Raw genomic sequence first — 57,108 nt, 5'->3', positions numbered from 1 at the left:
CGCCGGGTGCTGTCGTCGGCCGACCGCGTGGCGGCGCTGGCGCGGACCGGGCTGGACGCGGTCGCGGACCCCGCGCTCGACCGCTTCGCGGCGATGGTGGGCACGGTGCTGGACGCGCCGATGGCGCTGGTGTCACTGGTCGACGCGGAGCGCCAGTACTTCCCCGGAGCATGCGGGCTCGGCCCCGACGTGCGGCGAGAGACCCCGCTGAGTCACTCGTTCTGCCGCCACGTCGTGGCCGCCGCCGAACCGCTGGTGATCGCCGACGCCCGGCGGGACCCCCGGCTGCGGGTCAACCCGGCCATCGCCGACCTGGCGGTGGTGGCGTACGCCGGCGTGCCGCTGACCGACGCCGACGGCGTGGTGCTCGGCGCGCTCTGCGTGATCGACCACCGGGTCCGGCAGTGGACCGGCCGCGAGGTGGACCTGCTGGCCGATTTCGCCGCAGCCTGCTCGGACAGCCTGCGGCTGCGGGTCGCCGCCCACCACGCCGAACGGGAGCGGGTCCGCACCGAGGCGCTCAAGCTGCGCTCGGAGCGGGCCTTCACCCGGAGCCAGTTGCTGCTGCGCGCCAGCGTGGCCCTGCTCTCCGCCGAGACGGTGGCCGACGTCGTCGCCACGGTCAGTCGCCTGGTCAGCGGCAGTCTCGACCCCGCGCACGTCGGCGTCGTGCTGCGGGCGGGCGACCGGAACCTGACCATGGCCGCCGCGCCGAGCCTGCCCGCCGACCTCGCCGACCGCTGGACCCACTACCCGGTCACCGCCGACCTGCCGCCGGCGGTGGCCGTGCGCAGCGGCCGGCCCGTCCTGCTCAACGACGCGACGGCGGTCCGCGACCGCTTCCCGCACCTGGTCGACGACCTGCACCGGATGGGCTGGCAGGCGTTGGTCAGCGCGCCCCTGCACGGGCTGCGCGGCGCGTTCGGTGCGCTGACCTTCGTCTGGGAGCAGCCCTACGACATCGACGTGGGGGAGGAGGCGGTGATCACCACCCTGGCCGGCTACGTGGCCCAGGCGTTGGAGCGCGCCGCCGTGCGGGACACGCAGCGCAGCGTCGCGCAGACGTTGCAGAAGGCGCTGCTCGGCTCGCCGCCGCGCCACGACCGCATCCGGCTCGCGGCCCGGTATCTGCCCGCGCATCGCGCGGACCACGTCGGCGGGGACTGGTACGACGTGGTCACCCTCCCCGAGGACCGGCTGGCCCTGGTCATCGGGGACGTCACCGGGCACAACATCGCCGCCGCCGCCGCGATGAGCGAGCTGCGCAGCATCCTGCGTGGTCTGATCATCGACCGGGACGAGCCGCCGTCGGCGCTGCTGTGCCGCCTCGACCACGCCAACCAGGCTCTCGGCAGCGCCAGCATGGCCACCGTGCTGCTGGCCTACCTCGACCCCGCGCCCGCCGGGGGGCACCTGCTGCGCTGGTCCAACGCCGGGCACCCGCCGCCGACCCTGGTCACCCCGGACGGGCGGATCGACCTGCTGCCCGGGTGCGACCCGTTGCTCGGCGCGGTGCGCGACGCGCCGCGCGCGGACCACACGGTCCACCTGCCGGCGGGCAGCGTCCTGCTGATGCACACCGACGGGCTGGTGGAGAGCCGCACCGCGACCATCGACGACGGCTTCGCCGCCCTGCACCGGGTGCTGGCCGACAGCCGGGAGACCGACCCCGAGCGCCTCGCCGATCTGGTGCTGCGCCGCCTGCCGGAACTGACCTCGCCGGGGCGCCCGGTGGCCGAGGACGACGTGGCCCTGCTGATCGCCGCCACCCCGCCCGACCCGGCGGTGTGACTCGTTGAGGCGGGCCGCCAACGCCGGGCTCATCCACCGGGGTACCCCTACGCGCCGTCTGGTGGTTGCGTCTCCTGCCTCCGCCCTGACCTGGGGACAGTCGATTTACACGAAGGAAACCTTCGATGGTTAGGGGTTCCACTGTAGACATTTTTTCCGGCGCGGCCTATCGTCGCGACATCGCTCATTGTCGATGAAGGAATGGTGGGTCGATGCGACAACTACGACCGTGGACCGGCGTCTCGGTGGCACTGTTGGCGGCGGGGCTGCTGATCAGTGCGCAACCGGCAGTCGCCAGCGCCGCACCGAAGCCGGTGCTCCCGTCCGTCACGGACGCCGTGACCAGCAAGCTGCTCGGCCAGGTCGAGCGCTCCGGCATGAGCGCCACCGCCACGGGGGAGACCCGGATCAAGGTGGACCGCCAGGACGGCCAGTGGGCCTTCGGCACCGCCGTCGCCGTCGCACCCCGAATCAAGGACGCCCACCCGACCGGCGCGGTCTTCATCGCGCGGGCCGACGCCGGCCGGTGGCAGGTCGCGTTCGACGGTGAGGCCGCCTTCAGCACCCTCGCCGCCTCCTCGCCCCTGGTGACGGCGCAGGAGCGCCAGGTCTTCAAGGCCAGCCCGGCCCTGGGCACGCTGGCCGGCAACGACATGCGCACCGGGATGGCCCTGCCGTTCGCGGTCGGGCAGACCTGGACGCTCACCGGCGGCCCGCACGGCTGGGGCGGCGGCCCGCCGTACAGCTCCATCGACCTCTCCGGCGGCGACCACGTCGTCCGGGCGGCCCGGGGCGGCACGGCGTACACCATGTGCCAGGGCTGGATCCGGGTGATCCACGACCGGGGCTACTCCACCGACTACTACCACCTGTGGAACAGCATCTCGGTCAACGGGGCGGGCGTCGGCGAGGGGGCCTACCTGGGCAACACCGGCACCGACGTCACCTGCGGCGGCTCGGCCACCGGCCGGCACGTCCACTTCGGGCTGCGGCAGAACAGCGCGTACGTCGCCATCACCGGGCACGGCATCGGCAAGTGGGAGATCGTCGCCGGGGCGGCGTACCAGGGCGGGGCCCGGCACGGGTCGGCCTGGGCGCCCGTCGGCTACGGGGTCTACAACTACGGCGCGCTCGGCTTCAACCAGGCGGTGGTCGACGCCAACGGCGGGGGCACCCTCACCCGGCGCTCCGGCCCCGGCTCCGGTTACGGCGCCGTCGGCTCGGTCGGCGACGGGGGCACGGTCACCATCTCCTGCTCGGCCAACGGCACCACCCACACCGGGCGCTACGGCGCCACGGCGCTGTGGAACCGGCTCACCGACGGCAGTTGGGTCTCCGACGCGTACCTCTGGACCGGCGTGAACGGCCCGATCAACGGCTGGTGCTGAACCCCGGCCCGGCGCGGCGGCCTCCCGCCGCGCCGGGCTGTTCCCTTTTCCGGCTCTTCATGTCCCGCTCGTCCGCGCAAGGAGTGGCAGTGAACGTTCGATCCCTTCCGCGCCCCCGTCGCCTGCTCGGCGTCGCGTTGGTCGCCGCCGTCGGCCTGGCCGGCGCGGCCGGCGCCGCCGCACCGGCCTCGGCGCGGACATCGGCGCAGGCCGGCACCCTGGCCGCCGCGTTCGACCGCGCGGCCGCCCGCTACGACGTCCCCCGCGACCTGCTCGTCGCCCTGGCCCAGGCCGAGACCCGCCTCGACGCCAGCGCCGGGGTGGCCAGCGCCTCCGGCGGCCACGGCGTCATGCACCTGGTGAGCAACCCCCGCCAGCACACCCTGGAGGAGGCGGCCCGGCTCACCGGGCTCGACGCGGCGACGCTGCGCGCCGACCCGGGCGCGAACGTCACCGGCGCGGCGGCGGTGCTGCGCTCCTACGCCGACGCCGCCGGCCTCGACCGCGCCGAGCGGGCCGGGATCGACCACTGGTACGCGCCGATCGCCCGCTACGGCGGGGCCACCGACCCGACGGTCGCCCGCGGCTACGCCGACGCCGTCTACGACCTGCTGCGCAGCGGCTTCTCCGCCGCGTCCGGGGCGGTGCTGACGGTGCCCGGCCGCCCGGTCGCGCCACGAAAGGGCGCCCTGAGCGGGAGCGGCCACGAGGCGCAGAGCACCGACTACGGGCCGGCGGCGTGGGCGCCGGCCAGCACCAGCAACTACACCGTGGCCAGCCGCCCCGGCAGCCACCCGGTGCAGTACGTCGTCATCCACATGACGCAGGGCGGCTACGCCAGCGCGATCAACTGGTTCCAGAACCCGGCGTCCCAGGTCAGCGCCCACTACACGTTCCGCTCCTCCGACGGGGCGGTCACCCAGTCGGTGCGGGAGAAGGACATCGCCTGGCACGCCGGCAACTGGACCTACAACACCCAGTCCATCGGCATCGAGCACGAGGGGTACGTCGACAACCCCGCCTGGTTCACCGACGCCATGTACCGCGCCTCGGCGGCGCTCACCCGCAACCTGACGGCCAAGTACGGCATCCCGCGGGACCGGGCGCACATCATCGCCCACCGCGAGGTGCCCGGCGCGTCCCACACCGACCCCGGCGTGCACTGGAACTGGACCTACTACCTGCAGTTGGTCAACGGGGTCACCGGCACCGGCACCGGCACGGTCGACACCACGGCCAGCACCCTCAACGTGCGCTCCGGCCCCGGCACCGGCTACGGGGTGGTCGGCTCGGTCGCCGACGGCGCCCGCGTCACGATCTACTGCCAGGCCACCGGCACCTCGGTCACCGGTCCCGCCGGCACCAGCACCATCTGGCACCGCATCGGCACGAACCGCTACGTCGCCGCCGCCTACCTGCAGACCGGCCACAGCGGCTACATCCCGAACGTGCCGCGCTGCTGACCTGCGCCGCCGCCCCTGCTCCCGCGCCCCCTCGCCGCCCTGGCCAGGGGGCGCGACGGCGTCCGCCGGGTGCCGCGTCCCACCGGGCCGGGCGTCCGCCGCCGCCGCGCGCCCGGCCCGTCGGCGCGGCGGCGGTCGGCGGTGACTGGTGATTTTGCCGATGCGGGGCGGGTGAGTCACCCCGAAGACTGACGTATGTCGATACAACCCCCACCCCAGCAGGGAGTGCCCGACGTGCGATCCACCACCACCAACCGCCCTCGCTTTACCGTCCGCGCCGTGGTCAGAATGGCCGTGGCCACCGTCCTGACCGCCGGCGCCCTGGCGGCCCCGACCGCCGCGCAGGCCGCCGCCAGCCCGTACGAGCGTGGCCCCGACCCGACCAGCGCCGTCCTGGAGGCCAGCCGGGGCCCCTTCGCCACCAGCTCGCAGGACGTGTCGTCGCTCAGCGTCACCGGATTCGGCGGCGGGGTCATCTACTACCCGACCAGCACCAGCGAGGGCACCTTCGGCGCCGTCGCCATCTCGCCCGGCTTCACCGCGAGCTGGTCCAGCATCAGCTGGCTCGGGCCGCGGATCGCCTCGCACGGGTTCGTGGTCATCGGCATCGAGACCAACACCAGGCTCGACCAGCCGGACAGCCGTGGGCGGCAGTTGCTGGCCGCGCTCGACTACCTCGTCGAGCGAAGCTCCGTGCGCACCCGGATCGACGCTTCCCGGCTCGCGGTGGCCGGGCACTCCATGGGTGGCGGGGGGAGCCTGGAGGCCGCGGCGGCGCGCCCCTCGCTCCAGGCAGCCGTGCCGCTCGCCCCGTGGAACCTCACGAAGAACTGGTCGAACCTGCGGGTGCCGACGCTGATCATCGGTGGCGAGAGCGACAGCGTCGCCGCGGTCTCGACGCACTCGGAGCCGTTCTACAACAGCATTCCGGCCGCGACCGAGAAGGCGTACCTCGAGCTCAACGGGGCGAGCCACTTCTTCCCGCAGACCGTCAACACGCCCACCGCCAAGCAGACGGTGGCCTGGCTCAAGCGGTTCGTCGACGACGACACCCGCTACGAGCAGTTCCTCTGCCCGGGGCCGAGCGGCACCGCGATCGAGGAGTACCGCAACACCTGCCCCAGCGCCTGACCGCGCTCGGCGGGGCGGCAGCCACGCGCTGCCGCCCCGCCGCGTGTCCGCGTCCGCCCGCCCGCGTCCGCCGCCGCCCCGCCCGTCGCCCGCTCGCCGCCCCGGCGCGGGCGATCGGCGTGTGGGCCGGTCTTCCATTCGGCCCCGGCGGCGGCATATATTGCATCGCCAGTGCAACTAACCGCCGGGAGGCCGGACGTGCCACACGACGCACCGAGCGCACCACCGGCGCCCGCCCCGGCGACCACCGCCGCCCGGCTGCGCGACCTGGTCGCCGAGTTCCTCCGCCGGCACGACCCGGCCGGCGACCCGGTCGCCTTCCTGCGCGCCCGCTTCGACGCCGGGCTGGCCTGGATCCAGCACCCGGTGGGGCGCGGCGGGCTGGCCGCCCCGCCGGAGCTGCAACCGGTGGTGGAGGAGGCCTTCGCCCGCGCCGGCGCGCCGGACAACCAGCCCCGGCGCAACGGCATCGGCCTGGGCATGGCCGCGCCGACCCTGCTGCGGCACGGCACCGCCGCGCAGCTCGACCGGTGGCTGCGTCCGCTCTGGACCGGCGAGGAGATCTGGTGCCAGCTCTTCAGCGAGCCGGAGGCCGGCTCCGACCTCGCCGGGCTGACCACCCGCGCGGTCCGCGACGGCGCGCAGTGGGTGGTCGACGGCCAGAAGGTGTGGACCTCGATGGCCCACCGGGCGCGCTGGGCCATCCTGCTCGCCCGGACCTCGCCCGACGCCCCGAAGCACCGGGGGATCACCTACTTCGTCTGCGACATGACCGCGCCGGGGGTGCTGGTGCGGCCGCTGCGCCAGCTCACCGGCGAGGCGGAGTTCAACGAGGTCTTCCTCACCGGGGTGCGGCTGCCCGACGGCCACCGCCTGGGCGCGGTCGACGACGGGTGGCGCATCGCCCGGACCACGCTGATGAACGAGCGCGTCGCGATCGGTGGCCGCCCGCTGCCCCGCGAGGGGGGCATGATCGGCCCGCTGGCCCGCACCTGGCGCGAGCGCCCCGAGCTGCGCACCCCCGGCCTGCACGAGGAGGTCCTGCGCTCCTGGGTGCGGGCCGAGGCCGCCCGGCTGACCGCCCTGCGGCTGCGCCAGCAGCTCGCCGCCGGTGAGCCGGGGCCGGAGGGCTCGGCGGTGAAGCTCGCCTTCGCCGAGCTGTCCCAGCAGATCAGCGGGCTGGAGCTGGAGCTGCTGGGCGCCGAGGGGCTGCGGCACGACGACTGGACGATGCGTCGCCCCGAGGAGACCGACCTGCTCGGCCGCACCGCCACCTACCGCTACCTGCGCGCGCGGGGCAACTCGATCGAGGGCGGGACCTCGGAGATCCTGCGCAACATCATCGCCGAGCGGGTGCTCGGCCTGCCGACCGAGCCCCGGGTGGACCGATGAGCGACCTGCGCTACGACGACGACGAGGAGGCGCTGCGCGACAGCGTCCGGGCGCTGCTGACCGCGCACGCCCCCTGGTCGCGGACCCTGGCCCGCATCGACGGCGACGAGCCGTACGACATGGCGCTCTGGGCCCGGCTGGCCGGTGAGCTCGGCCTCGCCGGCCTGCCGGTGCCCGAGGAGCACGGTGGCGCCGGGGCCGGCTTCCGCGAGGTGGCGGTGGTCTGCGAGGAGCTGGGCCGGGCCGTCGCGCCGGTGCCGTTCCTGGGCAGCGCGGTGCTGGCCACCCGGGCGCTGCTGGCCTGCGGCGAGGTCGAGCTGCTCGAACAGCTCGCCACCGGTCGACGGGTCGCCGCCCTGGCGGTTCCCTTCGCCACCGCTCCGGACGCGCGACCCCACCCGGTCGCGGCGGTCCCCGGCCCGGTGCTGCGCGGCGCGGTGGCCGGCGTCGCCGACGCCCTCCCGGCCGACGTGCTGCTGGTGGTCGCCGACGACGGGTTGTACGCCGTCGACGCGCGGGCCCCGGGGGTGCGGATGACCCCGGTGGTCTCGCTCGACGCCACCCGGACGCTGGCCGACGTCGTCCTCGCCGACGCGCCGGCGCGGCGGATCGCCGCCGGCCCGGCGGCCACCGACGCGGTGGCCGCCGCGCTCACCGCGGGGGCGGCGCTGCTCGCCTCCGAACAGGTCGGGGTGGCCCAGTGGTGCCTGGAGACGACGGTCGCGCACGTGCGCACCCGCCACCAGTTCGGCCGGCCGATCGGGTCGTTCCAGGCGGTCAAGCACCGGCTGGCCGACGTCTGGGTGCAGCTGACCGAGGCGCGGGCGGTGGCCCGGCACGCCGCCGACTGCCTGGCCACCGGCGACCCGGACACGGCGCTGGCGGCGGCGCTGGCTCAGGCGTACTGCGCCGAGGCCGCAGTGGACGCCGCGCAGGCGTGCGTGCAGCTGCACGGCGGCATCGGCTTCACCTGGGAACACCCGGCGCACCTGTACCTCAAGCGGGCCCGCAGTGGCGCGCTCGCCCTCGGCACCGCCGACCGGCACCGGGCGGCCCTGGCCCGGCTGGCCGACCTGCCCCCGCCTGAGCACCGGAAAGAGCCGTTCGGGGTGTTGACGAAACAATCCTGAAAAGTACACTGACGGTGTAAATACATCGGGCCGGCCGAGGGGCGCGTGATGGAGCAAGGGCTCGCATTGCACCACATCGGAGTGCGCTTCGGTGGCCTCACCGCCCTCGACGACGTCTCGCTGCGGGTCCCCGCCGGCACCGTGGTCGGCGTGATCGGCCCCAACGGCGCGGGCAAGACCACCCTGTTCAACGTCGTCTGCGGCTTCGTCGCCCCCGACTCGGGCTCGCTGACCCTCGACGGCCGGCCGCTGCGGCCCCGGCCGCACCAGCTCAACCGGCTCGGCATCGCCCGGACCCTGCAGGGCACCGGCCTCTTCGCCGGGCTGACGGTGCTGGAGAACGTGATGGCCGGCGCCACGCACACCGCCCGCGCCGGGTTCCTGTCGGCCCTGCTCGGCCTGCCGGCCAGCGACCGCGACGAGCGGCGGCTGCGCCGGCACGCCCTCGACGTCCTCGACGACCTCGGCATCGTCGGGCACGCCGACGCCGCGCCGGCCACCCTGCCCTTCGCCGTACGCCAGCGGGTCGCCCTGGCCCGCGCGCTCGCCGCCGGGCCGCGACTGCTCCTGCTCGACGAGCCCGCCGGGGGCCTGGGCGGCGACGACATCGCCGAGCTGGCCACCCTGATCCGCACCCTGCCCCGGCGCGCCGCCGACCCCTGCGCCGTGCTGCTGGTGGAGCACCACATGGACCTGGTGATGTCGGTCTGCGACGAGATCGTGGTGCTCGACTTCGGGCGGGTCATCGCCGCCGGCACCCCCGACGAGATCCGCGCCGCCCCGGCGGTCGCCGACGCCTACCTCGGCGCCGCCGTCGACGAGGCCGCCGCGTGAGCGCCGAGGACCTGCTGGCCGTGCGCGGGCTGAGCGCCGGCTACGGCGCGGCGCCCGTGCTGCACGAGGTCGACCTGAGCGTCCCGCGCGGGGCCATCGTGGCGGTCGTCGGGGCCAACGGGGCCGGCAAGACCACCCTGCTGCGCACCCTCTCCGGCATGCTGCGCCCCGCCGCCGGCCGGGTCACCCTCGACGGCGAGGAGCTGCGCGGGGTGCCGGTGGAGCAGCTCGTGCGGCGCGGTCTGGCGCACGTGCCGGAGGGGCGGGGAGTCGTCGCCGAGCTCACCGTCGAGGAAAATCTGCGCCTCGGCGGGCTGTGGCGGCGCGACCGCGCCGACGCCGCGCGCGCCCTCGACGAGGTCTACCAGCTCTTCGAGCCGCTGGCCCGGCGGCGCCGACACCTGGGCCACCAGCTCTCCGGCGGGGAGCGGCAGATGCTCGCCCTCGGCCGGGCGCTGGTCGGCCGGCCCCGGCTGCTGCTGCTCGACGAGCCGTCGCTCGGCCTGGCCCCCCGGGTCGTCGCCCAGATCATGCTCCTGCTGCGGCAGCTGCGCGACGACACCGGGCTGACCGTGCTGCTCGTCGAGCAGAACGTCCGCAGCGCGCTCTCGGTGGCCGACCAGGGCGTGGTGATGTCGCTGGGCCGGGTCGTCACCACCGCCCCGGCCGCCCGATTGCGCGACGACGAGGACCTGCGCCACGCCTACCTCGGTTTCTGACCACCCACGTCCGCCGGAAGGAGGACCGTTGGACCGCTTCGTCTTCCTCACCCTCGACGGGCTGTCGAGGGGCGCGGTCTACGCCGCGTTCGCGTTGGCCCTGGTGCTCATCTGGCGGGCCGCCCGCATCGTCAACTTCGCCCAGGGCGCGATGGCCGTCGCCGCCGCCTACGTCGCACACAGCGTCGCCGCGGCGACGGGCTCCTACTGGCTCGGCTTCCTCGCCGCGCTCGCCGCCGGGCTGCTGCTGGGCACCGTCGTCGACGTGGCCGTCATGCGCTTCGTCGACCACCGCTCCCCGCTCAGCCCGGTGATCGTCGCGCTTGGCCTGGTCCTGCTGATCCAGGCGGTGCTCGGCATGGTCTACGGCAACGAGTTCCGCCCCGCCGAGGCCCCGTTCTCGCGCAGCGCGCTCACCGTGGGCGGCTTCGCCGTGCTCTCCCCGTACGACCTGTTCGCCTTCGCGGCGGTCGGGGTGGTGGTCGTCGGCCTGGCCTGGACCTTCACCCGCACCGCCGTCGGCCTGCGGATGCGCGCCGCCGCGTTCGCCCCCGAGGTCTCCCGCCTGCTCGGGGTCAACGTCGGCGGCATGCTCACCCTCGGTTGGGCGCTGGCCTCCGGCGTCGGCGCGCTGGCCGCCATGCTGATCATCCCCACCGAGCTGGGCCTGCACCCGCACGCCATGGACCTGGTCTTCGTCTCGGCGTTCACCGCGGCCGTCGTCGGCGGGCTGGACAGCCCGCCCGGCGCCGTCGTCGGCGGCCTGGCCGTCGGGCTGCTGCTCTCCTACGTCAGCGGGTACGCCGGCAGCGACCTCACCCCGCTGGCGGTGCTCGCCCTGCTGCTGGCGGTGCTGCTGATCCGCCCCGCCGGTCTCTTCGCCCCGGTCACCGCGAGGCAGGTGTGAGCGCCACCCCGGCGGTGGCCCCGCCGACGAGCCGACCCCCGAAGACCGGCCCCCGCCCGGCCGAAGGGCCCCGTGGCTCGACCCTGCTGCGCCACCTCGCCGCCGTCGCCGTCGCCGGGCTGCTGCTGGTGGCCCTCAGCTACGGGGTGGAGCCGTTCCGCGCCTTCCAACTCGCCACCGTGGCCGCCTACCTCTGCGCCACCGCCGGGCTGACCGTCCTGACCGGGCTCAACGGCCAGCTCTCGCTGGGGCACGGCGCGCTGATGGCCGTCGGCGCGTACACGGTGGCGCTGACCCAGACCGCCTTCGCCGACGCCGGCGCCACCGGCGGCTGGCTGCTGGCGGTCTCCCTGGTCGCGGCGGTGCTGGTCACCGTCGCCGTGGGCGCCGTCATCGGGGTGGCCGCCGCCCGGCTGCGGGGGCCCTACCTGGCCGGGGTCACCCTGGCCGTCGCGGTCGTGGTGCCGGCGCTGACCGTCACCTTCGACGGCGTGTTCAAGGGCGAGCAGGGGCTCTCGGTCCCCGTCGAGCCGCCGCCGCTGGGCCTCGGCCCCTACTTCCCCTACGAGCGGTGGCAGCTCTGGATCGCCGGGGCGGCCACCCTGCTGGCCCTGCTGCTGCTGGGCAACCTCGTGCGCAGCCGCTTCGGCCGCACCTTCCGGGCGGTGCGCGACGACGAGGTGGCCGCGCGGCTGGCCGGCATCCACGTCGCCCGTACCCAGGTGCTCGCCTTCGTGGTCAGCGCCGCCGGCGCCGGGCTCGGCGGCGGGCTGCTGGCGGTGCTGGCGCAGAGCGCCTCGCCGGGGGCGTTCTCCCTGACCCTGTCGCTGTTCCTGCTGATGGCCGTGGTCATCGGCGGGCTGGGCAGCCTCGCCGGCGCGCTGTGGGGGGCGGTCCTGCTGGTCGCCCTGCCGGACCTGACGCACGCCCTGAGCGACCTGCTCACCCTCTCCCCGGCGGTGGCGCAACGCCTGGAGGGCAACCTGCCGCTGGCGATCTTCGGCGGCACGCTGGTCGTCGTGATGATCGCCGCGCCCGGCGGCGTGCAGGGCCTGCTGTCGCGGCTCGGCCGCGCCCTGCTGGGCCGATGGCGACGCCGCCGCCCCTGAGCCACCCCTGTCGTCCCACCCGGCGGCGCAGATCCGTCGGCCGCCGGCACCACCACCCCACCACCACCACATGAACCGGACCGAGGAAAGGTCGGTGTCCCACATGTCACGAGTCGTCACCCATGCGCTCGCGCTCGCCACCTCCATCACCCTGCTCGTCACCGCCGTCGGCTGTAGCGGCGACGGGGAGTCCGGCTCCGGGGGCCGCCAGGTCCCCGGGGTCACCGACACCGAGATCGTCGTCGGCACCCACATGCCGCTGACCGGCCCGGCCTCGGCCGGATACTCCAAGATCGCGCCCGCCACCAAGGCGTACTTCGACTACGTCAACGCCAACGGCGGGGTGCACGGCCGGAAGATCACCTACAAGGTGATGGACGACGGCTACAACCCGGCCAACACCCAGCAGGTGGTGCGCCAGCTCGTCCTGCAGGACAAGGTCTTCGCCGTCCTCAACGGCCTGGGCACCCCCACCCACACCGGCGTGCTCGACTTCCTCAAGAGCAACCGGGTGCCCGACCTCTTCGTCGCCTCCGGCAGCCGCAGCTGGGACCAGCCCGACAAGTACCCGGCCACCTTCGGCTTCAACACCGACTACACCGTGGAGGGCAAGATCCTGGCCAACCACGTGAAGACCACCCTCCCCGGCAAGAAGGTCTGCTTCCTCGGCCAGGACGACGACTTCGGCCGGGACAGCCTGGTCGGCGTCGAGAAGGTGCTCGGCACCGTGGCCGCCAAGCAGACGTACGTCACCAGCAACACCAACGTGGCGCCCCAGATCGGCGCGTTCAAGGCGGCCGGCTGCCAGGTCGTCATCCTCGCCACCGTGCCCGGCTTCACCGCGCTCTCCATCGGCACCGCCGCCCGGCTGAAGTTCGCCCCGCAGTGGCTGGTCTCCAACGTCGGCGGCGACCACCCGACCCTGGCCAAGCAGCTCGGTGCCGCCGCGCCGCTGCTGGAGGGCATGGTCGCCGCGAACTACCTGCCGATGCAGAACGAGGCCGACAACCCGTGGATCCAGCTCTTCACCAAGGTCAACAAGGAGCACAACGCCGCCGCGGCGTTCGACGGCAACTCCGTCTACGGCATGGCCGTCGGGTACCTCTTCGTGCAGACGCTGCTGGCCGCCGGCAAGGACCTCACCCGTGAGTCGCTGCTGGCCGCCGTCGCCAAGGGTGGCTTCCAGGGGCCCGGCCTGGCCCCGCTGCGCTTCTCCGCCACCGACCACTCCGGCTACGGCGGGGCGCGGCTGAGCAAGGTCACCGCCGGCAAGCAGAGCTACTTCGGCCCGGCGTACGAGACCGACGAGGGCGACGGGCCGGTGCGCGAGTACACCGCCCCGCCGGTGACGCCCCCGGCCAACGGGGTGCCCACGGCCTCCTGAGCCGATCGGTTCCCGCACACCACCGCACCGCCCCGGGCCGGTCCGACCGAGCGCGTACGCGTTCCGGCCGGACCGGCCCGGGCCGTCGCTGCCACCGGCGGTGCCGCAGCGGGTCTTCGCGCCGCTGTTTTCCTCGTCACCGCCGTTGACGTGGACCCGCTTGGCGAACAATAATTGCACTGTGAATGCAAATTCTCCCCGCTTCGCGGGTCGGGTCGCGCTCGTCACCGGGGCCAGCCGAGGCATCGGGCTGGCCGTCGCCCACCGGCTCGTCGCCGAGGGGGCCCGGGTGGGGCTGACCGCCCGCAAGCCGGAGGCGCTGGCCGAGGCCGTCGCTGCCCTCGGCGGCCCCGCGCACGCCGTGGCCGTGCCCGGCAAGGCCGACGACGCCGCGCACCGCGTCGAGGCGGTCGACCGGGTCACCGAGGCGTTCGGGCCGGTGGACATCCTGGTCAACAACGTCGGCATCAACCCCGTGCACGGGCCGCTGGTCGAGCTGGACCTGGCGGCCGCCCGCAAGATCCTCGACGTCAACCTGATCGGCGCGCTCGGCTGGGTGCAGGCGGTCTGCGCCACCGGCCTGGCCGAGCGCGGCGGCTGCGTCGTCAACGTCTCCTCCATCGCCGGCCTGATCCCGGCGCCGGGGATCGCCTTCTACGGGGTCAGCAAGGCCGCCCTCGACCACCTCACCGCCTGCCTGGCCGTCGAGCTGGGGCCGACCGTCCGGGTCAACGCGGTCGCCCCCGCCGTGGTGAAGACCCGCTTCGCGGCGGCGCTGCACGAGGGGCGGGAGGCGGAGGTCGTCCGGGCGTACCCGCTGGGTCGCCTCGGCGTGCCGCTGGACGTGGCCGGCGCGGTCGCCTTCCTGGCCAGCGCCGACGCGGACTGGATCACCGGGCAGACCCTGGTGCTCGACGGCGGCGTCACCCTCACCGGCCGGACCGTCCGGTGACCGCGCCCGCCGCGCCCGGCGGCCTGACGATCGCCGGGGCGGGCGTCGTGGTGACCGGGGCGGGCTCCGGCATCGGTGCCGCGCTGGCCGCCCGGTTCGCCGCCGACGGGGCCCGGGTGGTGGTCAACGACCTCGACGCCGACGCGGCGCGGGCGGTCGCGGCGCGGATCGGCGCGCACGCCTGCCCCGCCGACGCGGCCGACCCCGCCGGGGTGGCGGCCCTGGTCGGCTTCGCCCGCGACCGGCTCGGCGCGGTGGACCTCTTCTGCGCCAACGCCGGGGTCGCCCCGGCCGGCGGCGCGGACGCCGCCGACGACGCCTGGGAGCTGGCCTGGCGGGTCAACGTCATGTCCCACGTCTACGCCGCCCGCGAGCTGCTGCCGCACTGGCTGGCGGCCGGTCGCGGCCGGCTGCTGGTCACCGCCTCCGCGGCGGGGCTGCTGACCCTGCTGGGCAAGGCGCCCTACTCGGTGACCAAGCACGCCGCGCTGGGCTTCGCCGAGTGGCTGCGGGCCACGTACGCGCACCGGGGCGTCACCGTCCAGGCCCTCTGCCCCCAGGGGGTACGCACCCCGATGCTGCGGCGGGCCGACGGGATGAGCGGCGCGCTGCTCGACGCCGCCGCCGTCAGCGCCGAGCAGGTGGCGCAGTGCGTCAGCGAGGCGCTGGCCGACGACCGTTTCCTGGTGCTGCCGCACCCCGAGGTCGCCGCCTGGTACGCCGGCCGGGCCGCCGACCCGGACCGCTGGCTACGGGCGATGAACCGCACCCAGCAGGGCGTGGAACGGGCTCAGTCGGGCGCGGAACATGCCCAGCCGGGCGCGGAGCGGGACCGCGATGGCTGACCTGCCCGGCCCCGACCTGCCCGGCCTGGACCTGGCCCGGCTCGCCGCGTACCTGCGCCGGGCCGCTCCGGGGCTGGCCGGCGGGGCGCTGCGCGCCGAGCTGCTGACCGGCGGGCGCTCCAACCTGACCTACGCGCTGACCGACGGCCGGTCGCGCTGGGTGCTGCGCCGCCCCCCGCTGGGGCACGTCCTGGCCACCGCGCACGACATGGGCCGCGAGTACCGGGTGCAGCGCGCCCTCGCCCCGACCGCCGTACCGGTGCCGCCGATGGTGCACCACTGCCCGGACCCGGCGGTCCTCGGCGCGCCGTTCTACCTGATGCGGCACGTGCCGGGCCGGGCCTACCGGGAGCCCGCGGAGCTGGCCGACTGGGGCCCGGCGGGGCTGCGGGCGGTGGCGTTCGCCCTGGTCGACGTGCTCGCCGACCTGCATGCGGTCGACCCGGCGCAGGTGGGGCTGGCCGACTTCGGCCGGCCCGCCGGCTTCGCCGCCCGGCAGGTGCGGCGCTGGAAGGCGCAGCTCGACGCGTCCCGCAGCCGGGAGCTGCCCGGCATCGAGGAGCTGCACGACCGGTTGGCGGCGGCTGTGCCGGCCGGTGCGGCCGGCGTCGTGGTGCACGGCGACTTCCGGCTCGACAACGTCCTCGTCACCCCGGACCGCACGGTGGCGGCGGTGCTGGACTGGGAGATGTCCACCCTCGGCGACCCGCTGACCGACCTGGCGCTCTACCTGGTCCACGCCGGCCGGCTGGCCGCGCCGGGGCAGCCCACCGGCGACGAGCTGGCCGCCCACTACGCGCGCCGCAGCGGCCGGCGCCTCGACGACCTGGACTGGTACCTCGCCTTCGCCGCGTTCAAGCTCGCGGTGATCCTCGAGGGAGTGCACTACCGGTACGTGCGCGGGCAGACCGTGGGCGCCGGGTTCGACACCGTGGGCGGGCGCGTGCCGTCGCTGGTCGCGCAGGGCCTGGAGAGGATACGGAGCGCCTGATGGACTTCCGCTACGACGAGACCACCGAGCGGCTGCGCGAGCGGCTGCTGCACTTCATGGCCGAGCACGTGTACCCGGCCGAGGAGACCCTGGTGCGGGAGGAGGCCGAGCGGGCCGACCCGTGGGCCGTGCCGCCGGTCGTCGCCCGGCTGCAGGCCGAGGCCCGCCGGCAGGGCCTGTGGAACCTCTTCCTCCCCGGCGAGCACGGCGCGGGGCTGACCAACCTCCAGTACGCGCCGCTGGCCGAGATCACCGGCCGGTCGCCGAGCCTGGCCCCGGTGGCGCTCAACTGCGCGGCCCCGGACACCGGCAACATGGAGCTGCTGGCCATGTTCGGCAACCCCGCGCAGCGGGAACGCTGGCTCACCCCGCTGCTGGAGGGCCGGATCCGGTCGGCGTTCGCGATGACCGAGCCGGCCGTCGCCTCGTCCGACGCCACCAACATCGCCACCCGCATCGAGCGCGTCGGCGACGAGTACGTCGTCAACGGCCGCAAGTGGTTCGTCACCGGCGCGATGAACCCGCGCTGCGAGATCTTCATCGTGATGGGCCGCACCGACCCGACGGCGCACCGGCACCGCCAGCAGAGCCAGCTCCTGGTGCCCCGCGACACGCCCGGGGTCACCGTCCGCCGGGGCATGCGCACCTTCGGGTACGACGACAGCGACCACGGCGGGCACGCCGAGATCGACTTCGTCGACGCCCGGGTGCCGGTGGCGCACCTGCTCGGCGAGTCCGGCGCCGGGTTCGCCATGTCGCAGGCCCGCCTCGGGCCCGGCCGGGTGCACCACTGCATGCGGCTGCTCGGCATGGCCGAGCGGGCCGTGGAGCTGATGTGCCGGCGGGTAATCGACCGGCACGCCTTCGGCGGGCCGCTGGCCGCGCAGGGTGTGGTGCGGGACTGGATCGCCGAGGCCCGGGTGCGGCTGGAACAGGCCCGGCTGCTGGTGCTCAAGACCGCCTGGCTGATGGACACCGTCGGCAACCAGCAGGCGCACACCGAGATCCAGGCCATCAAGATCGCTGTGCCGGAGACCGCCCAGTGGGTCATCGACCGGGCCATCCAGGCCCACGGCGCGGCGGGGGTCAGCCAGGACACCCCGCTGGCCGAGCTCTGGGCCAAGGCCCGCGCGCTGCGGCTGGCCGACGGCCCGGACGAGGTGCACCGGCAGTCGCTGGCCCGCCGGGAGCTGCGCCGGCACCAGCCGCAGCCCGGCGCACCGGCGCGCGTCTAGACTCGTCGCCCGGGGCGTGACGAAACGGAGGGAGCGGGGGGCGATGGGCAGTGCCGAGGCGCCGGGCCGGGTCGACGGGCGGACCGCCCGAGCCGAACGGACCCGGGCGGCGATCGTCGAGGCGCACCTCGCGCTCATCTCCGAGGGTGACCTGCGGCCGACCGGGGAGCGCATCGCCGAGCGGGCCGGCATCTCCCTGCGTACCCTCTGGACCAACTTCAAGGACATGGAGACCCTCTTCGAGGCCAGCGGCGAGGAGCTGCTGCGCCAGCAGGACGCCGCCTACCGGCCGATCCCGCCCGCGTTGCCGCTGACCAAGCGGGTCGACGCGTACTGCCGGCAGCGGGCCCGGCTGCTCCAGCTCATCGCGCCCTCGGCGCGGGCGGCGCAGATGCGCGAGCCGGTCTCCGAGCAGCTGCGCCGCAACCGCCTCAAGCACATCGACCGGGTCCGCGACGAGGTCGAGCAGCTCTTCGCCGCCGAGCTGGAACGGGCCGGGGCGGGCCGGCAGCAGCTGGTCGACGCCCTGGTGGCCACGAGCATGTGGCCGACCTGGTCGCTGCTGCGCGACGGCCTGGGGCTGGGCGTGGATGCGGCCCGAGCGGTGATGACCCGGACGGTGGCCGCCCTGCTGGCCGACCCGGCAGCCCACTGAAGCACCCGACGACCCACTGACACCACACGGCGCGGCCCGCCGACCGGCCCGCGTCGGGCGCAACGGGCGAAGTCGATTGCCGGCCTCTTTCCATCGGGTAACCGATGGGTGACACTGGCCCTATGGTTAGTGCATCTACAGTGCAAATAACCGTGCTGCGTGGCCGGGCCGACGAGTGCCAGGCGATCCGGCTCCTGCTCGACGGCGCCCCGGGCGGTGGGGGAGCGCTGCTGTTGCAGGGCGAGCCGGGATCGGGCCGGTCCGCCCTGCTGGACTACGCGCACCGACACGCGCGGGGCTTCACCGTCCTCGCCGGGGCCGGGGTCGCGGAGGAGGCGGCACTGCCGCATGCCGGGCTGCAACGGCTCCTGGACCCGGTGCTCGACGACGCCGGCGCCCTGCCCGATCCGCAGCGGCGGGTGCTGCGGCAGGCCCTGGCCGGCGCGGGCTGCCCCGCCGACCGGCGGCTCGCGCTCGCGATGGCCGTACTCGGGTTGCTCACCGCCGCCGCCCGGGAGCGTCCGCTGCTCTGCACCATGGACGACGTCGACCGCACCGACGGCCCGACCGCCGACGTGCTGGCGTTCGTGGCCCGTCGGGTGCGCCGGCTACCGCTGGTCGTCCTGCTCACCGGGGGCACCGGGAGCGCGCCCGACGCGATCCCCACGCGCCGGCTGCGGGCCCTCGACGAGCGCGACAGCGCAGCCGTACTCATCGACCGGCTGCCCACGCCACCGTCCGACCCGGTCGTCACCGCGCTCGGCGCGCTCGCCGGGGGCAACCCGCAGGCGCTGGTCGACCTCGCCGGGGCGCTGAGCCCCGCGCAGTGCCGGGGGGAGGAGCCACTGCCCGACGGGCTCCCGGTCGACGGCGCGTTGGGGCGCGGCTACCGGGCCCGACTGGATCGGCTGCCGGCGCGGACCCGGCGCCTGCTGCTGCTCGCCGCCCTCGACGACGAGCTGGACCCGGCGACCCTGCTCCGCGCCGCGCGGGCGGCCGGAACGGTGATCGAGGCACTCGCCCCGGCCGAGCTCGCCGGGGTGGTCCGGGTGGAGCCGCACGGGGTGACGTTCCCGCATCCGGTGGCGCGGGCGGTGGTCGAGGCCGCCGCGCCCCTGGCCGCCCGTCACGCCGCCCACCTGCTCCTCGCCGGCCTGCTCGACGGCCCCGGGCAGCGGCTGCGCCGGGCGCTGCACCTCGCCGCCGCCGCCGAGGGCCCGGATCCCGCCCTGGCGGCCGAGCTGGCGCAGGCGGCCCGGGACGGGGGCCACCCGGCGATCCGGTCGGTGGCCCTGCACCGGGCCGCCGAGCTCAGCGCCGATCCGGCCCTCGCCGCCGCCCGGACGGTCGCCGCCGCCCGGTACGCCTGGGCGGCCGGCCAACCGCAGCGGGCCCGGCTGCTGCTGCGCCGGCTGCCCACCGACCCGACCGCCCCGGCGGATCAGGCCGTCGCGGCGGATCAGACCGTCGCGGCGGACCGGGCGGAGCCGACGACCTCGGCGGAGCCGACCGCGCCGACGACCTCGGCGGAGCCGACCGTCCCGGCGGTCCCGCTGGAGCCGAGCGTGACCGGCCGGGCCGAGCTGCTCCGTGGCGAGCTGGAACTGCGCTGCGGTCGCCCCCCGGTGGCCTTGACGACGCTGCTGGCCGTGGCCGACGCGGTGGCCGACGTCGAACCGACCCTGGCCCTCGGCGCGCTGGTCCGCGCCGGGGAGGCGGTCTGCTTCGCCGGCGACCAGTACCGCTACGCCGAGGTGGCGCGGCGGGCTCGGGCGCTGCGTCGAGCCGGGCAGGGCCCGGAAGCCGAGCTGCTGGCGACCCACGTCGCCGGGGTCGCGGCGACGCTGCGCGGCGCCCACGACCGGGCCGGCCCGGCGCTGCGCCGGGTCGTCGTCCTGGCCGACCAGCTGACCGGGCAGGCCCGTACCCCGGCCGTCCTGACCTGTGCCGCGGTGGCCGGGCTGCTGGTGGCCGTGGACGCCACCGCGCACCGGCTCGCCGACGAGGCCGCCGAGCTGGCCCGCGCCCGTGGCGAGCTGGCCGCCCTGCCCCGGGCGCTGGAACTGCGGGCCGACGCCGAGTACTGGCTGGGCCGGCACGAGACGGCGGCGCAGACCTGCCGGGAGGGGCTGCGGCTGGCCCGGCTGACCGGGCAGGCCACCTGGGCCGGCGTCCACCTGGGCATGCTGGCGGTGCTGGCCGCCATCCGCGCCGACCGGGACGCCAGCCTGCGGCTGATCCGTCAGATCGGCGAGGCCCCGGCCCCGAAGAGCCGCCCCGCCGCCCTGGCCCGCTGGGCGCTGGCCGTGCTCGACCTGGTCGACGGCCGCCCCGACGACGCCGCCGACCGGCTCGCCGGCCTGGCCCGGCCGGGCACCGGACGCGGGCAGGTCATCGTCCAGGTGATGGCCACGCCGTACCTGGTGGAGGCCGCGGTCCACCCGGCGCACCGGCCGGCGGCCCTCGCCGCCCTCGCCGTGTTCGACCAGTGGGCCGACGGCACGGCGAGCCCGTCGCGCCGGGCGCTGTCGGCGCGCTGCCACGCGCTGCTGGCCCCCCGGGGCAGCGCGGCGGCCGAGGAGGCGTTCCGGACCGCGTTGCGGCTGCATCCGGCGGGCGGGTTCGAGCGGGCCCGCACGGGGCTGCTCTTCGGCCGGGAACTGCGCCGCAGCCGGCGGCCCCGCGACGCCCGCGAGCACCTGCACGCCGCCCGTGAGACGTTCACCGTGCTCGGGGCGAGCGCCTGGGCCGAGCAGGCCGCCGCCGAGCTGCGGGCCGCCGGGGAGGCGGTGGGGGAGCCGGAGCTGCCGGCGGCGGCGGTGCTGACCGGTCAGCAGCTGCGGATCGCGCAGCTCGTCGCCGAGGGCGCCACCAACCGGGAGATCGCCGGCCGGATGTTCCTCTCCACCCGCACGGTCGACCACCACCTGCGCAACATCTTCCACCGCCTCGGCATCCGCTCCCGCACCCAACTGGCCCGCGCCCTCTCCTGAGCCCGCCCCGCCCCCACTCCGTCGATCGTGGAGTCGTGGTGCCTAACACAACGGTCATCGTGGACTTTCTGCTCACCACAAGTCCATGATCGGCGAAGGGGGTGGGGGCAGGTCAGGGCAGCACCACGGTCCGGGCGCCCTCGCCGCGGGCCATCCGGGCGAACGCCTCCGGCGCGCCGTCCAGGTCGGTCCGGTCGGTGATCAGCGGGGCCAGGTCCAGGGTGCCGTCGAGCACGGCGCGGGCCAGCTCGGGGACGTCCCGGTCCGGGTCGGACGAGCCGTAGACCGACGAGCGCAGCGTACGGGCCGAGTGGAAGATCTCCAGGGCGCTCAGGCCGACGATGTCGTCCTTGGCCCCCATGCCCACCACGGTCACCTGCCCGCCCCGGCGGGTGGCCCGCCAGGCGGTGCGGATGGTGGCCGACCGCCCGACGCACTCGAAGGTGTGGTCGACGCCCCGCCCCTCGGTGCGGCCCCGCAGCGCCCGGTTGATCCCGTCGTCGGCGAGCAGGAACTCGGTGGCGCCCACGGCGAGGGCCAGCTCCGCCTTTGCCGGCGACACGTCGACGGCGAAGACCGGGTCGGCGCCGGCGGCGCGGGCGGCGGAGACCACCGAGAGCCCCACCCCGCCGAGGCCGATGACGGCCACCGAGTCGCCGGGGGCCACCGCGGCGGTGCGGCGGACCGCGCCGACGCCGGTGAGCACGGCGCAGCCCAGCAGCGCGGCGGCTGCCATGGGCAGCTCGGCCGGGACCGCGATCACCGCGTCCTGCGCCACCACCACCTGCTCGGCGAGGGCACCCAGGCCCAGGGTGACGTGCAGCGGCTCGCCGCCGACGGTGCCGCCGCCGGGGACGGCGGGGGCACCGGCGCGCTCGCAGAGCCACGGCTCGCCGTGCCCGCAGTACCAGCACTGCCGGCACGGCGGCGACCAGTTCAGCACCACGTGCTCGCCGGGCGCGACCCGGGTCACGCCCGCGCCGACCTCGGCCACCACGCCGGCCGCCTCGTGCCCGAGCACCAGCGGGTACGGCGGTGCCAGCGTGCCGTTGATCAGCGACAGGTCGCTGTGGCACACCCCGGCGGCCCGGATCTCGACCCGCACCTGGCCGGGGCCGGTGGCGGGCAGCTCGATCTGCTCCACCCGGGGCGGCTCCCCGACGGCGCGGGCGATCAGCGCCCTCATCGCTGGATCGCCTTGGTCTGCAGGAACTCGTCCAGCCCGTGGCTGCCCAGCTCCCGGCCGAGGCCGGACTGCTTGTAGCCGCCGAAGGGGGCCAGCGGGTTGAACGGCGCGCCGTTGATGTCGACCGCGCCGGTGCGCATCCGCCGCGCCACCCGCAGCGCCCGCTCGTCGTCGCCGGACCAGACCGCGCCGGCCAGCCCGTACCGGGAGTTGTTGGCCACCGCGACGGCGTGGTCGTCGTCGTCGACCGCAAGGACCGCGAGCACCGGGCCGAAGACCTCCTCCTGGGCCAGCGCGCTGTCCGGGTCGACGTCGGCGATGACGGTGGGGGCGACGAACCAGCCCCGGCCGGGCAGCGGGGCGTCCGGGCCGCCGGCGATCAGCCGGCCGCCGTCGGCGAGGCCCTTGTCGATGTGGTCGCGCACCCGCTGCCGCTGGGCGGCCGAGACGAGCGGGCCGAGCCGGGTGGCCGGGTCGAACGGGTCGCCGAGCCGGTAGCCCTGCGCGGCCTGCGCCGCGAGGGTAAGGGCCTCGTCGTAGCGGCTGCGGTGCACCAGCATCCGCGTCCAGGCGGTGCAGGTCTGCCCGGAGTTGAGGAAGGCGTTGCCGACGCCCACCTTCACGGCGGTGGCCAGGTCGGCGTCGTCGAGGATCACGTTGGCGGACTTGCCGCCGAGCTCCAGGGCGACCCGGGCCACCCGGTCGGCGGCCAGGTGGGAGATCCGCCGGCCGACGGCGGTGGAGCCGGTGAAGGAGACCATGTCCACGTCGGGATGGGCGGCGATGGCCTCGCCGACCACGCCGCCGGTGCCGGTGACCAGGTTGACCACGCCGGGCGGGAGGCCGGCGGAGTGGACGGCGTCGAAGAGCAGGTACGCCACCAGCGGCGTCAGCTCGCTGGGCTTGAGCACCACCGTGCAGCCGGCCGCCAGGGCGGGGGCGAGCTTCGCCACGACCTGGTGCAGCGGGTAGTTCCACGGGGTGATCGCGCCGACCACGCCGATCGGCTCCCGTACCACCAGGGAGTGGCCGATGGTCTCCTCGGCGGGCGGTCGGGCGGCGAGGTCGACGTACCCGCGCAGGACGGTGAGGGGGAGCCCGGCCTGCACCCGGGTGGCCACCTTGAGCGGGGTGCCCAGCTCGGTGGCGACGGTGCGGGCGATGGTGTCGGCGCGGGCGGTCAGGGCGGTGTGCAGCCGGTCGAGGTGCGCCGCCCGGTCGGCCGGCGCGGTGGCGGCCCAGCCGGGGAAGGCGGCCCGGGCGGCGGCGACGGCCCGGTCGACGTCGGTCGCCGTGCCGGCCGGGACGGTCGCGACGACCTGCTCCGTGGCCGGGTTGTGCACCGGGAGGGTCTGCCCGGTCGGCGCGGCGACCCAGCGCCCGTCGAGGTAGAAGTCGGTCCGTGCGAGATCCATCGCGCCCCTCACGTACGTCACTGAAAACTAGCGGTGGAAGTTTTTACTCTAGTGGGTGTCGGCGGCCGGCGGGAGGGGTGGCAGGGGGCCGATGGTGCGCTCGTAGGTGCGGGCCAGGCCGTCGATGAGCGCCTCCAGGCCCAGGGTGAACGCCCCCTCGTCGACGCGTTGCTGGTGCTCGGCGAGCCGGTGCGCCTGGGTGAGGTGGGGGTACTGCTCGGCGTAGAGCCCCGGGTCCTCGACGAAGCCCCGGGCGAAGGAGCCCAGCGCCGACCCGGTGACGAAGTACCGCACGAGCGCGCCGATGTGGGTGGCCCGCGCGGGCGGCCAGCCTGCGGCGACCAGGCCCCCGTAGACGGCGTCGGCCATGGCCAGCGCGGCCGGCCGGCGACCGGGCCCCCGCGCCAGGTACGGCACGATGTGCGGGTGCGCGGCGAGCGCGGCCCGGTACGAGTGGCCCCACCGGTGCAGCGCCTCGCGCCAGTCGACGACGCCGAAGAACGAGACGTCGACCTGCCCGGTGATGCTGTCGGCGACCGCGTCGAGGATCTCGTCCTTGGTGGCGAAGTGGTTGTAGAGCGAAGGCCCGCGCACGCCCAGGTCGGCGGCGAGCCGCCGGGTGGAGAAGCCCTCCAGCCCGTCGGCGTCGATCAGCGCGGCGGCGGCCTCGATGATCCGCTGCCGGCTCAGCAGCGCCTGCCGGGGCCGGGGCATGGGCGGTCTCCTGTCGCTCGGTGGTCGCGCGCTGGTCGCTGATGGTCGCTCGGTGCTCCGTGCGGAACTCTGCCACAGTCGGGTCTGGACGGATTAAAACTTGCACCGCTAGTTTAATGGCATGGACCTTCAGCTCTCCGCCGAACAGGCCGCGGTGCGCCGGCTCGCCGCCGACTTCGTGGCGCGCGAGGTGACCCCGCACGCGGCGGCCTGGGACCGCCGCGAGTCGGTCGACCCCGGCATCGTCGGCAAGCTCGGCGAGCTGGGCTTCCTGGGCCTGACCATCCCCGAGGAGCACGGCGGCTCCGGCGGCGACCACCTCTCCTACTGCCTGGTGCTGGAGGAGCTGGGCCGGGGCGACTCCGCCGTGCGGGGCATCGTCTCGGTCTCGCTCGGCCTGGTCGCCAAGTCGATCGCCGCGCACGGCACCGCCGAGCAGCGTCAGCGGTGGCTGCCCGCGCTCTGCTCCGGCGCGGCCCTGGGCTGCTTCGCGCTGACCGAGCCGGGCAGCGGCTCCGACGCCGCCGCGCTGACCACCCGGGCCACCCGCGACGGCGGCGACTGGTCGATCACCGGCGCGAAGGTCTTCATCACCAACGGCACCACCGCCGACGTGGCGGTGGTCTTCGCCCGCACCGGCGGCCCCGGCCACCGGGGGATCACCGCGTTCCTGGTCCCCACCGACAGCCCCGGCCTGACCCGGCGGGAGATCCACGGCAAGCTCGGCCTGCGCGGGCAGGCCACCGCCGAGCTGACCTTCGACGGCGTACGGGTGCCCGACTCCGCCCGCCTCGGCGCGGAGGGCGCCGGCTTCCGGCTGGCCCTGGGCACCCTGGCCAAGGGCCGGATGTCGGTCGCCGCCGGCTGCGTCGGCATCGCCCAGGGCTGCCTGGACGCCGCCGTCGACTACGCCGGCACGCGCACCCAGTTCGGCAAGCCCATCGCCGGCCACCAGCTCGTGCAGCGGCTGCTCAGCTCGATCGCGGTGGACACCGCCGCCGCCCGGCTGCTGGTGTGGCGGGTGGCCGACCTGATCGACCGGGGCGAGCCCTTCGCCACCGAGGCGTCGATGGCGAAGCTCTTCGCCAGCGAGGCCGCCGTCCGCGCCGCCAACGACGCGCTGCAGGTCTTCGGCGGGTACGGCTACATCGACGAGTACCCGGTCGGCAAGTACCTGCGCGACGCCCGCGTCGCCACCCTCTACGAGGGCACCAGCCAGATCCAGCAGCTCCTCATCGGACGCGCGCTCACCGGCGTCAACGCCTTCTAGCACCAGGGAGAACCGTGACCAGATTCGCCGACCGGATCGCCGTCGTCACCGGCGGGGCGCAGGGCATCGGCGCGGCCACCGCCCACCGGCTTGCCGCCGAGGGCGCGACCGTCGCCGTGGTCGACCTCGACGCCGGGCGGGCCCAGGCCGTCGCCGACGAGCTCGTCGCCGCCGGCGGTCGGGCGCTGGGCCTGGGCTGCGACGTCACCGACGCCGACGCCGTGGCCGCGACGACCGCCCGGGTGATCGAGACGTACGGGGGCCTGCACGTGCTGGTCAACAACGCCGGGATCACCCGCGACAACCTGCTGTTCAAGATGCCGCTGGCCGAGTGGGAGTCGGTGCTGACGACCAACCTGACCAGCATGTTCCTCTGCTGCCAGGCGGTGCAGGGGCAGATGGTCGCGGCCCGCTACGGCCGGATCGTCAACCTCTCCAGCCGCTCCGCGCTGGGCAACCGGGGCCAGGTCAACTACGCGGCGGCCAAGGCCGGCGTGCAGGGCCTGACCGCCACCCTGGCGCTGGAGCTGGGCCCGTTCGGCGTCACCGTCAACGCGGTCGCCCCCGGCTACGTGGCCACCGCGATGACCGCCGCCACCGCGCAGCGGGTCGGCAGCAGCCCCGAGGACCACCAGCGGATGGTCGCCGAGCACACCCCGCTGCGCCGGGTCGCCCAGCCCAGCGAGATCGCCTCGGTGATCGCCTTCCTGGCCAGCGACGACGCCTCGTACGTCAGCGGGCAGACCCTGTACGTCAACGGCGGCGCGCGCTGAGTCGCGCCACCTCCTACAGAGAACCGGAGGGGACATGGACTTCGCGCTGTCCGACGAGGAGCGGGCCATCCGCGACACGGCCCGCGACTTCATCACCAGGGAGGTCATGCCGCTGGAGCAGGAGCTGCTGCGGCGCGAGCGGGCCCACCGGCCCGGCCTGGAGCACAGCGAGCTGCGCGAGTTGCAGCTCAAGGCCCGCAAGTTCGGCTTCTGGGGGCTGGCCACCCCCCAGGAGTACGGGGGGATGGACCTGCCCGCCGTCACCCAGTCGCTGATCTGGACGGAGCTGGGCCGCACCTTCGTGCCGTTCCGCTTCGGCGGCGAGGCCGACAACATCCTCTTCCACGCCACCGAGGAGCAGAAGCGGGAGTTCCTGGTCCCCACCATCGAGGGGGAACGGCGCTCCTGCTTCGCGATCACCGAGCCGGGGGCCGGCTCGGACGCGGCCAACATCAGGTTCTCGGCCCGCCGCGACGGCGACGACTGGATCCTCGACGGCGAGAAGACCTTCATCACCGGCGGCAACGACGCCGACTTCGCCATCGTGGTGGCGGTGACCGACCGGGAGCGCGGGGCCCGCAACGGCGGGGCGACGGCCTTCCTGGTGGACCGGTCGATGGGCTGGCGCTCGGAGTTCATCCAGACGATGGGGGAGGGCGGGCCGGCGTCGCTGATCTTCGACGGGGTGCGGGTGCCGCACCGCAACGTCCTCGGCGAGGTCGGCCAGGGCTTCGCGCTGGGCATGAAGTGGATCGGCAAGGGGCGCTACACCATCCCCTCGCACGCCATCGGCATCGCCGAGCGGGCGTTGCAGATGGCGATCGACCACTCCAACACCCGGGAGACCTTCGGCGCGAAGATCGGCACCAACCAGGCCATCCAGTGGATGATCGCCGACTCGGAGACCGAGCTGGAGGCGGCCCGCTGGCTGGTGCTCCGCTCGGCCTGGACGGTCGACCAGGGCCAGGACCCCCGGCACGCCTCGTCGATGGGCAAGCTCTACGGCGCGGGGATGGTCAACCGGGTGGTGGACCGGGTGCTGCAGATCCACGGCGGGATGGGCTACACCCGGGAGCTGCCGATCGAGCGCTGGTACCGGCAGGTGCGGCTGTACCGGATCTTCGAGGGCACCGACGAGATGCAGCGCCTGATCATTGCCCGGGACCTGCTGCGCGGCTACACGAAGATCGGGGGGCACCTGGCATGAGGGTCTTCGCCGACATCGAGGAGCTGGCCGCCGCCGTCGGGCAGACCTTCGGCCCGGGGCCGTGGCTGCGCGTCGACCAGGGCCGGGTTGACCTCTTCGCCGACGCCACCGACGACCACCAGTGGATCCACCTCGACGCCGAACGGGCCGCCGCCGGGCCGTTCGGCGGCACCATCGCGCACGGCTACCTGACCCTGTCGCTGCTGCCGGCGCTCGTCGGCGGCCTCTACCGGGTCGACGGGGTGCGGATGGGCGTCAACTACGGCCTGAACCGGGTGCGCTTCCCGGCCCCGCTGCGGGTCGGCGGCGCGGTGCGGGCCACCGCCACGATCGCCGAGGTGGCCCCGGTCGACGGCGGGGTGCAGCTGGTCACCGCCGTCGTCGTGCAGAGCGACGCCGGCGGCAAGCCCGTCTGCGTCGCCGAGTCGGTGAGCCGGCTCTACGTCGGTCCGCTCCGCTGAGCCCCATCTCGTCCGCTCGGGGACCGGAAAAGGCATCATTATCGGGCGATGTCTTGACGTCGCAGGATGAACACCGCAACATTCACCAGGGAGCGCTCTCCCTTCGCCCCACCCCGTCTGGTCACCGTGTCGCGAGCGGCGTCCGCACCCCCTAACGACAGGCACAACCATGACATCACCCGTCCCACCCGTACGCCCGGCATCGGCTCGTGGTGCCGGCCGCCGGCGCACCCTCGTCGGTCTGGCGGTCGCGCTCGTCGCGGCGCTCGCGCCGACCGGCCTGGCCGCGTCGCCGGCGCAGGCCGCGCCGTATCTGATCTCGCAGGGCAAGTCGGCGTTCGCCTCCTCGGTCGAGAGCGCCGTGCGGCCCGCGTCGGCCGCGGTCGACGGCGACGTAGGCACCCGCTGGGCGAGCGCCACGGGCAGTGATCCCCAGTGGATCACGATCGATCTGGGTTACAGCACCGCCCTCGACCGGGTCACCCTGTACTGGGAGGAGGCCTACGCCCGCGCGTTCGAGATCCAGACCTCCGACGACGGCACCACGTGGACCACCGCCTACGCCACCACCGCCGGCCGGGGCAAGATCGAGGGTGTTCCCCTCGCCGACGATGCGAGCGGCCGGTACGTGCGGATGTACGGCACGGCTCGAGCCACCCCGCACGGCTACTCGCTGTACGAGTTCCAGGTCTACGGCGAGCGCTTCACCGTCCCCGACTGCGGCACCGTCAACGCCGCCCAGGGCCGCCCGGCGACCGCCTCCTCGGTCGAGAACAGCGGTATGCCCGCGTCGGCCGCGTTCGACGGCACCACCGCCACCCGCTGGTCGAGCGTCGCCGCCGACCCGCAGTGGCTCCAGGTCGACCTCGGCTCCAGCCGATCGATCTGCCGGGTCCACCTGAGCTGGGAGGCCGCGTACGCCCGCGCCTTCCAACTCCAGATCTCGGACGACGGCACCACCTGGAGAAGCGTCTGGGCCACCAGCACCAACGCCGGGACCTCGAACAACATCGACCTCCTGGAGACGGGCCGCTACCTGCGGATGTACGGCACCGCCCGGGGCACCGAGTACGGCTACTCGCTTCTCGAGATGAGGGTGTACGTGACCGGGACCGCCGTCTAGGCGGTCGACCCGAAGGTGGTCCACCTGACCACGTGCCCGTAGCCCGACCCGCCGCCGGCCGGGGACGCGACCCGCGTTCCCTGGCCGGCGGCGGGTCGCGTTCCCGGCCCCGGCGGCGCGGGCCGGGCCCGGCCGGCGGGTTGCGCCCACGGTGGGCCGGGGCCGCCCTTACGGCAGGGCGAAGCGCCAGCCCTGGGCCCGCAGCACGGGCACCACCCGGTCCACCGCGGCCACGGTGCGGCTGCGGTCCCCGCCGCCGTCGTGCAGCAGCACCACGGCGCCGGGCGTGACGCCGTCGAGCAGGCGGCGGGCGATCTCGTCGGTGCCCGGCGGCGGGTCCCAGTCGCCGACGGCGAGCCGCCACCCGAGCGGCCGCATGCCCAGACCGGCGGCCACCGCCGGGCTGCAACCCCAGGCCCCGTAGGGGGCGCGGAAGTACGGGATCGGGGCGTCCGGCACCGCGCGCCGGATGGCCGCGTCGGTCGCCCGCAGGTCCGCCGCGATCCGCTCGGGCGGCCAGGCGCCCATGTCGTCGTGGCGCATGCCGTGGTTGCCCAGCACGTGCCCGTCGGCCACGATCCGGCGCACCACCTCGGGATGGGCCTCGACGTGGTCGCCCCAGAGGCAGAACACGGCGGTGACCCGGTGCCGGCGCAGGACGTCGAGCAGGCGCGGCGTGTCGACGGGGTTCGGGCCGTCGTCGAAGGTGAGGCCGAGCACCCGGCCGCCGCCCGCGACGGTCTCGACGAGACCGGCGTCGACCCCGGCGGGTGCCGGGCGGTCGGCGTCGGCCCCGGCGGGACCCGGGCGGTCGGCACGGGTGCCGCGCACCGGTCACTCCTCCCGGTAGGTGGCGAGGTCGAAGTCGGCGTGGCCGCCGTCGCCGCCGAGGTCCTGCACCCACAGGCCCAGGAACGCCCCGGTGAACCCCCACGCCGCCGGCTCCCCGTCGATGATCAGCGCGGCGTGCTCGTCGGAGAGGATGGTCGCGTCGAGCTGCACCGGGAGCTCCTGCCAACCGGCGCCGAGGTCGTAGGCGAAGCGCACGACGGGACCGTCGAAGACCCCGCGCAGGCCGACCCGGGTGACGCCGGTGGCGTCGACGGTCAACTGCGAATGGGCGGTGCGCCGGCCGCTGTCGGAGCTCATCAGCTCCAGCACGACCCGGCCGTCGTCGTCGCGGGTCAGGTAGAGGTAGTGCCAGTTGAGGGTGTTGTAGTAGGCGGTGATCCCGGCCAGTTGCAGGTGGTCGACCGGGTCGAACTCGACCACCGTCTCCAGCGAGCAGCGCGTCGCGCAGACCCGCCGGGCGACCAGGCTGGGGGTCTGCTTGCCCACCGGCGACTGCCCGCCGTGCAGGCGCAGATGTGACGGGCGGGCCGTCAGGTCGACCCAGTCCGGCGTGGCGGGGCGGCGCAGCGTCGACCAGGCCGGACCCAGCTCACCGGCGTCGAAGTGGTCGGTGGCGGGCTCGTCCGGCCACGGGTGCGCCGGCAGGTCGGGCGCGGCCACCTCGTCGGCCGGCACCCCACCGGGGACGCTCGGCCAGCCGCCCGTCGGCCACTCGACCCGCTGCATCGCGGTCTCGCGCCCCAGCACGCAGTTGCCCAGCGGGGTGTAGGGGCGTCCCACCAGGTGGAACAAATACCACTCGTCGCGCGCGGTGCGCACCAGGCTGCCGTGCCCGGCCTTCTGCAACCGCAGGTCCGGCCGGTCCACCGAGGTCAGCAGCGGCCCGTTCGGGTCCACCTCGTAGGGCCCGAAGCGCTCCCGCGAGCGGGCCACCGTGACCTGGTGCTCCCAGCTGGTGCCCCCCTCGGCGGTGACCAGCCAGTACCAGCCGTCGTGGCGGTAGAGGTGGGGGCCCTCGGTGAGCCCGACGGGGGTGCCGGTGAAGAGCAGCCGGGGCCGGCCGACGAGGCGGCGCGCGGCCCGGTCGTACTGCTGGATCTCGATGCCGGCGAAGCGGTCGCGGCCCGGCCGCCAGTCGGCGCTCATGCTCAGCAGCCAGCTGGTGCCGTCGTCGTCGTGGAAGAGCGAGGCGTCGAAGCCGCGCCCGTGCAGCTTCACCGGATCCGACCAGGGGCCGGCGATGTCCGGCGCGGTGACCAGGAAGTTCTGTGGGTCCCAGTAGCCGCTGGCGAAGCTGGCCACGTCGCTGTAGACCAGGAAGAACTCGCCGTCGTGGTAGGACAGGTCGGGCGCCCAGACCCCGTTGGAGTCCCCGCAGCCCCGCAGGTCGAGCAGGCGTCGCTCGGTGATGATCCCGCCCAACGCGCGCCAGTGCACGAGGTCGCGGGAGTGGTGCACCCGGACACCGGGATACCACTCGAAGGTCGAGGTGGCCAGGTAGTAGTCGTCGCCGACCCGCAGGATCGACGGGTCCGGGTGGAACCCCGCGAGGACGGGATTGCGGATCAACCGGGCGGCGGTCGCCACGTCAGCGGTATCGGTCGACACGTCAGCTCCTCTGGTGCGGCTTTCGGCAAACTTCCGGATGTTAGCTCCGGAAGCTCGGGAAGTCTCGAACACGGTAACCGTTTATGTCGCCATAGGACAGACCCCTTGACCGGGGCGGAAATGACGTCGTAGCGTGCCGGCCAACACTCGGAAATTTTCGGCCAGGCACCGAAACTTCCGGGGATCTGGCTATCGCACCGCCGCTCGATCGGCACCCGAGCACCCTTGTGAGTCCTCGAAGGGATGGATCATGACCACGCACATCTCCCGCAGAACGCTGCTCGGCCTCGTCGGCGCCGGCGCCGGCGTCCACCTGCTCGGCGCCTGCGGCGACGGGGATTCCGACGACCCGGCCGGCACCCAGTCCATCGACTGGTGGCACATCCAGAACACCGATCCGATGAAGCCGGTCTGGGCGGCGATGGCCCAGGAGTACCAGACCGCCCACGCCGGGGTCACCGTCGACATCCAGCCCCTCGAGAACGAGGCGTTCAAGACCAAGCTCACCACCGCCACCCAGTCCGGCAACCCGCCGGACCTCTTCCAGTCCTGGGGCGGGGGAGTGCTCAGGCAGCAGGTCGACGCGGGCCTGGTCAAGGACCTCACCGCCGACGTGCAGCCCTGGATCGGCGGCCTGCTGCCCGCCGCCATGCAGCCGTTCACGATCGACGGCAAGATCTACGGCGTCCCGTTCGACGTGGGCATGGTCGGTTTCTGGTACAACAAGGACCTCTTCTCCCGCGCCGGCATCACCGCCGCGCCGACGAGCTGGGCCGGCGTCCTCGACGCGGTGCGCAAGCTCAAGGCCGCCGGGACCGTCCCGATCGCGCTGGCCGGCAAGGAGAAGTGGCCCGTCCACTACTACTGGGCGTACCTGGCGATGCGCATCGGCGGCCTCGGGGCTCTCCAGCAGGCCGCCAAGGACAACAACTTCGACACCCCCGACTTCGTCGCCGCCGGCGACCGGCTCAAGGAGCTGGTCGACCTGCAGCCGTTCCAGAAGGGCTTCCTCGGCGCGGACTACAGCTCCCCGGACGGGCAGGCCGCCACGATGGGCAACGGCGGCGCGGCCATGGAGCTGATGGGCCAGTGGGCCCCGTCGGTGCAGCAGTCCAGCTCCACCAGCAAGAAGGGGCTCGGCGACAAGCTCGGCTTCTTCCCGTTCCCCGCCATCGACGGCGGCAAGGGCACCGCCACGGAGGCGTTCGGCGGCGGCAACGGCTTCGCCGTCGGCAAGGACGCCCCGGCGGCGACCATCGACTTCCTCAAGTCCCTGCTCACCGTCGAGAACCAGGGCCGGGCCGCGAAGACCGGCGCGGTGCTGCCGACGCTCAAGGAAGCCGCCTCGGCCATCGCCGACGTCAACAACAAGACCGTCGCGCAGAACCTGGCCGGCGCCACCGGCTTCCAGCTCTACCTCGACCAGGCGTACCCGCCGGCCGTCGGCCAGCAGGTCAACGACAGCGTCGCCGAGCTGATCGCCGGCAACAAGACCCCGGCGCAGATCGTCAAGGACATCACCGCGGTGGCGAAGAGCCAGTAGCCATGGCCGATTCCCACCGCCGGGAAACCGGCCGCGAGAACCGAGTGGAGCAGGCATGACCAGGCCATCGACCGTGCCGGACGTGGGTGACATCGCCGCGGCGATCGACCCATCGGCACCGGTGTCCCCGACCGGGCGGCGCGGCCGGGGGCGCCGCCCGGGGCGCGGGGGCGCCCTCGTCGCCTTCCTGACCCCCGCCCTGGTGCTGTTCGGGCTGCTGGTGCTGGCCCCCATCCTGGTGGCCGGCTACGCCAGCCTCTACAAGTGGAACGGGTTCGGCCTGCCGGAGAACTTCGTCGGGCTGGACAACTACACCCGCGCCTTCGGCGACCCGACCTTCCGCGGCGACCTGTGGCGCGGGCTGGTGCTGATCGTGCTGTCCCTGGCGATCCAGCTGCCCGTCTCGCTGGGCCTGGCCATGCTGCTCAACCAGCCGCTGAAGGGCCGGGGCGTCTACCGGCTGGTCTTCTTCGCCCCGTACGTGCTCTCCGAGGTCACCACCGCGGTGCTGTTCACCCTGGTCTTCTCCCCGAACCGGGGGCTGGGTGACGCGATCTCGAAGTGGCTGGGCGCCGACGCCGGGGCGATCTTCGCCGACCCCGACACCGTGCTGATCGCGGTCTTCCTGGTCGTCTCCTGGAAGTACTTCGGCCTGCACCTGATGCTCTACCTGGCCGCCCGGCAGGGCATCCCCAAGGAGCTGCACGAGGCCGCCACCACCGACGGCGCCAGCGCCTGGCAGGCCTTCCGGCACATCACCCTGCCGCTGCTGGGCCCGACCATCCGGATCAGCGTCTTCCTGTCGGTCATCGGCACCGTGCAGCTGTTCGACATGGTCTGGGTCCTCACCGGCGGCGGCCCGATCCACGCCTCGGAGACCATGGCCGTGACGATGTACCAGTACGGCTTCCGCCGCTTCGAGGTCGGCTACGCCAGCGCGATCAGCATGGTCATGTTCTTCCTGAGCCTCATCTTCGCCCTCTTCTACCAGCGCGTCGTCCTGCGGCGCGACACCGAGGGCGCGCTCACCAACCAAGGAGCACAGCGATGACCCGCACGGCGAACCCCGCCCTGCGCACCCGCCGCCTCGTGCTGCACCTCGTCTGCGTGATCGTCGGCGCGCTCATCGTCGTGCCGGTCTGGTTCGGGGTGCTCGGCGGGTTCAAGGACAACGGGCAGCTCTCCACCAACCCGCTCGGCTGGCCCGACCCCTGGGTCCCCGAGAACTACACCGGCATCCTCGCCTCGGGGGTGTTCTGGCGGCAGCTCGGCAACAGCCTGCTCATCGCCGGGGCCAGCACGATCGTCGTGGTCGTCGCGGCGGCGATGGCCTCGTTCGTCTTCGCCCGCTACGCCTTCCGCGGCCGGGAGCTGCTGGCCACCCTCTTCGCGATCGGGCTGATGTTCCCGTTCGCGGTGGCCATCCTGCCGTTGTTCGTGCTGCTGCGCGAGATGGGCCTGCTGGACAACCCGCTCGGGGTGATCCTGCCCCAGGCCGCCTTCGGGCTGCCGATCACCATCGTGATCCTGCGCCAGTTCTTCCGCGCCATCCCCGGCGAGGTGGAGGAGGCGGCGATCCTCGACGGGTGCGGCCCGTTCGGGTTCTTCTGGCGGATCCTGCTGCCGATGGCCCGCCCGGCGCTGGCCACCGTCTCCGTGCTGGCCATCGTCACCAGCTGGAACAACTTCATGCTCCCGCTGGTGGTCTTCACCGACCAGAGCTGGTGGACCCTCCCGGTCGGGGTGCAGGCCTTCCAGGGCCAGTACGCCGACGACACCGCCCGGGTGCTCGCCTACGTGGTGTTGTCCATGATTCCCGCCCTGGGCTTCTACGCGGTCGCGGAACGGCAGCTCATCGGTGGTCTGGCCGGCAGTGTCAAGGGGTGACGGACACCCGCGGTAACCTTCTGCGACCGCAGGCTCCAAGCAAGACGAGAGGGCGGACCGTGGGCGCCGACAACAGCCGGAACGTCACCATCGCGATGATCGCGCGTCTGGCCGGCGTCTCCGTGCCCACGGTCTCCCGGGTCATCAACGGCCGCTCCGACGTGGCCCCGCAGACCCGGGAACGCGTCGAGGACCTGCTGACCCGGCACGGCTACCGCCGTCGCCCGTCGAGCAGCCGCCCCGACGCCGCCCTGATCGACCTGGTCTTCAACGACCTCGACAGCCCCTGGGCGGTGGAGATCATCCGGGGGGTGGAGGACGTCGCGCACGGCAGCGGCGTCGGCACCGTGGTCTCGGCCATCCACCAGCGCACCTCCTCGGCCCGGCAGTGGCTGGACAACATCCGCGCCCGCTCCACCCAGGGGGTCATCTTCGTGACCTCGATGGTGGCCCCGCCGCTGCAGGCCGAGCTGCGCCGGCTCAACCTCCCCGTGGTCATCGTCGACCCCGCCGGGGTGGCCCCGCAGGCGGCGTCGACCATCGGCGCCACGAACTGGGCCGGGAGCCTGGGCGCCAACCAGTACCTGCTCGGCCTCGGCCACCGCCGCATCGGCTTCATCGCCGGCCCACCGCAGCTGATGTGCAGCCGGGCCCGGCTGGACGGCTACCGGGCCGCGTTGGAGGGCGCGGGCGTCGCCCTCGAGGACGCCCTGATCCGTCCGGGCAACTTCTACCACGAGGCCGGCTACGCCGCCGGCACCCAGCTGCTGGCGCTGCCCGACCCGCCGACGGCCATCTTCGCCTCCAGCGACCAGATGGCGCTCGGCGTCTACGAGGCGGTCCGCAAGCGGGGCCTGCGGGTGCCCGACGACGTCAGCGTGGTCGGCTTCGACGACCTGCCCGAGGTCCGTTGGTGTTCCCCGCCGCTGACCACGGTGCGTCAGCCCCTGGCCGAGATGGGCATGATGGCCGCCCGCACCGTGCTGCGGCTGGCCCAGGGCGAGAAGATCGAGAGCCCGCGCGTCGAGCTCGCCACCGAGCTCGTCGTCCGCGACAGCGCCGCCCCGCCCCGGCGCGGCTGAGCCGACGACCGGCCGGCGGCCGAGCGCTGGGGCCGGGCCGCCGGACCGGTCGGCCGCCGGTGCCGGGTCAGGGCCGGTGCCGGGTCAGGGCCGGTGGGCGGTGGCCGGGGGGCCGAAGCCGACGGGGACGCCGGGGGAGTAGAGCACGCTGGCCGGTGCCCCGGTCGGCGCCGGCAGCCCGGCGGCGGCGACCAGCTCGTCGTCCAGGTGCAGCAGCTCGGCCCGGTGCAGCGGCCACTGCGGATGCCAGTTCGGCAGGTGCAGGGTCCGCCCGTACGCCCGGGTGTGCAGCGCCCAGCGCGCGGTGAGGAAGTGCTCCAGCGGGGTCGGCTCGGCGATCGGCCCGCCCACCCGGACCACCATCCGGCTCGTCGCGCCGGCCGGGCCAGGCCAGCGCCGTCGGCACCGGTAGGTGCGCCGGTCGCCGTCGCGTTCCAGCCGCATCGCCGACCAGAGGTACGGCAGGCGCAGGGTCGCGCGGGCGACCAGCACCGGCAGCAGCCGGGACGCGTCGAGCGAGCGGAACACCACGGCCCGCCGGCCGGCGTCGTCGACCGAGTAGAGCCGCACGTTGGTCTCCCAGAAGCTGCCGAGGTACGGCACGGCGGGCCCCCGCGCGAGCCCCACGCCGACCATCCGGAAGGCGATCAGCCCCACGTAGGTCGTCCCGTCGAGGGTGTCGGGGCGGGTGCCGGCGGGCAGCAGCGGCGCGACGAGGTCCGGCGCGACCGCCCAGTGCAGGAAGGTGAGCTGCTCCCAGCGCTGCCGCAGGATCGTCCGGTGCGACCCCTGCCGGGGCGCGGGGTCCAGGGGTTCGATGTCCACCCGCCCATCCTGCCGCCCGTCGGCGGGCGGCATCCGCCCGTCACGCTCGGTGGCCGTCTGCGTTCTATTTGTTGTCGGGCTTGTCGGGCTTGTCGGGCTTGTCGGGCTTGTCGGGGCGGCTGCACTCGTTGTGAGGTGATCGGTCCGTTTTGCTCGTTCTTCCCGGGGGTAGGGGAAAGGGCGGCACCAGCCGCTCGACATGGAGGTAACTCGTCCAGATGGATTCCAGCAAGCCCGCCAAGACAGTCAAGGACGTGGTGGGAGCCGCCGCCGAGAAGGTGGCCGACGCCCTGACCCCGGACGTACCGGGTGCGCCGGGCAGCGCCCCGCCGACCGTCGAGGAACCGACGACGCCGCACGGCCCGCTGCCGGCGAAGCAGGAGCAGGGCGCTCCGCAGACCCGTACGCCGACCGGCGCGGTGACCGGTGCGCCGGCGACCGCGAACGGTCAGCAGGGCGCCTACCTCACCACCTCGCAGGGGGCGCGGCTGCGCGACACGGACCATTCGCTCAAGGCCGGGCCGCGCGGTCCGCTGCTGATGCAGGACCACCACTTCCGCGAGAAGATCACCCATTTCGACCACGAGCGCATCCCCGAGCGCGTGGTCCATGCCCGCGGCGCCGGGGCGCACGGCGTGTTCACCGGCTACGGCACCGCCGAGGCGGTCACCCGGGCGGGCTTCCTCAAGAAGGGCAAGGAGACCGAGGTCTTCGTCCGGTTCTCCACCGTCCTGGGCTCGCGCGGGTCGGCCGACACGGTGCGTGACACCCGGGGCTTCGCGACGAAGTTCTACACCGACGAGGGCACCTTCGACCTCGTCGCCAACAACATGCCGGTCTTCTTCATCCAGGACGCGATCAAGTTCCCGGACATCATCCACGCCGCCAAGCCGCATCCCGACCGGGAGATCCCGCAGGCCCAGAGCGCGCACGACACCTTCTGGGACTTCGTCTCGCTGCACACCGAGGCGCAGCACCACACGATGTGGAACATGTCCGACCGGGGCATCCCGCGTTCGTACCGGACGATGGAGGGCTTCGGTGTGCACACCTTCCGGCTGGTCGACGCCGCCGGGGCGACCGTGCTGGCCAAGTTCCACTGGAAGCCCAAGCTGGGCGTGCACTCCCTGACCTGGGAGGAGGCGCAGCTGCTCGGCGGCGTGGACCCCGACTTCCACCGCCGGGACCTCTACGACGCGATCGAGGCCGGCGCGTACCCGGAGTGGGAGCTGGGCATCCAGGTCTTCCCCGACACGCCGGAGGAGACCTTCGCCGGCATCGACCTGCTCGACCCCACCAAGATCGTGCCGGAGGAGCTTGCCCCGGTGCAGGCGGTGGGGCGGCTGACGCTCAACCGGACCCCGCGCAACTTCTTCGCCGAGACCGAGCAGGTCGCCTTCCACCTGGGCCACCTGCCGCCGGGCATCGACGTCACGAACGACCCGCTGTTGCAGGGCCGGCTCTTCTCGTACGTCGACACGCAGCTCACCCGGCTGGGCGGGCCGAACTTCTCGCAGATCCCGATCAACCGCCCGCACGCCGACGTCAACGACATGCTGCGCGACGGCTTCCACCAGCAGGCCGTGCACGCCGGGGTCGCGCCCTACCGCCCGAACTCGCTCGACGGCGGTAACCCCTTCCCGGCCGGCGACGCCGAGGGCGCGTTCGTCGACGTGCCGGTAACGGTGGCGCAGGCCACGAAGGTACGCGCCAACCCGGTCTCCTTCGACGACCACTTCAGCCAGGTACGCCTGTTCTGGCTGAGCATGTCGCCGGTCGAGAAGGAGCACATCGTCCGCGCCTACACCTTCGAGCTGGGCAAGTGCTACCACCAGGCGATCAAGGAACGCCAGTTGCAGTGCCTGGCCAACATCGACCCGGTGCTCTGCCAGCAGGTCGCCACCGGGCTGGGCCTGCCCGCGCCGGAGCCGACCGTGCCGCTCGCCGACGTCGCGCCCAGCCCCGCGCTGTCGCAGGTCGGCCGGGAGTGGCCCAGCGACGGCCGGATGGTCGGGATCGTGGTGGACCCCGACAGCGACCTCGACGGCGTCGACCAGGTGCGCCGGGCGGTCTTCGCCGCCGGCATGGTGCCGCTGCTGATCGCCCCGCACGGCGGCACGGTGGGCGGCACGCCCGTGCAGCGGACCTTCGCCACCGCGCGGTCGGTCGAGTTCGACGCGCTGCTGCTGGCCGGGGCGCCGGCCCCCGCGCCGGACGCGATTCCCGCGCGCGACGCCAAGGCGGGCGCGGCGGCCTCGGCCACCGTCGACCCGCGCGTGCTGCTGATGGTGCAGGAGTGCTGGCGGCACGCCAAGGCGATCGGCGCGTGGGGTGCCGGCGCCGACGTGCTGGGGCAGGCCGGGGTGACCGGGACGCCCGGCGTCGTCGCGGGTGACTCCGCCGCCGAGGTGCTGACCGAGGTGCAGCGCCTGATGGCCACCCACCGGGTCTGGCAGCGATTCCCCGCCAGCATCGCCTGAGAACCGAAGCTCGCGACTCCCAGGGGCCGCCCTCCACCACAGGAGGGCGGCCCCTCGCCCTGCGCCCCCGCCGCCCATCTCGAGGCGACCCAGCATCTTCGGGGAAGTTGCTGGGTCAGGGGCCCGCCGAGCCAGCAACTTCCCCGAAGATGCTCGGATCTTGCGTCGGCGCGGAGCGAGGCGCGCAGGGGCGGGGTTCGTGACGTGAGGTAGTCGATTCGTCTCCGCGGGTGCCCAATCCATTGACGTCGGTAAGCCGGCCGACTTAGGGTGGGCATCGGACTACTGGTGAGGAAACCCATGAACAACGACAATGCGCCCCAAGCCACCGTGAACGAGGCCGTCCCGTCGTATCCGTTCGACGCCCCCGCCGCGCTGGACCCGCCCCCCGAGTGGGACGCGCTGCGCGACGGATGTCCCGTGGCCCGCGTCCGGATGGCCAGCGGCGACGAGGCGTTGCTACTGACCCGGTACGCGGACGTGCGCGGCCTGCTGGCCGACCCGCGCTTCACGCACAGCCTGGACAAGCCCGACGCCGCCCGGATCGCCAGCTCCGAGCGGGGCGGCGTGTTCAACAGCACCCCCACCTACGAGCGGCCCGACGAGGCCGAGGCGGCGGGGGAGCCGGCCGGCGGCATGTCGCTGCGCAGCGGCGCCGGGCACGCCCGGTGGCGGCGGCTGATGAGCCGGTCGTTCACCGCCAAGCGGGTCCAGGCCCTGCGGCCCCGGATCGAAGGGCTGGCCCACCAACTCGTCGACGACATGGTCGCCGCCGGGGCGCCGGCGGACCTCACCGCCCACCTCGGCCTGCCCCTGCCCGTCTTCGTCATCTGCGAGCTGCTCGGGGTCCCGGCGGAGCACCGGGACCGCTTCCCGTACTGGTCGGACACGATGCTGAACCTGACCCGCTACGAGCAGGCCGAGATCGACGCGGCGGCGCGGGAGTTCCAGGGCTTCATGTCCGCGCACGTGCGGGCCAAGCGCGCGGATCCCGGCGACGACCTGATCAGCGAGCTGGCCGCGGTCGTCGACTCGCGGGACGGGCGGATGACCGAGGCGGAGCTGGTCGGGACCGCCCAGGGGCTCCTCGTCGCCGGCCACGAGACCACGGCCAACATGATCGGCAAGATGGTCGCCATGTTGCTGGCCGAGCGCAGCCGCTGGGAGCGGGTGCGCGCCGACCGGTCGCTGGTCGCCAGCACCGTCGAAGAGGCGCTGCGCTTCGACGCCAACCCCGGCTTCGGCATCCCCCGCTACGTCTCCGAGCAGGTGCGGGTCGGCGACGAGACCATCGGAGCCGGCAGCACCGTGATCACCAATCTGGCGGCGGCGAACCGTGACGAGCGGGCGTTCGCCGACGCGGAGACGATGGTGCTGGACCGGGTGCCCAACCCCCACCTCGCCTTCGGCGCCGGCCCGCACTCCTGCCTCGGGCAGTCGCTGGCCCGGGTGGAGTTGCAGACCGTCCTGACGGTGCTGCTCGACCGGCTGCCCGACCTGAGGTTGGCCGTCGGCGCGGGGGAGCTGCGCCGACGTCGGGGCCTGGTCGTCGGGGGCTTGGAGGAGCTGCCCGTCAGGTGGTGAGCGACGCCCCTCCGCCCTGCGGTGCCGGGTCGCCCCCGGCGACGACTGCCTGCGCGCATCGGCCGGCGCTGCGCCCGCCGACCCCCGACCACGAGAGGCAACTCATGCGGATCACCATCGACGAGGAGAAGTGCTGCGGCGCTGGGCAGTGTGTCCTGGTGGCGCCGGAGGTCTTCGACCAGCGTGACTCCGACGGCGTCGTCGTCCTGCTGGACGCCGCACCGCCCGTCGAGCAGACCGACAACGTACGAAACGCGGCGGCGATGTGCCCGGCCGCCGCGATCGACGTGCAAGGCTGACCCCTCCCCGGGCGCGGTCCGGTCCCGGGTGGCTGGTGCGCCCTGGTGTTCGCCGTATTACCGGATTGTTACATCACGCCGCCCGGCGCGGCCTTGCGGATGATCTCCGCGCGCAATACGTTGCCTCCAACAACAAAACCTGAGGGTCCTTCCCTTCCGGAGGCAACGATGACGTTGGCGAGGTGGCGCGAGCGATGAGCGACGTGCCGATCCTCTTGGAGATGCGCTCCATCACCAAGGAGTTCCCCGGAGTCAAGGCCCTTGCCGACGTCAACCTGGTGGTACGCGCGGGCGAGATCCACGCCATCTGCGGCGAGAACGGCGCGGGCAAGTCCACCCTGATGAAGGTCCTCAGCGGGGTCTACCCCTACGGCACCTACCAGGGCCAGATCATCTACCAGGGCGCGGAGACCCGCTTCTCCGACATCCGCGCCAGCGAGAACGCGGGCATCGTGATCATCCATCAGGAGCTCGCCCTGATCCCCGGCATGTCGATCACCGAGAACATCTTCCTCGGCAACGAGCCGCGCAAGCGGGGCGCGATCGACTGGAAGGCCGCGAACCGGATGGCGCTGGACCTGATGGCCCGGGTCGGCCTGACGGAGGACCCGGACACCCTGATCAAGGACATCGGGGTCGGCAAGCAGCAGCTCGTGGAGATCGCCAAGGCGTTCGCCAAGGACGTGAAGCTGCTCATCCTCGACGAGCCGACCGCCGCGCTGAACGAGGCCGACTCCCGGCACCTGCTGGACCTGCTGCGCGGCTTCCGCTCCCGGGGCATCACCTCGATCATGATCTCGCACAAGCTCAACGAGATCGAGGCGATCGCCGACCAGATCACCATTCTGCGCGACGGCCGGACCGTCGAGACGCTGGACGTGCACGCCGGCGGCGTCGACGAGGACCGGATCGTGCGCGGCATGGTCGGCCGCGAGCTGAGCAGCCGCTTCCCGGAGCGCACGCCGAACATCGGCGAGGTCTTCTTCGAGGTCCGCGACTGGAACGTCCGGCACCCCATCTCGGCCGAGCGCCAGGTCTGCAAGAACGAGAGCTTCGTGGTGCGGCGTGGCGAGATCGTCGGCTTCGCCGGGCTGATGGGCGCGGGCCGCACCGAGCTGGCGATGAGCGTCTTCGGCCGCTCCTACGGGGTGTACGAGTCGGGCACGATCATCAAGGACGGCAAGGAGATCGCCCTGAAGTCGGTGGCGGACGCGATCGCCCACGGGCTCGCGTACGTCAGCGAGGACCGCAAGGCGATCGGCCTGAACCTGCTCGACGACATCAAGACGTCGACGGTGTCCGCCAAGCTGTCCAAGATCACCCGTCGGGGCGTGCTGGACGAGGTCGAGGAGTACCGGGCCGCCGAGTCGTACCGCAGGGAGTTGCGCACCAAGGCCCCGACGGTCGACGAGGGCGTCTCCAAGCTCTCCGGCGGCAACCAGCAGAAGGTCGTCCTGGCGAAGTGGATGTTCACCGACCCGGACCTGCTGATCCTCGACGAGCCGACCCGCGGCATCGACGTGGGTGCCAAGTACGAGATCTACGGCATCATCCAGCGGCTCGCCGACCAGGGGAAGGGCATCGTGATCATCTCCTCGGAACTGCCCGAGCTCATCGGGCTCTGCGACCGCATCTACACCGTGTTCGAAGGTGCCATCACGGGCGAGATAGCCCAGGCGGACGCAGACCCGGAGCTCCTCATGAAGCAGATGACCTCGACGAAGAAGATGCAGATCCGATGAGCCGTATCAAGGACCTTCAGAAGAACCTCTTCGGAGGCACGACCTCCAACGCCCGCCAGTTCGGGATGATCTTCACACTGGTCGCGATCGTCGTCCTGTTCCAGATCCTCACCGACGGGCTGACCCTGCGGTCGGACAACCTGATCGCGCTCTTCCAGCAGAACTCGTACATCCTCATCCTGGCCGTCGGGATGCTGATGGTGATCGTCGCCGGGCACATCGACCTCTCGGTCGGCTCGGTCGCCGCCTTCGCCGGCATCCTGGTCGCCAAGTCCATGGCCGACTGGTCGCTGCCCTGGCCGGCCGCCATCGCGTTCGGCCTGCTCATCGGCGCGATCATCGGCGCCTGGCAGGGCTTCTGGGTGGCCTACGTCGGGGTGCCGGCGTTCATCGTGACCCTCGCGGGCATGATGCTCTTCCGCGGCGGCAACCAGTACATCGGCAACGCGGCCACGATCCCGGTGCCCGAGGGCTTCCGGGTGATCGGCGCGGGCTTCCTGCCCGAGGTCGGCCCGAGCACCGGCTACAACAACCTGACGCTGCTGCTCGGCCTGGCCGCGTGCGCGGCCGTGGTGTGGCGGGAGTTGCAGGCCCGCCGCACGCGCCACGAGATGAACGCCGACCCGACCCCGATGTGGGTGTCGATCGTGCGGCTGGCCGTGATGATCGCCGTGATCGTCTTCGCCTCGCTGCGCTTCGCCAGCGGCCGGGTCGGCACCAGCTTCCCGGTCTCCGGCATCATCCTGGTGGCGCTGGTGCTGGCGTACTCCTTCTACACCCGCAACACCGCCGGCGGCCGGCACATCTACGCCGTGGGCGGCAACTCCCGGGCCGCCGAGCTCTCCGGTGTGAAGCTCAAGCGGGTCAACTTCTTCGTCATGATGAACATGTCGGTCCTGGCCGCGCTGGCCGGCATGATCTTCGTGGCGCGTTCGGCGGCCTCCGGGCCGCAGGACGGCAACGGCTGGGAACTGGACGCCATCGCCGCGGTCTTCATCGGTGGGGCGGCCGTCGCCGGCGGCATCGGGACCATCAGCGGCTCGATCGTCGGTGGTCTGGTCATGGCCGTGCTCAACAACGGCCTGCAACTGATGGGCGTGGGCACCGACCGCGTCCAGATCATCAAGGGCATGGTGCTGTTGCTGGCCGTCGCGATCGACGTCTACAACAAGAGCCAGGGCCGGTTCTCCGTGATCGGGAGCATCACCCGCTCGTTCCGGCGTGACGGCTCCGACGATCCCACCTCCGCTCCGAAGGTGGACGGCAAGCCCGCCCCCGTCAAGGTTGCCGGCTGACGCCCGCCGGCCTTCTTCCCCGTATCACCTCCGTAGAAGGGCAACACTTCATGCGCAACTTCCTCAGCAAGTCGGTGGCCATCGGCGCCATCGCGGCGCTGGCACTGACCGCCTGCGGCTCCGGCCGCGACGAGGAGTCCGGTGGTGGCACCGAGGCCGCCAAGGGCTTCGCCGCCAACTCCCTGATCGGCGTGGCCCTGCCGGCCAAGACCTCGGAGAACTGGGTCCTCGCCGGTGACCTGTTCACCAACGGCCTCAAGGAGGCCGGTTTCCAGGGCGACGTGCAGTACGCGGGCGCGTCGACCACGGTCGCCGACCAGCAGGCGCAGATCACCGCCATGGTGACCAAGGGCGCCAAGGTCATCGTCATCGGCGCGACCGACGCCGCGCAGCTGTCGACCCAGGTCGCCGCGGCGCACGCCGCCGGCGTGAAGGTCATCGCCTACGACCGGCTGATCACCAACACCCCGGACCTGGACTACTACGTCGCGTTCGACAACTTCAAGGTCGGCCAGCTTCAGGGCCAGGCCCTGCTGGACGGCATGAAGGCCAAGAAGCCGAACGGCCCGTACAACATCGAGCTCTTCTCCGGCTCGCCGGACGACAACAACGCCGGTGTCTTCTTCAACGGCGCGATGGACGTGCTCAAGCCGGAGATCGACAAGGGCAACCTGGTCGTCGCCTCCAAGCAGACCGACGTCAAGCAGACCGCCATCCAGGGCTGGAAGGCCGAGGGTGCGCAGGCCCGCATGGACCAGCTGCTGACCTCGACGTACGGCGGCAAGGAGCTGGACGGCGTCCTCTCCCCGAACGACACCCTGGCCCGCGCGATCATCACCTCGATCAAGGGTGCCGGCAAGAAGATCCCGGTCGTCACCGGCCAGGACTCCGAGGTCGAGTCGGTCAAGTCGATCATGGCTGGCGAGCAGTACATGACGATCAACAAGGACACCCGGAACCTGGTCAAGCAGACCATCACCATGGTGAAGTCCCTCCAGGCCGGTCAGACCCCCGAGGTCAACGACACCAAGTCCTACAACAACGGCAGCAAGGTCGTCGACACGTACCTGCTCCCGCCGGTGGCCGTGACCAAGGCCAACGCCGCCGAGGCCTACGCCTCCGACCCGAAGCTCGCGCCGCTGACCAAGTGACCGTCGTGAGATAGCACCGCCGAAGGGGCCCCGGAGTCAGCTCTCCGGGGCCCCTTCGTCATGCCCGGCGGTGAGCTACTTCTCAGCGCGCAAAGTTGCCCGGTGCGCACGACTACTGGATAGTTGCGTGCGGCAACCAACACTCGTGGGGAGGATCCGCGTGGAGAGCACCGCCCGCGAGCTCGGGCTGCGGCTGTACGACCTGCTCCGGGGCGTGCGGCTGATGCGCCAGCGCAGGGCCGCCGACCGGCCGGCCGTGCCGCTCGGGCTGGTCGGCATGCTCATCCAGATCGAGCAGCAGCCCACCGGCTGCCACGCCCGGGAACTGGCCGCCAGCACCGCGCTCGACCCGTCGACCGTCAGCCGCGCCGTCGCCGCACTGGTCGCCGACGGCCTGGTCGAACGGGACGCCGACCCCGCCGACCGACGCGCCAACCGCCTCTCGGTCACCCCGGCCGGGCGCGCCGCGCTGACCGATGCCTACGACTGGTACGCCCGACTGCTCGAACGGGCGCTCGCCGACTGGACCCCCGACGAGGTGGCGGCGTTCTCCGCCGCCCTCGGCCGGTTCACCCGCGACGTCGAGAATGCCTTCGAAATCCCCGACAACCTGGAGGACGCGCGATGAGCGCACCCACCATCACGGCCGAGCCCGCGCCGATGACCCACCGGCAGACGCTCGAGGCGCTCAGCGGCCTGCTGCTGGTGCTCTTCGTCGCCATGCTGAGCGGCACCGTCGTCTCCACGGCGCTTCCGAAGATCATCGGATCGCTGAACGGCTCGCAGACCCAGTACACCTGGGTGGTCACCGCGACCCTGCTCACCGCCACGGCGACCACCCCGATCTGGGGCAAGCTCGCCGACCTGTTCAACAAGAAGACCCTGGTGCAGGCCGCCATCGTCGTCTTCCTGATCGGCTCGGTGATCTCCGGCTTCGCGCAGAGCGCCGGCCAGCTCATCGCCGCCCGCGCCTTCCAGGGCATCGGCGTCGGTGGCCTGCAGGCCCTCGTTCAGGTCGCCATCGCGGCGATGATCCCGCCCCGGGAACGGGGCCGCTACAACGGCTACCTCGGCGGCATCATGGCCTTCGCCACCGTCGGCGGCCCGCTGCTCGGTGGCCTGATGGTGGACACCTCCTGGCTCGGCTGGCGCTGGTGCTTCTTCATCGGCGTGCCCGTCGCCGTCATCGCGCTGGTGCTGCTGCAGGTGACGCTGCACCTGCCCACCGTCCGCCGGGAGAATGTCAAGATCGACTATCTGGGCGCGTCCCTCATCGCCGCCGGCGTCAGCCTGCTGCTGATCTGGATCTCGTTCGTCGACGACTCGTTCGCCTGGCTGTCCTGGCAGAGCTTCGCCATGGTCGGCGGCACGGTGCTCCTGCTCGCGCTGGCCACCTGGGTCGAGTCGCGGGCGGCCGAGCCGGTCGTCCCCCTGGGCATCATCCGCGAGCGCACCACCGCCCTGGCCATCCTCGCCAGCCTCGCGGTCGGCATGGCGATGTTCGGCGGCGCCGTCTTCCTCGGCCAGTACTTCCAGATCGGCCGCGGCTACAGCCCCACCGAGGCGGGCCTGCTCACCATCCCGATGATGGCCGGCGTCCTCGTCTCCTCCATCGTCAGCGGGCGCATGATCTCCAAGAGCGGCAAGGTCAAGCCGTACATCGTCACCGGCGCGATCGTCCTGGTCATCGGCTTCGCCATGCTCGGCACCATCGACCACCAGACCTCGCTGGTCCTGCTCGGCGTGGCCATGTTCATCGTCGGCGCCGGCGTCGGCATGACCATGCAGAACCTCGTCCTGGCGGTGCAGAACACCGTGTCGCTCAAGGACATCGGGGCGGCCAGCGCCAGCATCGCGTTCTTCCGCTCCCTCGGCGGCACCATCGGCGTCTCGGTCCTCGGCGCCATCCTCGCCCGCCGGGTCAGCGACCGCATCACCCACGACCTGGCCGCCGCGGGGATGCCCACCTCGGGCGGCTCGGCGGGCAGCAACCTCAACATCGACGCGCTGCCCGAGCCCGTGAAGGAGATCGTCCGCGCCGCGTACGGTGACGCGACCGGGCACATCTTCTTCATCTCCGCCGCCATCGCCGTCATCGGCGTCCTCGCCGCGTTCCTGCTCAAGCCGGCCAAGCTGCGTACCAGCCTGGACCTGCCCGACCCGGCCCGCTCGACGGCCGTCGCCGCCGACGCGACCGACGCCGCCCCCGCCCTCGACCAGGTGGGCCTCGACGACGCGAGGACCACGCGCGCACCCACTGGCCGCTGAGGCATACCATCCGGGGCCGCCACCGTCGCCCGACGGCGGCGGCCCCGGCGCGCTGCCCGGCCCGGGGCCACGTACCGGGCCGATCCCTCCAGCGAGGCCGTCACCGGCGGTCGTGACCGAGTCGAGGATCCTGTGCAGACCGCCGAGGTCACCCCGCCCCGACCGGCACCCCCCGGCCGCCGGTCCGGCCCGCTGCTCCGGGCCGCCCGGGAGCTGGCGCTCGTCGCCGTGCTCTTCGGCGCGTACAAGTTGGGGCGGCTCGCGGTGGACGGCCGGGCGGCGACCGCGGTGGCCAACGGGGAGTACGTCTGGCGCCTGGAGCGGTTGCTCCGGATGCCCGACGAGGCCGCGGTGCAAGCGCCGATGCTCGCCACCGAACTGCTGACCCGCCTGGCCAACAGCTACTACGCCTACGTGCACTTCCCGGCGACGGTGCTCTGCCTGCTCTGGCTCTATGCGCGCCGCCCGACGCACTACCGCTGGATGCGGCGGGGGTTGGCCGTGCTCACCGCGGCGGCGCTGGCCCTGCACCTGCTCGTGCCGCTGGCGCCGCCCCGGCTGACCTCGCTCACCGGCATGGTGGACACCGGCCTCCGGTACGGGCCCGCCGTCTACGGCCCACCGGGCAGCGACGGGTTGAGCAACCAGTACGCCGCCATGCCGTCGCTGCACGTCGGCTGGGCCATCGCCGTCGCCGTCGCGCTCATCGCGACCACCGCCGGGCGGTGGCGGTGGCTCTGGCTGGCGCACCCGGTCATCACGGCGGTGGTCGTCGTCGTCACCGGCAACCACTACTGGCTCGACGGCATCGTGGCGGCGGCCATGCTCGCGCTCGCCCTGCTGCTGCTGCCCTCGCCCGCCACCGGGGAACCGACCCCCGACGGACCCGCCGACGACCCGGGCACGCCGGCGCGGCCGCCGGTGTCGACGGGGTGCCGGGTGGGGGTGCCGTCCGGCACCTGGGAGCGGGCGGGCGACGGACGGGCCGTGCCCGACCGAGGCCGACGCCCATCCCGGCGACGGGCCGGGTAATGTTCGTCACAGGCGAATCCCGTTCACTCCGGCCCCGCGCGGAACACCCCCGCTGGGGCGGATCTCCTTTCCGGTGCCCCTCAACGGGTCGCCGAGACCCCTGACCGACCGTCCAGATCGGACCGGCGACGCCCCCCGCCCGTGCACGCAAGGTGGCGGCCGTTGGCTGGTTGTGATCGGCGACGGCCCGGCGCGGGCCAGGCCGGGCTCCGGGTTTTGCGCCGATCACTACCCTGTTCGATGACCCCGTGCCTTGGGGGCACCCGACAACAGCGATAAGGGCTTCAGATGACCGACAGTCACTCTCCGTACGGTGGGCAGCCGAACCCGAACGTCACCCCGTGGAGCGGGCCCCCGGCCCCGCCGCCCCCGCCCGGCGGGTACCCCGCATACGGGCAGCCGGTGCAGCCGCAGTACGGCGCCCCGGTCCCGCCGCAGAAGTCGAACCGCGGCCTCATGATCGGGTTGGCCGTGGGTGCCGCCGTGGTGGTCCTCCTCGCGCTCTGCGGCACCGGCGTCGGGCTCTTCCTCGTCAACGACGACGACGAGCCGAAGCAGCCGATCGCCACTGCGGCGCCGGACCCGAACGGCCCCAGCCCGTCGACGAGCACCGACCCCTCGGCCACCCCCGGGCAGTCCTCGGCCCCGGAGCAGCCGAACAGCAACGACGCGGTGACCGCCCGGTACTCCAGCGACCTCTCCTCGGTCTGCGACGGCAGCCCGATCCTGAACGCGGCCCCCTACAGCGGCCCGTCCGGCGCCAAGGCCTACACGTTCTCCAACTCCCCGGAGCGGCCGTCGTTCTGGTCCTCGCGCTCGGTCGGCTCGGACAAGTCGTACTACGCCCGCTCGACGGAGTTCGAGAAGGTCTCCGTGGTCGGCTGCCTCAAGGTCATCCCGGGCAGCGAGGGCACGCCCAAGAGCTGCGACTACAAGGACAGCGCGGGCAAGGTCGTGACGATCTCCTACATCTCGTCGCGGTACTCGCTGACCTTCTACGCCGCGAAGACCGGTGAGAAGATCGGCGACGGCGGGACGGTGAACGCCCCGGCCAACCGCTGCCCGAGCTTCATCTCGTACAACAAGAGCACCATGAAGTCGTACGCGTCGCCGGACAGCGGCACCATCGAGGCGGCCCTGGACAAGTTCCTGGCCTGAGTCGGCGGGACGGGCCGGGGCGGGGCGGTGTCCGCCCCGCCCCGGCCCGTCCGACCGCCGCGCGCGGACGGGTGAGCACCCCTACTCATCCACCCGCCGGCGCCGTTCGGCAAGCTCTACCCATGATCGAGCCCGCGTCAGCGCCGCGACCCGCCCCGCTACGGGTGGGCATCACCGCCGTCGGGGCCAGCCTGCCCGGCCGGGTCGTGCCCACCGCCGAGCTGCACCGGCGCATCGCCGAGGCCAGCGGATTCGAGCTGCCGCCCGGCCTGCTGTCGCGCACGACCGGCATCTCCTCGCGCCGGATGGCCGGCGACGGAGAGTACGCCTCCACCCTGGCGCTCCGCGCCGCCCGGCAGGCGCTCGCGGCCGCCGGACGGGAACCCGAGGAGGTGGACCTGCTGCTCTTCGCCTCCGCCAGCCGCGACGTGGTCGAGCCGGCCACCGCGCACATCGTGCAGGCGGAACTGGGCGGCCACGCCCACGCCCTCGACGTCACCAACGCCTGCAACAGCTTCCTCAACGGCATCGACCTGGCCCGCTGCGCCATCCTCGCCGGCCGGGCGCGACGCGCCCTGGTGGTGACCGGCGAGACCCCGACCCGGGCGATGCGCTGGCGGCTCACCGACCTCGACCAGGCCCGCAGCGCCTTCGCCGGCTACACCTTCGGCGACGCCGGGGCCGCCGTGCTGGTCGAGCCGGTCGACTCCGGCGGAATCGTCGACGTCGACACCGAGACCTGGTCGGAGCACTGGACGGTGGGCGGCGTCCCGGGCGGCGGCTCCCGCCACCCCCGCGGCGACGAGCACACCTACTTCGCCGGCGACGGGCGGGCCCTGCGCGACGTCTTCGACAAGATCGGCCCGGACATCCTGCACCGGGTCCGGCACCGCACCGGGCTGGACTGGGCCGACTACGCCCGGATCCTGGTCCACCAGGTCACCCTGCCCTACCTGGACCACTTCGTCGAGGTCACCGGCGTGCCCCGGGACAAGCTGGAGATCACCGTCGCCGAGCTGGGCAACCTGGCCAGCGCCACCCTCGGCGTCCAACTCGCCCGGGTCGATCCCGGCCTGCGCCCCGGCGACCGGGTGCTCCTCATCGGCCTGGGCGGCGGGGTCAGCGTGATGACGATGGTCTGGGAGAAGTCCTGACCAGACGCCCGGACGGTCTCCGCCCGGGCGCGATCGGGTGACGTCGTCAGATGATCCGTCCCTGGTGGATGCGGTGCGCCGGGCCGCGGACGAACAGATGCAGCCCACCGCCGTGCACGAGGGCGGCCGGCGCGGAGGTGACGGTGGGCGTGCCGGGCAGAGTGTTCCAGCCGGCCCAGGTGCCCGACAGCGAGTACCGGTTGGCACGGATCGCGCCGCCGGTGGCGCGGACGTAGAGGTGCAGCGCGCCGCCGTACACCTCGGTGGTGGGGGCGGAGGTCGCACCGGGGTGGCCGGGCAGGGTGGCCCAGCCGGACCAGGCACCCGTGGTCTGCGAGTACCGGTTGGTGCGGACCCGGCCGTCGGCGGTGCGGACGTAGAGGTGCAGCGCGCCGCCGTACACCTCGGTGGTGGGGGAGAAGGTGGCGCCGGCGCGGCCGGGCACGGTGGCCCAGCCGGACCAGGCGCCCGTGGTCAGCGAGTACCGGTTGGTGCGGATCCCGCTGCTGGCGGTGGTGCGGACGTAGAGGTGCAGCTCGCCGCCGTACACCGCCGTGGTGGGGGCGGAGGTCGCGCGGGCGTCGCCCGGCACGGCGGCCCAGCCCGACCACGTCTCGGTCGACGACGAGAAGCGGTTCACCCGGACCTGACCGCCGGGACCCCGGACGAAGAGGCGCGGCCCGCCGGCGTACGACACCGCCGAGGGCGCGGAGCGGGCCTTCGCCGCGCCCGGCACCGGCGACCAGTCGGTGGCGGCCCGCGCCGGTGCCGCCGCGCCGGCCGGTGCCCCGACCAGCGTGGTCGCGGCGACGACGAGCACGAGCAGGCGACCCAGCCACCGGGTCGGACGAGTACGTTGCATGAGCGGTCTCCCTTGTGGACGGCTGACACGGCCCGATCAAGAAGAACACGCCGGCCGCCGCCCGGTCAGTCCCCTGACCGGCGGAGCTGAGCACCCCTACTCATTCGCCTACCGGCGACGTTCGGCAAGCTCGACCCATGATCGTGCCCTCGGAAGACGACGGCGGTCCGGCGGCGGCCGGTACCGGGCTCTGGGTGGTGGTGCCCGCCTACGACGAGGCCGCCCGGATCGGGGCCACCCTGGCGGCGCTGGCGCGGCAGAGCGACCTCGACTTCACCCTGCTGGTGGTCGACAACGCCTCCACCGACGGCACCGCCGCGGTGGTCCGCCGCTTCGCCGCCTGGTCACCGGTGCCGACGCAGCTGATCGAGGAGCGGCAGCGGGGCGTCGGCGCGGCCGTCGACACCGGCTTCCGGCACGCCATCGCCCACGGGGCGACGCTGCTGGCCCGTACCGACGCCGACTGCCTGCCCCGGCCCGGCTGGGTGGCCGCCGCCCGCCGTACCCTCACCGCCGGGGCGGCGATGGCCTGCGGGCGGATCGAGGCCCGCCGCGACGAGCACGGCCCGCTCGGCCGGGCCGGGTTCCGCTGCGTGGTCGCCGTGGCCAGCGCCTTCGGCCGGCTGCGCCCCGCCCACCGGGGGCCCGGCTACCGGGCCCCGTACCGGATGCACGCGGGCAACAACATGGCCATCACCCCGGCCGCGTACCTGGCCGTCGGCGGCATGCCGCGCCGCCCGTCGCCCACCGACCGGGAGTTCCTCAACCGGGTACGCCGACACACCGACGCCATCGTGCACGACCGGACGATGGTGGTGGAGAACTCGACCCGCCGGCTGCGGGCGTACGGCCTGCGCCGCACCGCCGCCTGGTACCTGGACCGGGGCAGCGGCCGGCTCTCCCCGGACCCCCGCTGACCGCACCACTTCACGGAAACGAGTTGTCGATGCTCGACGAGCTGGCCACCGCGCTGCGCCGCCACCCGGACCGCCCGGCGGTGCTCACCACCGCCCGCTCCGGACGGCCCCGCGTCCGCGCCACCCGGGGCGAGCTGGCCGACCTCGCCGACGGGTACGCCGCCGCCCTGCACCATCACGGCCTGACCGCCGGGGACACCCTCGGGCTGGCCGTCCGTCCCGGCCCCCGGGCCCTCTCGGTGCTGATCGCCGCGCACCGGCTCGGGCTGCGGGTGGCGGTCCTCGACCCCAACGCCGGCCCGGACGTGCTCACCGCCCGGCTGGCCCTGGCCCGACCCGCCCTCGTCGTCGCCGACGCGGCGGCGCAGGCGGTCGCCGGGTGGGCGCGACCGCTGGCCGGCCGGGCCCTGCTGGCGCTGCCCCGGCTGGCCGACCTCGGGCCGGTGCGTACCGTCGGGCGGCGGCTGCCCGGCTGCGCCCCGGCGCTGCGCCCCCGGTCGGGGCCGACCCCCGAGCGCGGCGGCGACGACGGCGACGCCGTCATCATCTTCACCTCCGGCACCACCAGTCGACCCCGCGCGGTGGTGCACCGGCGCGGCGGGCTGGACGCCGGCATGCGCGCCGTCGCCGACCTGGTCCGGCCCACCCCCGACGCCCCGGTGCTCGGCGGCACCTTCTTCGTGCTGGTGCCCGCCCTGGCCGCCGGCGCCCCCGTCGCCCTGCCGGCCCGCCCGCCCCGGGTGCTCGCCCGGCAGGTGGCCCGGCTGCGCCCGCAGGCCAGCTACCTCACCCCGCCGCAGCTGCGGGCGCTGCTGGCGGTGCGCCCGCGCCTGCACGGCCGCTTCTACAGCGGCTCCGCGCCGGTCAGCGCCGCCCTGCTCGAGCGCACCCGCCGGGCCGGCGCCACCCAGGCCTGGGGGGTGTACGCGCTGACCGAGCTCTTCCCGGCCGCCGCCGTCGAGGCGAGCGAGAAGGCCGCCTTCACCGGCGACGGGGACCTCGTCGGCGCGCCGCTGCCCGGCGTGCGGGCCCACGTCGGGCCGGATGGGCGGCTGCTGCTGGCCGGGCCCGGCCAGGCGCACCGCTACCTCGGCGAGGAGCCGGGCGACTGGGTGGACACCGGCGACGTCGCCCGCCTCGACGGCGACCGGATCGTCCTGGGTGGGCGGAGCAAGGACATGATCCTGCGCGGCGCGGAGAACATCTACCCCGGCCTGTACGAGCCGGCCCTGCACATCCCCGGGGTCAACCTGGCGGTGCTGGTCGGCGTCCCGGCCGACGACGGCGACGAACGCCTCGTCGCCGTCGTCGAGCCCGAGCCGGGCGCCGACCCCCGGCGGCTGCGCCGGGCCCTCGACCCGGTGCTGGCGGCGATGGGCGCGGCCCGCCCCGACGCGCTGGTCTTCGCCCCGGTGCCGACCTCCGGCCGCTCCCGCAAACCGGACCGGGCCGCCGCGTCCGCCCTCGCCGCCGCCGCGACCGCCCGACCCGCCGGTGCCCGCCGTGGCTGACCAATCGGGGGCGCGGACGGTCCCCGCCGTGGCTGACCCGAGCGACGGTTCCCGTGCCGGGGGCGAGGCCGCGCCCGACCGGCGGTTGTCGGCGGGTCGGGGGCGACGCCGGGACCGGCGCGTCTACCTGCGGCGCTATCCGCTGCTGTTCACCCTGCTGGCCGCCACCCGGGGCCGGCCGGTGCTGCGGCTGGGGCGGACGCTGGTGGTGCACGGCCCGGACGGCTACCTCGACGCACTGACCCGGACCCCGCTGGACCGGGCCGCCGCCGGCACCGTCGGCGGTACCGCCCACCGGCTCGGCACCGACAGCCTCCTCTTCGACCAGCAGGGCCCCGAGCACCGGCAGGCCCGCCGGGCCCTCACCGACGACCTCGGGCCCGCCGGGGTGGCCCGGCTGCGCCCGGTCTGGACGGCGCTGCTGCGGCAGCGGCTGGCCCCGCTGGGCGACGGCGCGGAGGTGGATTTGGTGGCGGTCGTCGCCGAACTGGCCGGGGCCACCACGGCGGCGCTGCTCGGGGTGGACGCCGACCCGGTCGCGCTGGCCCGCGCGGCCCGCCGGGCCGCCGCCGCGACCGCCGCCGAGCAACTCCCCGGCCCGCGACTGCCCGGCCGGGCCCGCGCCGCCCGCCGCGCCGTCGCCGACCTGACCGCGCTGCTGGGCGGCTCCCCGCCCGGCACCGACCCGGCCGACCCACTCGACCCGCCCGACCCGCCCGACCCGCGCGGCCTGCCGGACCCGCCCACCCCGTCGGACCAGCCCGGCCCGTCGCCCGAGCGCGCCGGCCTGGCCGGGATGCTGGCCCTGGCGGCGGTCAACACCACCGTCGCCGCCATCCCGCGCGCGGTCGCCTGGTGCGCCGACGACCGGCTCTGGGCGCAGGCCGACGCCGCCGAGACCCGGGACGTCCTGGTCGACGAGCTGCTGCGGGTCACCGCGCCGAGCCCGGTGCTGCCCCGCGTCGCCGCCGGGGCGGCCACCGTGGCCGGTTGCCCGGTCCGGGCGGGGGACCGACTGCTGCTGGTCGCCCGGCACGCCGCCGGGGCGCACCGCGCCGACCCGGACTGCGCCGCCCCGGAACCGGCCCGGACCGCCCGGCTGGTCTTCGGCGCCGGCGCGCACTCCTGCCCCGGCGCCCGGCTGGCCCGCGCGCAGCTCGCCGACGCCCTCGCCGCCCTGGCCCCGTACCGGCCGATCGTGGTGCGGGCCCGCGCCGACGGCCACGCCGCGCTGCCCGGCTGGGCGCAGTTGGTGATCAGGGCGGGCCGATGAGCGCCGGTGCGCGCGGCTGGCCGATGAACGCCGGCGACCGGGGTGGGCCGGTGCCCCGCGCCGGCACCGGCGAGCGCGGCGCGGCGATGGAGCTGGCGGGGGTGGAGGTGGCGGTCACCGGGGCGAGCGGGTTCTGCGGGGCGGCCGTGGCGCGGGCCGCCGCTGCCGCCGGGGCCCGGGTGCGCTGCCTCGGCCGGCGACCCGGCCCGGTCGGCCGGCACGTGCCCTGGGACGCCACCCGCGACGTACCCGACCTCAGCGGGGTCGACCTGGTCGTCCACCTCGCCGCAGCCGTCGGCGACCCGGTGCCCGGCGCGGCCGCCGAGCGCGCCTACCGGGCGGTCAACGTCGACGGCACCGCCCGGCTGCTCGACGCCGCCGCCAGCCGGCCGCTGGTCTGGGTGAGCAGCGCCAGCGTCTACCGGCCGCGGGCGACGGCCCTGGTCACCGAGGAGCACCCGACCGACGGGCAGCTCTCCGCGTACGGGCGCAGCAAGGCCGCCGGCGAACGGCTCGCGCTCGCCGCCGGGGCGGTCGTGCTGCGCCCTCGCGCCGTGTACGGGCCCGGCGACCCGCACCTGCTGCCCCGGCTGCTGCGAGCCCGGCGGGGCCGGTGGCTGCCGGTGCCCGGCCCCGACGTGCGGCTCAGCCTCACCGCCGTGGAGAACCTGGTCGACGCCGCCCTGGCCGCGCCGGGGTGGCCGGCCGGGGCGTACAACATCGCCGACGCCCGGCCGTACTCGCGCGACGAGGTGCTGCGCGGGGTGCTCGCCGCGACCGGCACCCCAGCGCGGCTGCTGCGCCTGCCGGTGGGGCTGGCCGGGGCCGCCGCCGCGACCGCCACCGGACTGTCGGGGCTGACCCGCCGCGCGCCGACGCTGACCCGGTACGCCGTCGACCAGCTCGCGCGGGAGATGGTGCTGGACATCGGCCGGGCGCGCGCGCAGGGCTACCGGCCGCACCGGACCCTCGCCGACCACCTGGCCCGGCTTGCCGCCTACTGAGGTGCCAGGTACGGCTTCGGAGGTGCCCCGCGCGGTTCGGCCGGCTGCTCAGTCGAGATCCAGGCGCGCCCGGTAGTCGCGCAACCGGTCGACCAGGGCCGCCCGGGCAACCGGCTCGTCGTCGAGCACCACCAGCGGTGAGTCGCCGGTGGCGCAGGCACCGTAGATATGGTTGACGATGCTGTCGGTCAGCAGATTACCGAAGTGGAACGAGCCCTCGAATGCGAGCCAGGCCACCGAGTCGGGCTGCGCGCAGGCCATCCGCAAGCAGGACTCCAGGCCCGGTGCAAGCTCCTCGGGTACGAAGTCGAACTCGAACGTGAAGTCGTATTCGTGGACCAGTGAAAACTTGGCCTCGGGGCGGTCGTCCTCCAGGCGGAAAATCCTCGTCCGCCGTGGAGCGTTGCCCGCCCACGCTCGGGACAGATCGGGGGCCTCCTTAGTACTCCAGCAGGAGATCCGTTTCACGGTTCTGTGAGGGCTTGTCGGGCGTAGTGGCTGATCTTGGCTGCA

General features: G+C 74.1%; 49 protein-coding genes (1 of these 49 only partly in view). 41 read left to right on the top strand and 8 right to left on the bottom strand.

The window, feature by feature from the left end; translation table 11 throughout:
- The 17 genes from ACLQ2V_RS21500 to ACLQ2V_RS21420 all read left to right on the top strand — a co-directional run.
- A protein-coding gene (locus tag ACLQ2V_RS21500; protein ID WP_425720340.1) for a SpoIIE family protein phosphatase crosses the window boundary here: on the top strand, positions 1-1,791 show its 3' portion. The gene continues 18 nt to the left of window position 1, outside the view; 1,791 of the gene's 1,809 nt are visible here — the last part of the coding sequence; its start codon lies off the left edge, out of view; it ends in the stop codon at positions 1,789-1,791.
- Positions 1,792-2,003: 212 nt separating this feature from the next.
- Positions 2,004-3,179 (top strand): peptidase M23, encoded by a 1,176-nt coding sequence (locus ACLQ2V_RS21495; RefSeq protein ID WP_425720339.1) that lies wholly within the window; start codon positions 2,004-2,006, stop codon positions 3,177-3,179.
- An 89-nt stretch (positions 3,180-3,268) separates the two neighbouring features.
- The gene (locus ACLQ2V_RS21490) at positions 3,269-4,642 is read left to right on the top strand and encodes an N-acetylmuramoyl-L-alanine amidase (protein ID WP_425720338.1); all 1,374 of its coding nucleotides are present in this window, start codon (positions 3,269-3,271) and stop codon (positions 4,640-4,642) included.
- Between the two features lie 288 nt (positions 4,643-4,930).
- Positions 4,931-5,773 carry an alpha/beta hydrolase family protein gene (locus ACLQ2V_RS21485; RefSeq protein WP_425720416.1) on the top strand — a complete coding sequence of 281 codons (843 nt, stop codon included), beginning with the start codon at positions 4,931-4,933 and terminating at the stop codon, positions 5,771-5,773.
- Between the two features lie 198 nt (positions 5,774-5,971).
- On the top strand, positions 5,972-7,165 hold the full coding sequence (locus ACLQ2V_RS21480; RefSeq protein WP_425720337.1) for an acyl-CoA dehydrogenase family protein: 1,194 nt from the start codon (positions 5,972-5,974) through the stop codon (positions 7,163-7,165).
- On the top strand, positions 7,162-8,295 hold the full coding sequence (locus ACLQ2V_RS21475) for an acyl-CoA dehydrogenase family protein (RefSeq protein ID WP_425720336.1): 1,134 nt from the start codon (positions 7,162-7,164) through the stop codon (positions 8,293-8,295). Before ACLQ2V_RS21480 ends, ACLQ2V_RS21475 begins: the two co-directional genes overlap by 4 nt.
- 48 nt (positions 8,296-8,343) lie before the next feature.
- Complete coding sequence (locus ACLQ2V_RS21470) at positions 8,344-9,129, top strand: ABC transporter ATP-binding protein (RefSeq protein WP_425720335.1); 786 nt, start codon at positions 8,344-8,346, stop codon at positions 9,127-9,129.
- Positions 9,126-9,848: an ABC transporter ATP-binding protein gene (locus ACLQ2V_RS21465; RefSeq protein WP_425720334.1), complete on the top strand. Its 723-nt coding sequence runs from the start codon at positions 9,126-9,128 to the stop codon at positions 9,846-9,848. The genes ACLQ2V_RS21470 and ACLQ2V_RS21465 overlap by 4 nt, the downstream gene beginning before the upstream one ends.
- Before the next feature lie 28 nt (positions 9,849-9,876).
- On the top strand, positions 9,877-10,755 hold the full coding sequence (locus ACLQ2V_RS21460; protein WP_425720333.1) for a branched-chain amino acid ABC transporter permease: 879 nt from the start codon (positions 9,877-9,879) through the stop codon (positions 10,753-10,755).
- Positions 10,752-11,864: a branched-chain amino acid ABC transporter permease gene (locus ACLQ2V_RS21455; protein ID WP_425720332.1), complete on the top strand. Its 1,113-nt coding sequence runs from the start codon at positions 10,752-10,754 to the stop codon at positions 11,862-11,864. Before ACLQ2V_RS21460 ends, ACLQ2V_RS21455 begins: the two co-directional genes overlap by 4 nt.
- A gap of 103 nt (positions 11,865-11,967) precedes the next feature.
- A complete protein-coding gene (locus ACLQ2V_RS21450; RefSeq protein ID WP_425720331.1) occupies positions 11,968-13,248 on the top strand; it encodes an ABC transporter substrate-binding protein in 1,281 nt (426 codons plus the stop codon).
- Between the two features lie 181 nt (positions 13,249-13,429).
- Complete coding sequence (locus ACLQ2V_RS21445; RefSeq protein WP_425720330.1) at positions 13,430-14,200, top strand: SDR family oxidoreductase; 771 nt, start codon at positions 13,430-13,432, stop codon at positions 14,198-14,200.
- Between the two features lie 23 nt (positions 14,201-14,223).
- Positions 14,224-15,045, top strand: coding sequence for an SDR family NAD(P)-dependent oxidoreductase (locus tag ACLQ2V_RS21440; RefSeq protein WP_425720415.1), 822 nt, complete (start codon positions 14,224-14,226; stop codon positions 15,043-15,045).
- Positions 15,038-16,036 (top strand): phosphotransferase family protein, encoded by a 999-nt coding sequence (locus tag ACLQ2V_RS21435; protein WP_425720329.1) that lies wholly within the window; start codon positions 15,038-15,040, stop codon positions 16,034-16,036. The genes ACLQ2V_RS21440 and ACLQ2V_RS21435 overlap by 8 nt, the downstream gene beginning before the upstream one ends.
- Positions 16,036-17,271, top strand: a complete 1,236-nt coding sequence (locus ACLQ2V_RS21430) for an acyl-CoA dehydrogenase family protein (RefSeq protein ID WP_425720328.1) — start codon at positions 16,036-16,038, stop codon at positions 17,269-17,271. The genes ACLQ2V_RS21435 and ACLQ2V_RS21430 overlap by 1 nt, the downstream gene beginning before the upstream one ends.
- Before the next feature lie 43 nt (positions 17,272-17,314).
- Complete coding sequence (locus tag ACLQ2V_RS21425; protein WP_425720414.1) at positions 17,315-17,926, top strand: TetR/AcrR family transcriptional regulator; 612 nt, start codon at positions 17,315-17,317, stop codon at positions 17,924-17,926.
- Positions 17,927-18,078: 152 nt separating this feature from the next.
- Positions 18,079-20,919: a LuxR C-terminal-related transcriptional regulator gene (locus ACLQ2V_RS21420; protein WP_425720327.1), complete on the top strand. Its 2,841-nt coding sequence runs from the start codon at positions 18,079-18,081 to the stop codon at positions 20,917-20,919.
- 112 nt (positions 20,920-21,031) lie between these two features.
- Here ACLQ2V_RS21420 and ACLQ2V_RS21415 read toward each other — a convergent pair whose 3' ends face one another.
- The 3 genes from ACLQ2V_RS21415 to ACLQ2V_RS21405 are packed head-to-tail and all read right to left on the bottom strand — an operon-like array spanning position 21,032 to position 24,234.
- Positions 21,032-22,105: a Zn-dependent alcohol dehydrogenase gene (locus ACLQ2V_RS21415; RefSeq protein ID WP_425720326.1), complete on the bottom strand. Its 1,074-nt coding sequence runs from the start codon at positions 22,103-22,105 to the stop codon at positions 21,032-21,034.
- On the bottom strand, positions 22,102-23,520 hold the full coding sequence (locus tag ACLQ2V_RS21410; RefSeq protein WP_425720325.1) for an aldehyde dehydrogenase family protein: 1,419 nt from the start codon (positions 23,518-23,520) through the stop codon (positions 22,102-22,104). The genes ACLQ2V_RS21415 and ACLQ2V_RS21410 overlap by 4 nt, the downstream gene beginning before the upstream one ends.
- Positions 23,521-23,568: 48 nt before the next feature.
- Positions 23,569-24,234: a TetR/AcrR family transcriptional regulator gene (locus ACLQ2V_RS21405; RefSeq protein ID WP_425720324.1), complete on the bottom strand. Its 666-nt coding sequence runs from the start codon at positions 24,232-24,234 to the stop codon at positions 23,569-23,571.
- A 121-nt stretch (positions 24,235-24,355) separates the two neighbouring features.
- On the opposite strand from ACLQ2V_RS21405, the gene ACLQ2V_RS21400 reads away from it, so the two are divergent.
- From ACLQ2V_RS21400 to ACLQ2V_RS21380, 5 genes are all read left to right on the top strand, one after another.
- Positions 24,356-25,504, top strand: a complete 1,149-nt coding sequence (locus tag ACLQ2V_RS21400; protein WP_425720323.1) for an acyl-CoA dehydrogenase family protein — start codon at positions 24,356-24,358, stop codon at positions 25,502-25,504.
- A gap of 14 nt (positions 25,505-25,518) precedes the next feature.
- Positions 25,519-26,277, top strand: a complete 759-nt coding sequence (gene fabG, locus ACLQ2V_RS21395; RefSeq protein ID WP_425720322.1) for a 3-oxoacyl-ACP reductase FabG — start codon at positions 25,519-25,521, stop codon at positions 26,275-26,277.
- Between the two features lie 34 nt (positions 26,278-26,311).
- Positions 26,312-27,484, top strand: a complete 1,173-nt coding sequence (locus ACLQ2V_RS21390; RefSeq protein ID WP_425720321.1) for an acyl-CoA dehydrogenase family protein — start codon at positions 26,312-26,314, stop codon at positions 27,482-27,484.
- Complete coding sequence (locus ACLQ2V_RS21385) at positions 27,481-27,945, top strand: MaoC family dehydratase (protein ID WP_425720320.1); 465 nt, start codon at positions 27,481-27,483, stop codon at positions 27,943-27,945. The genes ACLQ2V_RS21390 and ACLQ2V_RS21385 overlap by 4 nt, the downstream gene beginning before the upstream one ends.
- A 169-nt stretch (positions 27,946-28,114) precedes the next feature.
- A complete protein-coding gene (locus ACLQ2V_RS21380) occupies positions 28,115-29,068 on the top strand; it encodes a discoidin domain-containing protein (RefSeq protein WP_425720319.1) in 954 nt (317 codons plus the stop codon).
- Between the two features lie 168 nt (positions 29,069-29,236).
- Here the strand turns inward: ACLQ2V_RS21380 and ACLQ2V_RS21375 are convergent, their stop codons facing one another.
- Both ACLQ2V_RS21375 and ACLQ2V_RS21370 read right to left on the bottom strand, forming a co-directional pair.
- On the bottom strand, positions 29,237-29,899 hold the full coding sequence (locus tag ACLQ2V_RS21375; protein ID WP_425720318.1) for a polysaccharide deacetylase family protein: 663 nt from the start codon (positions 29,897-29,899) through the stop codon (positions 29,237-29,239).
- A 3-nt stretch (positions 29,900-29,902) separates the two neighbouring features.
- A complete protein-coding gene (locus tag ACLQ2V_RS21370; RefSeq protein WP_425720317.1) occupies positions 29,903-31,528 on the bottom strand; it encodes a glycoside hydrolase family 43 protein in 1,626 nt (541 codons plus the stop codon).
- Positions 31,529-31,778: 250 nt separating this feature from the next.
- Here ACLQ2V_RS21370 and ACLQ2V_RS21365 point away from each other — a divergent pair, with 250 nt between their 5' ends.
- The 4 genes from ACLQ2V_RS21365 (at position 31,779) to ACLQ2V_RS21350 (ending at position 36,040) form a co-directional block, all read left to right on the top strand.
- A complete protein-coding gene (locus ACLQ2V_RS21365; protein WP_425720316.1) occupies positions 31,779-33,071 on the top strand; it encodes an extracellular solute-binding protein in 1,293 nt (430 codons plus the stop codon).
- Positions 33,072-33,126: 55 nt separating this feature from the next.
- Positions 33,127-34,122 carry a carbohydrate ABC transporter permease gene (locus ACLQ2V_RS21360; protein ID WP_425720315.1) on the top strand — a complete coding sequence of 332 codons (996 nt, stop codon included), beginning with the start codon at positions 33,127-33,129 and terminating at the stop codon, positions 34,120-34,122.
- Positions 34,119-34,958 (top strand): carbohydrate ABC transporter permease, encoded by an 840-nt coding sequence (locus tag ACLQ2V_RS21355; RefSeq protein WP_425720314.1) that lies wholly within the window; start codon positions 34,119-34,121, stop codon positions 34,956-34,958. The genes ACLQ2V_RS21360 and ACLQ2V_RS21355 overlap by 4 nt, the downstream gene beginning before the upstream one ends.
- Positions 34,959-35,053: 95 nt before the next feature.
- Positions 35,054-36,040 carry a LacI family DNA-binding transcriptional regulator gene (locus ACLQ2V_RS21350; protein WP_425720313.1) on the top strand — a complete coding sequence of 329 codons (987 nt, stop codon included), beginning with the start codon at positions 35,054-35,056 and terminating at the stop codon, positions 36,038-36,040.
- Between the two features lie 84 nt (positions 36,041-36,124).
- On the opposite strand, the gene ACLQ2V_RS21345 is transcribed toward ACLQ2V_RS21350, so the two are convergent.
- Entirely contained in the window at positions 36,125-36,865 is a 741-nt protein-coding gene (locus tag ACLQ2V_RS21345) for a YqjF family protein (protein ID WP_425720312.1), read from the bottom strand.
- 218 nt (positions 36,866-37,083) lie between these two features.
- Here ACLQ2V_RS21345 and ACLQ2V_RS21340 point away from each other — a divergent pair, with 218 nt between their 5' ends.
- From ACLQ2V_RS21340 to ACLQ2V_RS21290, 11 genes are all read left to right on the top strand, one after another.
- Entirely contained in the window at positions 37,084-39,345 is a 2,262-nt protein-coding gene (locus tag ACLQ2V_RS21340) for a catalase (RefSeq protein ID WP_425720311.1), read from the top strand.
- A 300-nt stretch (positions 39,346-39,645) separates the two neighbouring features.
- The gene (locus ACLQ2V_RS21335) at positions 39,646-40,929 is read left to right on the top strand and encodes a cytochrome P450 (RefSeq protein WP_425720310.1); all 1,284 of its coding nucleotides are present in this window, start codon (positions 39,646-39,648) and stop codon (positions 40,927-40,929) included.
- Positions 40,930-41,033: 104 nt separating this feature from the next.
- Positions 41,034-41,228: a ferredoxin gene (locus tag ACLQ2V_RS21330; RefSeq protein WP_425720309.1), complete on the top strand. Its 195-nt coding sequence runs from the start codon at positions 41,034-41,036 to the stop codon at positions 41,226-41,228.
- Positions 41,229-41,422: 194 nt separating this feature from the next.
- Positions 41,423-42,970 (top strand): multiple monosaccharide ABC transporter ATP-binding protein, encoded by a 1,548-nt coding sequence (mmsA, locus tag ACLQ2V_RS21325; protein ID WP_425720308.1) that lies wholly within the window; start codon positions 41,423-41,425, stop codon positions 42,968-42,970.
- A complete protein-coding gene (gene mmsB / locus ACLQ2V_RS21320; RefSeq protein ID WP_425720307.1) occupies positions 42,967-44,265 on the top strand; it encodes a multiple monosaccharide ABC transporter permease in 1,299 nt (432 codons plus the stop codon). The genes mmsA and mmsB overlap by 4 nt, the downstream gene beginning before the upstream one ends.
- Positions 44,266-44,315: 50 nt before the next feature.
- On the top strand, positions 44,316-45,416 hold the full coding sequence (locus ACLQ2V_RS21315) for a substrate-binding domain-containing protein (RefSeq protein WP_425720306.1): 1,101 nt from the start codon (positions 44,316-44,318) through the stop codon (positions 45,414-45,416).
- A gap of 160 nt (positions 45,417-45,576) precedes the next feature.
- Entirely contained in the window at positions 45,577-46,044 is a 468-nt protein-coding gene (locus tag ACLQ2V_RS21310; protein ID WP_425720305.1) for a MarR family winged helix-turn-helix transcriptional regulator, read from the top strand.
- Positions 46,041-47,684: an MDR family MFS transporter gene (locus ACLQ2V_RS21305; protein ID WP_425720304.1), complete on the top strand. Its 1,644-nt coding sequence runs from the start codon at positions 46,041-46,043 to the stop codon at positions 47,682-47,684. The genes ACLQ2V_RS21310 and ACLQ2V_RS21305 overlap by 4 nt, the downstream gene beginning before the upstream one ends.
- A gap of 132 nt (positions 47,685-47,816) precedes the next feature.
- The gene (locus ACLQ2V_RS21300; protein WP_425720303.1) at positions 47,817-48,716 is read left to right on the top strand and encodes a phosphatase PAP2 family protein; all 900 of its coding nucleotides are present in this window, start codon (positions 47,817-47,819) and stop codon (positions 48,714-48,716) included.
- A 288-nt stretch (positions 48,717-49,004) separates the two neighbouring features.
- Positions 49,005-49,874, top strand: a complete 870-nt coding sequence (locus tag ACLQ2V_RS21295; RefSeq protein WP_425720302.1) for a hypothetical protein — start codon at positions 49,005-49,007, stop codon at positions 49,872-49,874.
- Positions 49,875-49,996: 122 nt separating this feature from the next.
- A complete protein-coding gene (locus ACLQ2V_RS21290; protein WP_425720301.1) occupies positions 49,997-51,028 on the top strand; it encodes a 3-oxoacyl-ACP synthase III family protein in 1,032 nt (343 codons plus the stop codon).
- Positions 51,029-51,074: 46 nt separating this feature from the next.
- Here the strand turns inward: ACLQ2V_RS21290 and ACLQ2V_RS21285 are convergent, their stop codons facing one another.
- The gene (locus ACLQ2V_RS21285) at positions 51,075-51,890 is read right to left on the bottom strand and encodes a hypothetical protein (RefSeq protein WP_425720300.1); all 816 of its coding nucleotides are present in this window, start codon (positions 51,888-51,890) and stop codon (positions 51,075-51,077) included.
- A 137-nt stretch (positions 51,891-52,027) separates the two neighbouring features.
- Here ACLQ2V_RS21285 and ACLQ2V_RS21280 point away from each other — a divergent pair, with 137 nt between their 5' ends.
- Genes ACLQ2V_RS21280 through ACLQ2V_RS21265 form a run of 4 tightly spaced genes read left to right on the top strand, consistent with a single transcriptional unit; the run spans position 52,028 to position 56,595 of the window.
- Positions 52,028-52,807, top strand: a complete 780-nt coding sequence (locus ACLQ2V_RS21280; protein WP_425720299.1) for a glycosyltransferase family A protein — start codon at positions 52,028-52,030, stop codon at positions 52,805-52,807.
- A 29-nt stretch (positions 52,808-52,836) separates the two neighbouring features.
- Positions 52,837-54,318 (top strand): class I adenylate-forming enzyme family protein, encoded by a 1,482-nt coding sequence (locus ACLQ2V_RS21275; protein ID WP_425720298.1) that lies wholly within the window; start codon positions 52,837-52,839, stop codon positions 54,316-54,318.
- A 28-nt stretch (positions 54,319-54,346) separates the two neighbouring features.
- A complete protein-coding gene (locus ACLQ2V_RS21270) occupies positions 54,347-55,591 on the top strand; it encodes a cytochrome P450 (protein WP_425720297.1) in 1,245 nt (414 codons plus the stop codon).
- Positions 55,588-56,595, top strand: a complete 1,008-nt coding sequence (locus tag ACLQ2V_RS21265) for an NAD-dependent epimerase/dehydratase family protein (protein ID WP_425720296.1) — start codon at positions 55,588-55,590, stop codon at positions 56,593-56,595. The genes ACLQ2V_RS21270 and ACLQ2V_RS21265 overlap by 4 nt, the downstream gene beginning before the upstream one ends.
- Positions 56,596-56,643: 48 nt before the next feature.
- Here ACLQ2V_RS21265 and ACLQ2V_RS21260 read toward each other — a convergent pair.
- Positions 56,644-57,108, bottom strand: a 465-nt coding sequence (locus ACLQ2V_RS21260) for a hypothetical protein (protein ID WP_425720295.1), incomplete at its 5' end; no start/stop codon positions are given.

Origin of the sequence: Micromonospora sp. DT233, from assembly GCF_049841815.1 — a bacterium.
Taxonomy (GTDB): domain Bacteria; phylum Actinomycetota; class Actinomycetes; order Mycobacteriales; family Micromonosporaceae; genus Micromonospora.
This window is presented reverse-complemented; position numbering and strand designations above follow the sequence as displayed.

Excerpts from the sequence above, each read along its gene's own strand:
- mmsB (WP_425720307.1), top strand. The coding sequence starts at position 42,967 with ATGAGCCGTATCAAGGACCTTCAGAAGAACCTCTTCGGAGGCACGACC.
- ACLQ2V_RS21410 (WP_425720325.1), bottom strand. The coding sequence starts at position 23,520 with ATGGATCTCGCACGGACCGACTTCTACCTCGACGGGCGCTGGGTCGCC.
- ACLQ2V_RS21350 (WP_425720313.1), top strand. The coding sequence starts at position 35,054 with ATGATCGCGCGTCTGGCCGGCGTCTCCGTGCCCACGGTCTCCCGGGTC.
- ACLQ2V_RS21495 (WP_425720339.1), top strand. The coding sequence starts at position 2,004 with ATGCGACAACTACGACCGTGGACCGGCGTCTCGGTGGCACTGTTGGCG.
- ACLQ2V_RS21265 (WP_425720296.1), top strand. The coding sequence starts at position 55,588 with ATGAGCGCCGGTGCGCGCGGCTGGCCGATGAACGCCGGCGACCGGGGT.
- ACLQ2V_RS21470 (WP_425720335.1), top strand. The coding sequence starts at position 8,344 with ATGGAGCAAGGGCTCGCATTGCACCACATCGGAGTGCGCTTCGGTGGC.
- ACLQ2V_RS21385 (WP_425720320.1), top strand. The coding sequence starts at position 27,481 with ATGAGGGTCTTCGCCGACATCGAGGAGCTGGCCGCCGCCGTCGGGCAG.
- ACLQ2V_RS21305 (WP_425720304.1), top strand. The coding sequence starts at position 46,041 with ATGAGCGCACCCACCATCACGGCCGAGCCCGCGCCGATGACCCACCGG.
- ACLQ2V_RS21450 (WP_425720331.1), top strand. The coding sequence starts at position 11,968 with ATGTCACGAGTCGTCACCCATGCGCTCGCGCTCGCCACCTCCATCACC.
- ACLQ2V_RS21275 (WP_425720298.1), top strand. The coding sequence starts at position 52,837 with ATGCTCGACGAGCTGGCCACCGCGCTGCGCCGCCACCCGGACCGCCCG.
- ACLQ2V_RS21315 (WP_425720306.1), top strand. The coding sequence starts at position 44,316 with ATGCGCAACTTCCTCAGCAAGTCGGTGGCCATCGGCGCCATCGCGGCG.
- ACLQ2V_RS21285 (WP_425720300.1), bottom strand. The coding sequence starts at position 51,890 with ATGCAACGTACTCGTCCGACCCGGTGGCTGGGTCGCCTGCTCGTGCTC.
- ACLQ2V_RS21330 (WP_425720309.1), top strand. The coding sequence starts at position 41,034 with ATGCGGATCACCATCGACGAGGAGAAGTGCTGCGGCGCTGGGCAGTGT.
- ACLQ2V_RS21340 (WP_425720311.1), top strand. The coding sequence starts at position 37,084 with ATGGATTCCAGCAAGCCCGCCAAGACAGTCAAGGACGTGGTGGGAGCC.
- ACLQ2V_RS21380 (WP_425720319.1), top strand. The coding sequence starts at position 28,115 with ATGACATCACCCGTCCCACCCGTACGCCCGGCATCGGCTCGTGGTGCC.
- ACLQ2V_RS21390 (WP_425720321.1), top strand. The coding sequence starts at position 26,312 with ATGGACTTCGCGCTGTCCGACGAGGAGCGGGCCATCCGCGACACGGCC.
- ACLQ2V_RS21435 (WP_425720329.1), top strand. The coding sequence starts at position 15,038 with ATGGCTGACCTGCCCGGCCCCGACCTGCCCGGCCTGGACCTGGCCCGG.
- ACLQ2V_RS21405 (WP_425720324.1), bottom strand. The coding sequence starts at position 24,234 with ATGCCCCGGCCCCGGCAGGCGCTGCTGAGCCGGCAGCGGATCATCGAG.
- ACLQ2V_RS21485 (WP_425720416.1), top strand. The coding sequence starts at position 4,931 with ATGGCCGTGGCCACCGTCCTGACCGCCGGCGCCCTGGCGGCCCCGACC.
- ACLQ2V_RS21280 (WP_425720299.1), top strand. The coding sequence starts at position 52,028 with ATGATCGTGCCCTCGGAAGACGACGGCGGTCCGGCGGCGGCCGGTACC.
- ACLQ2V_RS21365 (WP_425720316.1), top strand. The coding sequence starts at position 31,779 with ATGACCACGCACATCTCCCGCAGAACGCTGCTCGGCCTCGTCGGCGCC.
- ACLQ2V_RS21430 (WP_425720328.1), top strand. The coding sequence starts at position 16,036 with ATGGACTTCCGCTACGACGAGACCACCGAGCGGCTGCGCGAGCGGCTG.
- ACLQ2V_RS21290 (WP_425720301.1), top strand. The coding sequence starts at position 49,997 with ATGATCGAGCCCGCGTCAGCGCCGCGACCCGCCCCGCTACGGGTGGGC.
- ACLQ2V_RS21335 (WP_425720310.1), top strand. The coding sequence starts at position 39,646 with ATGAACAACGACAATGCGCCCCAAGCCACCGTGAACGAGGCCGTCCCG.
- ACLQ2V_RS21360 (WP_425720315.1), top strand. The coding sequence starts at position 33,127 with ATGACCAGGCCATCGACCGTGCCGGACGTGGGTGACATCGCCGCGGCG.
- ACLQ2V_RS21425 (WP_425720414.1), top strand. The coding sequence starts at position 17,315 with ATGGGCAGTGCCGAGGCGCCGGGCCGGGTCGACGGGCGGACCGCCCGA.
- ACLQ2V_RS21415 (WP_425720326.1), bottom strand. The coding sequence starts at position 22,105 with ATGAGGGCGCTGATCGCCCGCGCCGTCGGGGAGCCGCCCCGGGTGGAG.
- ACLQ2V_RS21475 (WP_425720336.1), top strand. The coding sequence starts at position 7,162 with ATGAGCGACCTGCGCTACGACGACGACGAGGAGGCGCTGCGCGACAGC.
- mmsA (WP_425720308.1), top strand. The coding sequence starts at position 41,423 with ATGAGCGACGTGCCGATCCTCTTGGAGATGCGCTCCATCACCAAGGAG.
- ACLQ2V_RS21295 (WP_425720302.1), top strand. The coding sequence starts at position 49,005 with ATGACCGACAGTCACTCTCCGTACGGTGGGCAGCCGAACCCGAACGTC.
- ACLQ2V_RS21400 (WP_425720323.1), top strand. The coding sequence starts at position 24,356 with ATGGACCTTCAGCTCTCCGCCGAACAGGCCGCGGTGCGCCGGCTCGCC.
- ACLQ2V_RS21355 (WP_425720314.1), top strand. The coding sequence starts at position 34,119 with ATGACCCGCACGGCGAACCCCGCCCTGCGCACCCGCCGCCTCGTGCTG.